41 protein-coding genes are annotated in these 42,044 nt (G+C 70.7%); 30 read left to right on the forward strand and 11 right to left on the reverse strand.

The window, feature by feature from the left end; all coding sequences use genetic code 11:
- Positions 1-161: 161 nt before the first annotated feature.
- Genes HY049_10715 through HY049_10725 form a run of 3 tightly spaced genes read left to right on the forward strand, consistent with a single transcriptional unit; the run spans position 162 to position 5,139 of the window.
- Positions 162-1,718, forward strand: coding sequence for a hypothetical protein (locus HY049_10715; GenBank protein ID MBI3449373.1), 1,557 nt, complete (start codon positions 162-164; stop codon positions 1,716-1,718).
- Positions 1,715-3,991 carry a VacB/RNase II family 3'-5' exoribonuclease gene (locus HY049_10720; GenBank protein ID MBI3449374.1) on the forward strand — a complete coding sequence of 759 codons (2,277 nt, stop codon included), beginning with the start codon at positions 1,715-1,717 and terminating at the stop codon, positions 3,989-3,991. The genes HY049_10715 and HY049_10720 overlap by 4 nt, the downstream gene beginning before the upstream one ends.
- The gene (locus tag HY049_10725; GenBank protein MBI3449375.1) at positions 3,988-5,139 is read left to right on the forward strand and encodes an SGNH/GDSL hydrolase family protein; all 1,152 of its coding nucleotides are present in this window, start codon (positions 3,988-3,990) and stop codon (positions 5,137-5,139) included. The genes HY049_10720 and HY049_10725 overlap by 4 nt, the downstream gene beginning before the upstream one ends.
- Here the strand turns inward: HY049_10725 and rpsT are convergent.
- From rpsT to HY049_10760, 7 genes are all read right to left on the reverse strand, one after another.
- Positions 5,136-5,399 carry a 30S ribosomal protein S20 gene (rpsT, locus tag HY049_10730; GenBank protein MBI3449376.1) on the reverse strand — a complete coding sequence of 88 codons (264 nt, stop codon included), beginning with the start codon at positions 5,397-5,399 and terminating at the stop codon, positions 5,136-5,138. The two genes, HY049_10725 and rpsT, sit on opposite strands and share 4 nt — an antisense overlap.
- A gap of 76 nt (positions 5,400-5,475) precedes the next feature.
- The gene (gene ybgF / locus HY049_10735) at positions 5,476-6,516 is read right to left on the reverse strand and encodes a tol-pal system protein YbgF (GenBank protein MBI3449377.1); all 1,041 of its coding nucleotides are present in this window, start codon (positions 6,514-6,516) and stop codon (positions 5,476-5,478) included.
- 3 nt (positions 6,517-6,519) lie between these two features.
- Positions 6,520-7,086, reverse strand: a complete 567-nt coding sequence (gene pal / locus HY049_10740) for a peptidoglycan-associated lipoprotein Pal (GenBank protein MBI3449378.1) — start codon at positions 7,084-7,086, stop codon at positions 6,520-6,522.
- Between the two features lie 151 nt (positions 7,087-7,237).
- Positions 7,238-8,569 carry a Tol-Pal system beta propeller repeat protein TolB gene (gene tolB / locus HY049_10745; protein MBI3449379.1) on the reverse strand — a complete coding sequence of 444 codons (1,332 nt, stop codon included), beginning with the start codon at positions 8,567-8,569 and terminating at the stop codon, positions 7,238-7,240.
- 31 nt (positions 8,570-8,600) lie between these two features.
- On the reverse strand, positions 8,601-9,437 hold the full coding sequence (locus HY049_10750; GenBank protein ID MBI3449380.1) for a TonB family protein: 837 nt from the start codon (positions 9,435-9,437) through the stop codon (positions 8,601-8,603).
- Positions 9,434-9,886 carry a biopolymer transporter ExbD gene (locus tag HY049_10755; protein MBI3449381.1) on the reverse strand — a complete coding sequence of 151 codons (453 nt, stop codon included), beginning with the start codon at positions 9,884-9,886 and terminating at the stop codon, positions 9,434-9,436. The genes HY049_10750 and HY049_10755 overlap by 4 nt, the downstream gene beginning before the upstream one ends.
- Positions 9,883-10,572: a MotA/TolQ/ExbB proton channel family protein gene (locus HY049_10760; GenBank protein ID MBI3449382.1), complete on the reverse strand. Its 690-nt coding sequence runs from the start codon at positions 10,570-10,572 to the stop codon at positions 9,883-9,885. Before HY049_10760 ends, HY049_10755 begins: the two co-directional genes overlap by 4 nt.
- A gap of 229 nt (positions 10,573-10,801) precedes the next feature.
- On the opposite strand from HY049_10760, the gene recN reads away from it, so the two are divergent.
- From recN to dnaJ, 12 genes are all read left to right on the forward strand, one after another.
- On the forward strand, positions 10,802-12,469 hold the full coding sequence (recN, locus tag HY049_10765; GenBank protein ID MBI3449383.1) for a DNA repair protein RecN: 1,668 nt from the start codon (positions 10,802-10,804) through the stop codon (positions 12,467-12,469).
- Positions 12,466-13,011 carry a pantetheine-phosphate adenylyltransferase gene (coaD, locus tag HY049_10770; protein ID MBI3449384.1) on the forward strand — a complete coding sequence of 182 codons (546 nt, stop codon included), beginning with the start codon at positions 12,466-12,468 and terminating at the stop codon, positions 13,009-13,011. Before recN ends, coaD begins: the two co-directional genes overlap by 4 nt.
- On the forward strand, positions 13,008-14,180 hold the full coding sequence (locus tag HY049_10775) for a pyridoxal phosphate-dependent aminotransferase (GenBank protein ID MBI3449385.1): 1,173 nt from the start codon (positions 13,008-13,010) through the stop codon (positions 14,178-14,180). The genes coaD and HY049_10775 overlap by 4 nt, the downstream gene beginning before the upstream one ends.
- A 2-nt stretch (positions 14,181-14,182) precedes the next feature.
- Entirely contained in the window at positions 14,183-15,469 is a 1,287-nt protein-coding gene (locus tag HY049_10780; protein ID MBI3449386.1) for a nodulation protein NfeD, read from the forward strand.
- 30 nt (positions 15,470-15,499) lie between these two features.
- Complete coding sequence (locus HY049_10785; protein ID MBI3449387.1) at positions 15,500-16,258, forward strand: slipin family protein; 759 nt, start codon at positions 15,500-15,502, stop codon at positions 16,256-16,258.
- 2 nt (positions 16,259-16,260) lie between these two features.
- Positions 16,261-16,851: an SPOR domain-containing protein gene (locus HY049_10790; GenBank protein MBI3449388.1), complete on the forward strand. Its 591-nt coding sequence runs from the start codon at positions 16,261-16,263 to the stop codon at positions 16,849-16,851.
- A 1-nt stretch (position 16,852) separates the two neighbouring features.
- Entirely contained in the window at positions 16,853-18,388 is a 1,536-nt protein-coding gene (lnt, locus tag HY049_10795) for an apolipoprotein N-acyltransferase (GenBank protein MBI3449389.1), read from the forward strand.
- Positions 18,352-19,477 (forward strand): peptide chain release factor 2 gene (gene prfB, locus HY049_10800; GenBank protein ID MBI3449390.1). Its coding sequence is split into 2 segments (ribosomal slippage): positions 18,352-18,420 and positions 18,422-19,477, totalling 1,125 coding nucleotides; the frame shifts between segments, so codons are not numbered across the junction. Before lnt ends, prfB begins: the two co-directional genes overlap by 37 nt.
- 99 nt (positions 19,478-19,576) lie before the next feature.
- A complete protein-coding gene (hrcA, locus tag HY049_10805; protein ID MBI3449391.1) occupies positions 19,577-20,638 on the forward strand; it encodes a heat-inducible transcription repressor HrcA in 1,062 nt (353 codons plus the stop codon).
- Between the two features lie 14 nt (positions 20,639-20,652).
- Positions 20,653-21,330: a nucleotide exchange factor GrpE gene (locus tag HY049_10810; GenBank protein ID MBI3449392.1), complete on the forward strand. Its 678-nt coding sequence runs from the start codon at positions 20,653-20,655 to the stop codon at positions 21,328-21,330.
- Positions 21,308-23,176 carry a molecular chaperone DnaK gene (dnaK, locus tag HY049_10815; GenBank protein ID MBI3449393.1) on the forward strand — a complete coding sequence of 623 codons (1,869 nt, stop codon included), beginning with the start codon at positions 21,308-21,310 and terminating at the stop codon, positions 23,174-23,176. The genes HY049_10810 and dnaK overlap by 23 nt, the downstream gene beginning before the upstream one ends.
- 3 nt (positions 23,177-23,179) lie before the next feature.
- Positions 23,180-24,295 (forward strand): molecular chaperone DnaJ, encoded by a 1,116-nt coding sequence (dnaJ, locus tag HY049_10820; GenBank protein MBI3449394.1) that lies wholly within the window; start codon positions 23,180-23,182, stop codon positions 24,293-24,295.
- Here dnaJ and HY049_10825 read toward each other — a convergent pair.
- Positions 24,276-24,671, reverse strand: coding sequence for a hypothetical protein (locus tag HY049_10825; GenBank protein ID MBI3449395.1), 396 nt, complete (start codon positions 24,669-24,671; stop codon positions 24,276-24,278). The genes dnaJ and HY049_10825 overlap by 20 nt on opposite strands.
- On the opposite strand from HY049_10825, the gene HY049_10830 reads away from it, so the two are divergent.
- From HY049_10830 to add, 9 genes are all read left to right on the forward strand, one after another.
- Positions 24,658-25,173, forward strand: coding sequence for a 50S ribosomal protein L11 methyltransferase (locus HY049_10830; GenBank protein MBI3449396.1), 516 nt, complete (start codon positions 24,658-24,660; stop codon positions 25,171-25,173). The genes HY049_10825 and HY049_10830 overlap by 14 nt on opposite strands.
- On the forward strand, positions 25,166-25,921 hold the full coding sequence (locus tag HY049_10835; protein MBI3449397.1) for a 16S rRNA (uracil(1498)-N(3))-methyltransferase: 756 nt from the start codon (positions 25,166-25,168) through the stop codon (positions 25,919-25,921). The genes HY049_10830 and HY049_10835 overlap by 8 nt, the downstream gene beginning before the upstream one ends.
- Positions 25,922-26,005: 84 nt before the next feature.
- Positions 26,006-27,172 (forward strand): type IV pilus twitching motility protein PilT, encoded by a 1,167-nt coding sequence (locus HY049_10840; protein MBI3449398.1) that lies wholly within the window; start codon positions 26,006-26,008, stop codon positions 27,170-27,172.
- Between the two features lie 71 nt (positions 27,173-27,243).
- The gene (locus HY049_10845) at positions 27,244-27,714 is read left to right on the forward strand and encodes a RecX family transcriptional regulator (protein MBI3449399.1); all 471 of its coding nucleotides are present in this window, start codon (positions 27,244-27,246) and stop codon (positions 27,712-27,714) included.
- Positions 27,711-30,380, forward strand: coding sequence for an alanine--tRNA ligase (gene alaS / locus HY049_10850; GenBank protein MBI3449400.1), 2,670 nt, complete (start codon positions 27,711-27,713; stop codon positions 30,378-30,380). The genes HY049_10845 and alaS overlap by 4 nt, the downstream gene beginning before the upstream one ends.
- A 137-nt stretch (positions 30,381-30,517) precedes the next feature.
- The gene (locus tag HY049_10855) at positions 30,518-31,069 is read left to right on the forward strand and encodes a lytic transglycosylase domain-containing protein (protein ID MBI3449401.1); all 552 of its coding nucleotides are present in this window, start codon (positions 30,518-30,520) and stop codon (positions 31,067-31,069) included.
- Positions 31,066-32,298, forward strand: a complete 1,233-nt coding sequence (locus HY049_10860; protein MBI3449402.1) for a tetratricopeptide repeat protein — start codon at positions 31,066-31,068, stop codon at positions 32,296-32,298. The genes HY049_10855 and HY049_10860 overlap by 4 nt, the downstream gene beginning before the upstream one ends.
- Before the next feature lie 14 nt (positions 32,299-32,312).
- Positions 32,313-32,930 (forward strand): hypothetical protein, encoded by a 618-nt coding sequence (locus HY049_10865; protein MBI3449403.1) that lies wholly within the window; start codon positions 32,313-32,315, stop codon positions 32,928-32,930.
- 14 nt (positions 32,931-32,944) lie between these two features.
- Positions 32,945-33,973, forward strand: coding sequence for an adenosine deaminase (add, locus tag HY049_10870; protein ID MBI3449404.1), 1,029 nt, complete (start codon positions 32,945-32,947; stop codon positions 33,971-33,973).
- On the opposite strand, the gene HY049_10875 is transcribed toward add, so the two are convergent.
- The 3 genes from HY049_10875 to HY049_10885 all read right to left on the reverse strand — a co-directional run bounded on the left by HY049_10875 (position 33,888) and on the right by HY049_10885 (position 36,825).
- Positions 33,888-34,553 carry a helix-turn-helix transcriptional regulator gene (locus HY049_10875; protein ID MBI3449405.1) on the reverse strand — a complete coding sequence of 222 codons (666 nt, stop codon included), beginning with the start codon at positions 34,551-34,553 and terminating at the stop codon, positions 33,888-33,890. The two genes, add and HY049_10875, sit on opposite strands and share 86 nt — an antisense overlap.
- A gap of 83 nt (positions 34,554-34,636) precedes the next feature.
- A complete protein-coding gene (locus HY049_10880; GenBank protein MBI3449406.1) occupies positions 34,637-36,034 on the reverse strand; it encodes a phosphoglucomutase/phosphomannomutase family protein in 1,398 nt (465 codons plus the stop codon).
- On the reverse strand, positions 36,031-36,825 hold the full coding sequence (locus HY049_10885; GenBank protein ID MBI3449407.1) for a polysaccharide deacetylase family protein: 795 nt from the start codon (positions 36,823-36,825) through the stop codon (positions 36,031-36,033). Before HY049_10885 ends, HY049_10880 begins: the two co-directional genes overlap by 4 nt.
- Before the next feature lie 137 nt (positions 36,826-36,962).
- Here HY049_10885 and pgsA point away from each other — a divergent pair, with 137 nt between their 5' ends.
- The 6 genes from pgsA to HY049_10915 are packed head-to-tail and all read left to right on the forward strand — an operon-like array spanning position 36,963 to position 41,616.
- Positions 36,963-37,544 (forward strand): CDP-diacylglycerol--glycerol-3-phosphate 3-phosphatidyltransferase, encoded by a 582-nt coding sequence (gene pgsA / locus HY049_10890; protein MBI3449408.1) that lies wholly within the window; start codon positions 36,963-36,965, stop codon positions 37,542-37,544.
- Complete coding sequence (locus tag HY049_10895) at positions 37,541-38,164, forward strand: 1-acyl-sn-glycerol-3-phosphate acyltransferase (GenBank protein ID MBI3449409.1); 624 nt, start codon at positions 37,541-37,543, stop codon at positions 38,162-38,164. The genes pgsA and HY049_10895 overlap by 4 nt, the downstream gene beginning before the upstream one ends.
- On the forward strand, positions 38,161-39,411 hold the full coding sequence (locus tag HY049_10900) for a CinA family nicotinamide mononucleotide deamidase-related protein (protein MBI3449410.1): 1,251 nt from the start codon (positions 38,161-38,163) through the stop codon (positions 39,409-39,411). The genes HY049_10895 and HY049_10900 overlap by 4 nt, the downstream gene beginning before the upstream one ends.
- Positions 39,408-39,983 (forward strand): RNA 2',3'-cyclic phosphodiesterase, encoded by a 576-nt coding sequence (thpR, locus tag HY049_10905; GenBank protein ID MBI3449411.1) that lies wholly within the window; start codon positions 39,408-39,410, stop codon positions 39,981-39,983. The genes HY049_10900 and thpR overlap by 4 nt, the downstream gene beginning before the upstream one ends.
- Entirely contained in the window at positions 39,980-40,600 is a 621-nt protein-coding gene (plsY, locus tag HY049_10910) for a glycerol-3-phosphate 1-O-acyltransferase PlsY (protein ID MBI3449412.1), read from the forward strand. The genes thpR and plsY overlap by 4 nt, the downstream gene beginning before the upstream one ends.
- Positions 40,597-41,616, forward strand: a complete 1,020-nt coding sequence (locus tag HY049_10915; GenBank protein MBI3449413.1) for an NAD(P)-dependent glycerol-3-phosphate dehydrogenase — start codon at positions 40,597-40,599, stop codon at positions 41,614-41,616. The genes plsY and HY049_10915 overlap by 4 nt, the downstream gene beginning before the upstream one ends.
- Positions 41,617-42,044 lie beyond the last annotated feature (428 nt).

Raw genomic sequence — 42,044 nt, forward strand, 5'->3', positions numbered from 1 at the left:
AATTTCACCACTTCGGCACGTCGGGGAGCCTTCACTCGCCGTCAGGGAGGCGCGTAATCTATCATCCGCCCCCGATGCGAGCAACGCCAAAGAACCAGATTGCGCTGGCCGCCCTGACCTTTGCCCTGACGTTGCCGGCCACTCCGGAACAGGAGGCTCCCGTGGCCCCTGCCCCCCAGGAGAGCCCACGACGAACCGCCCGCATCACCCTCATGGCGCTCGGCACCTTCCAGAGCTACGGGCTCCGGGAGGGGGGCCCGGTCGACATGATGATCGTCTCCCCCGAGGACGACCCGGACGGGGTCCTCAGGCGTGCGCGGCGCGACCAGCCCGGGGCGAAGGTGTTCGGCTATCTCAACACCATGGACCTGATGCTCTCGAGGCAGCCCGAGCCCGCGAGCTTCTGGAAGGAACGCGAGGACTGGTTCCTCCACGGAAATGACGGGAAGAGAGTCACCGTGAGGATCAAGAACTACCGCGACGACCTCGCGCGCTACGCGATGAACGTCGCCCACCCCGCCTACCAGGAGTACCTCGCCGACAGGGCCGTCGCGCTCCTGACCCGAGGCTACGACGGCCTCCAGCTCGACAACGTCGAGACCGACTACTCGTACCGCCCGCTGCAGGTCGGCCGGTTCATGTCGGCGCTCCCCGCCGAGATGAGCGAGACGAAATGGTACGCCGGCGAGCAGGCGATGCTCCGCACCATCCGCCAGGCCGCCACCATCGCCGGGTACGTCGACCGCGACATCATCTTCAACCACATGCGCGCCGGCGAGCCCGAGCGGGCGACGCAATACCTCCAGGCCGTCGAAGGGGCGAACGCCGAGGACTGGATGAGCCGGAAAGTTCAGGCCCGCGGCGAATGGGGGTGGAAGTCGCGAATCGATCTCGCGCGGAACGCCGCCCTCGCCGGGAAGAGGACCAACGTGATCTGCATCGCGGCGAGCCTCGGGAGCGAAGAGGCTCTTTTCGCCTTCGCCAGCTACCTCATGGCCTTCGTGTCGGAGAAGAACACGTTCTGGTACGGCCGCCCCTACCGCCCCGACGACATGCCCTGGTACCCCTTCTACGACGTCGAGCTGGGGCAGCCCACCAACAACCCTTACGCCGTCGCGGGGAGCGAGGTGTACCGCCGCGACTTCCAGCGAGGCACCGTGCTCGTGAACCCGAACGACGGTGCGGTGACGGTGCCGCTCGGCGAGGCGTACATGGACGACGCCTTCGAGATGACGCAGGCGGCGATCGTGCCGGGGAAGGGCGGGGCGATTCTCATGACCCCGGACGACGTGTGGCGACCGCGCGTCGTCGTCGAGGGGGAAGGGTGCGTCGGGCAGGGGAGCGCGGCGACCGAGCGGGCGCCGGCGGCTTTCAGACGCCTCGACGCGCCGGGGCGATCGGGGCGCGCGGCGGTGCAGCTCAACGACACGAAAGCGATCTGCTCGATCCCGGCGACGGTCCGGCCGGGGAAGTACCGCGTCGTGGTGGACGGGGAGGCGGCGGGGAGCGGGGCGGACGCCGTGGGCGTGAACGTGGGGGGCGATTTCCGGCGGATCGCCTTCGAGCAGTCGCGCCGGCAGATCTTCGACGTGAGCGTGGCGGCGCCGGTGGAGTCGATCGAGATCCGTGGGGCGGAGTCGGGGGTGATCGTGGATCGTGTGGTCCTGGTCCGGGTCGGCCCTCCGGAGGACGGCGCGGAGCGGGAGAAGCGGAAGTGAAGCGGTTCAAGATCCGGAAACGGAAGCGCGACGCCGGGAACGCGTACCACGAGGCGGGCCGGCCTCAGCGGCGGAGGCGGCGGTTCGAGGAGGGGCGGGAGGTCGAGGGGCCGCGCGCGGCGCGGGCGGCGGTGTGGCCGGGCGAGGTCGCGGTTCCATGGCCCAAGCTCCTCGTCTTCCTCGCGGACAACCGCGAGAAGGATCTGTCCGTGCCCCGCCTCGTCGACATGCTGAAGGTGCCGGTGGAGGCGATGGAGCTTCTTCGCGAGCAGATCGCGCTGCTGGAGAGGGAGAAGTTCGTCATCCACCATCGGCGAGGGCGGATCTCGTGGCGGTCGCGCGATCGGATCGCGGTGGGAAGGCTGTCGATCCCCGCGTCGTCGCGGACCGCGGCGGGGCCCGGCGTGCGCGGGGGATTCGGGTTCGTGGCGGCGCCGGGGGCGGACGGAGATCTCTTCATCCCGGGGCGCGATCTGTCCGGCGCGGGGCACGGCGATCTCGTCGTGGCGCGCGGGACGACCTCCGGGCGGGAGGAGAAGGCGCGCGGCGCGGTCGTCGCCATCCTGGAGCGGGCGCCGACGGTCTACTCGGGGGTGGTCGAATCGCGCGACGGGCGGCTGGTGGTGAGGCCGCGCGACGATCGGCGCGCCGTCGAGATGCCCGCGGAGGAGGATGCCGGCCCGGAGGCGGTGAAGTTCGAGGCGGGGGATCTCGTCCTCGCCGAGGCGGTGGGGGGGGCGAGGCCGAGGGCGCGCGTCGTGAGCTCGTTCGGCGATGCGATGGACTCGCGCGCGGTCGAGGAGATGGTCATCCGGGATCTCGGTCTTCCGGGAGAGTTCCCCGAGGAGGTCGAGCGCGAGGCGGAGGCGGCCGCGCGCAAGGCGGGTGATGAGGAGATCGCGGGGCGGGAGGACTTCCGCGCGCTCACGACGATCACCATCGACCCGGAGGACGCGCGCGACTTCGACGACGCCTTCTCGATCGAGACTCTCGCCGGAGGCGTGCTGCGGCTCTGGGTCCATATCGCCGACGTGTCCCACTACGTGAGGCCGGGGAGCGCCCTCGACGCCGAGGCGGTGGGGCGCGGCACGAGCGTCTACCTTCCGGGGCGCGTCATCCCGATGCTGCCTCACTCACTCTCGTCGGGGATCTGCTCGCTCGTCGAAGGGGAGGATCGCCTCGTGCAGTCGGTGGCGATCGACTACACCGCGGACGCCGAGGCGCGGCGGGTGCGCTTCGCGTCGGGGGTGATCCGATCGGCGGCGCGCCTCACGTATGCCGAGGCGGCCTCCCAGATGGAAGATCCGTCGAAGCTCTCCCTCAAGGGAGAGGCGGGGAGGTCCATCGCGGCGCTGTTCACGCAGGCGGCGCCCCTGGCGCGGCGCCTCACGCGGAACCGGGTGGCGCGCGGGGCGATCGATCTCGACCTTCCCGAGGTCGAGTTCCGGAAGGGGATCGGCGGCGGGCCGGGGACGATCGCGCTCCGGGAGCGGACGGCGGCCAACCGGCTGATCGAGGAGTTCATGCTGGCGGCGAACGAGGCGGTGGCGAAGGGCCTCTCGGACAAGGGGGTGCCGTCGCTGTACCGCGTGCACGAGGCGCCGGACGTCGCCGACATCGAGGAGGTGGAGGAGACGATTGCGGCTCTCGGCGCCGGAAAGCGCGGCGGCCGGTCGCTCGCGGCGCGGCTCCAGGCGCTCCTGTCGCGCTTCCGGGATCGCCCGGAGGAGGGGATCATCGCGCGGCACGTGCTGCGGGCGATGAAGCTCGCCCGGTATTCCGAGATCCGCGCGGAGCACTTCGGCCTCGCGCTCAAGCACTACGCGCACTTCACGTCGCCGATACGCCGGTACCCGGATCTGATCGTCCACGCGATCCTGCGGGCGTCGGGGATCGCCGGCGCGAGACCCCTCTACGGCCTGGCGCGCCTCTCCGAGATCGCGGCGGAGTCGTCGCGCCTCGAGAGGCGGGCGGAGGAGGCGGAGCGCGCCGTGAACGATCTGATCATGGCGCGCGTGATGCGCGAGCGCGTCGGGGAGATCTTCGAGGGGCGAATCTCGGGGTCGGTGAAGACAGGCGTCTTCGTGCAGCTCTCGGGGAAGGATCTCCCCCCCGGAGCCGCCGAGGGGTTCGTGCCGGTCGCCCAGACCCAGAAATGGAAGCTCGCCGAGGTGGTGCGCGTCAAGCTCGAGGAGGCGGACCTTCTGCGCGGAAGGTTGAGGCTGTCGCTCGTGTCCGCGGCCCCGGCGGGAAGCGAGAGGAAGCGACGATGACGCGTCGCGCCCGCGCTGCTCTGACCGCGGCCCTCACCGTTTCCACTCTCGCTCTGGCGGCCGACGCGCCGGCGCTCGACTGCATGGTCTGGCAGCCGTTCATGAAGCAGAGGAACGTGCCGGCCCCCGGCGTGATGGTCGGGATCGAGGGGGAGTCGCACTTCGAGACGAATTCGATCGGCATCCGCGGCCCGGAGTTCGGCGACTCGAGGAAGAAGGAGTACCGAATTCTCTTCGCGGGGGGGAGCGCGACCGAGTGCTTCTACCTCGATCAGGACGCGGCGTGGCCGGCGCTCGTCGGGAAGGATCTCGGCGAGACAGCCGATCGGCGCCGCACGTGGGTCGGCAGCATCGGGCGGAGCGGGCACAACAGCCGCGATCATGTGCTCGAGATGCGGAGCCTGGTGCCGAAGCTTCCCATCGACGCCCTTGTCGTGATGATGGGGGTGAACGACCTCGGCCTGCGCCTCGCGCAGGACGCGGCGTACAACCCGGACTTCCTCGCGACCGACGAGAACGTGAAGTACCAGACGCGCCACGCCTTCCTCGTCCACCCGGACGATCCGAACCTCGCCTTCTATCAGAAGGGTGCGCTCGGGCGCCTCCTGGGACTCGACCCCGACGCTCAGCGGCGGAAGCCCTGGATGGTCGTGGACAGCGCCGGGAAGATCTTCCTGAAGTGGCGTGAGTACCGGAAGACGGGGGCCGTGATCGAGAGGCTTCCGGATCTGACGTCGGGGCTCGTCGAGTACACGCGGAACGCCTCGGAGATTGCGGACACCGCGAAGAAACTCGGCGTGCGCCTCGTCTTCGTGACGCAGCCGGTCCTGTGGCGCGCGGGGCTCAGCGAATCGGAAGCGGCCACCCTCTGGATGGGCGGCGTCGGCGACTTCCAGGAGAAGGAGGGCGGGCGCTACTACACCCCCGCGGCGCTCGCCGGGGGGATGGAGGCGTACAACCGCGCGCTGATGGAGGTGTGCGGGAAGTCCGGCGCGGAGTGCCTGGATGTCGCCGCGTCGACGCCGAAGGACCTCACCGTCTTCTACGACGATTGCCACTTCAACGAATCAGGCGCGAGACGGATCGCGACGCGCGTTCGCGACTACCTCGCGGGAGTCGCGCCGTACGCGAAGGGGAAGGGGAGCTAGTTCTTCGCGGCCTGGACGAGGCGCGTGAGGCGCGACTTGTACCGGGCTGCGGCGTTCCCGTGGAGGACGCGCTTCTGAATCGACCTGTCGATCAGCGAGAGCGTTCCCGGGAGCATCTTGAGCGCTGCGGCGCGATCGGTGCCGGCCGTCTCGCGAATCCGCTTGATCTCGGTGCGGAGCTTCGAGAGGTTGGCGCGGTTCGTGAGCTGGCGCCTCAGGCTCTGTCGGTGGGCCTTGTCAGCGGACTTGTGAGTAGCCATGAAACGGGTGAAACCTCCTCGTTTGAACGTGGTCGAGACAGGCGTACACCCTAGCGGGATAGGGGCGTGGTGTCAATCAGCGGTCGCGAAGGCCGAGCTGTCTCAGGCGATCGGCGGCGATGCGGGCCTCCTCGCTCCTGGGGTAGGCATCGATGACGTGCTGGAGCTGGACGACCCCCTGGGCGGTCTGCTTCAGCGCGAGCAGTGACAGCCCGCGCTTGAGATACGCCGCCGCGGCGTTCTCGAGGTTGGGGTGCTCGGCGACCGCCCTGCCGAAGGCATCGGCCGCCTCCTGGTACTTCTGCTGGCTGAAGAGGCACTCCCCCGAGTAGTACATCGCGCCGCCGCTGGAGGGGCTCGTCGGGTACTTGCTCAGGAAGTTCTGGAAGCCCGCGAGGGCGAGGTCGTAGTTCCCGCGCGTGTAGTCGGAGTACGCGCCACGGAACGTCTCCTCCTGCGCCGCGTCGTCGGAGGCGGTCGAGCCGCCCGTCAGCGACGCGGCGGCGACACCGGATCCCCCCGGCCTGGGCGAGGCGCCGGGGGCCGGAGCGCTCGATCCGCCGGGGGGGGTGGCGTTCGCCGGCGAGCCTCCCGGAGTCGGCCCTCCGGATGGCGTCGCCGGCCCCGGGCGGGGCGATGCGGCGCTGGGCACGGCTGCCGCCGCGGTCGATCCCGACGGCGGCTCCAGCGTCGACGGCGGCGGAGCGGCCGCCCCCTTCTCGCCGAGCGCCGCGGCGATGCGCGCGTCGAGGGCGCGATACTGATCGCGGGTCGCGGAGATGTCCCTGGAGAGCGACCCCATCCTCGTCCCATTGTCGTCGAGCCGCGCGCCGAGAGTCCGGATCTCGTCGGTGAGCGACTGAAGCAGGGCCTGCATGTCGGCCCATCGCGCCGGCTGACTCGTGTCCTGCTTGCCGAGCTTCTCCTCGATGGCGGCGAGCTTCGCCGTCATCGCCGCCGTGTCCTTCTGCATCGCGAACATCTGCTGGCGGAGCTGGTCGAGGTCGGTCTGGACCCTCGACTCCTGGGAGGCGGTGAGGCACCCCGCGGCCGTCAGCGCGAGAGTCGCGATGAGCGGCACGGCCGCGGTGGTCGCGCGAGGGCGGCGGGGTGTCATGGATTACTCCTCAATCACGAAGTCGTCCCGGCGGTTCTTCGACCAGGCCGATTCGTCGTGTCCGGGATCGGCGGGGCGCTCCTCACCGTAGGAGATGGTCCGGATCCGGCCCGCGTCGATGCCGGCGCTGAGGAGGTACTGCTTCGCCGCGTTCGCGCGGCGCTCGCCGAGCGCCATGTTGTACTCGTTCGTCGCGCGCTCGTCGCAGTTCCCCTCGATGAGGAGGCGCCACTTTCCGTTCGCCTTCAGCCACTCGGCGCTCGCTGCGAGCGCCGCGCGCGCGTCGTCCCTGAGGTCGTACTTGTCGAGGTCGAAGTAGACGGTGCGCAGAACCTTCTGGAAGTTCAGATCCGCCGCGGAGATCGGCTTCGCCGCGACGGGCTTCGGCGCCGGCGGCGGCGGGGGAGGAGGCGGGGGCTCGACGATCGGCTTCGGCGCCTCGACAGCTTGCGGCGGCGGGGTCGCCTGGGCGGCCTCGGCCGGCGGCTTCTTCTTGCATCCGACGATGGCGGTGGAAAGAGGGACGAGGGCCAGGAGCCCGATGAGTACGACGACCGACCTGGGTTTCATCAAACTGCACCTCCGGGATGGGGGGCTCGTTTCCCCGGCGGAGCCGCGGTCGATTCACGCTGTCCGCTCGGGGAGCGCGGCGGGGACGGAAGGTTCCCCTGGCGAGCCCGGGATGATCGTGCAAAGAACCGGTGCGAGTGTAGCACAGCGACTATTTGCTCCAATCCGGGCCCCACGCCTCGAACGGCGTCGGCAGCTTGAGCGCGCCGTTCCCGTTCGCGTCCATCGTGTAGACCTGGTAGAGGCCGTTCCTGTTCGACGCGAAGGCGATGTGACGGCCGTCCGCCGACCACCGAGGGTTCTCGTTGTAGCCGGCGAGCGACGTGAGGCGCTGCGCCGCGCCGCTGCCGACGTCGAGCACGAAGATGTCGAAGTGGTCGTCCACCCATCCCGCGTACGCGAGACGATCTCCCTGCGGCGACCACGCGGGCTGATCGTTGTAGTTCCCCTCGAGCGTCACGCGCCGCACGTTCGCCCCCTCGGCGTCCATCACGTAGACCTGGGGCTTGCCCGTGCGATCCGACGTGAAGGCGATCTCGCGCCCCGTGGGGGACCAGCTCGGCGACGTCTCGATCGACGGGCTGAAGGTGATCTTGCGCGATCGTCCCGCGTCGACGTCCAGGACGTAGATGTCGGAGTCGGCCTCCTTCGACGCGGAGAAGGCGAGGAGCTTCCCGTCGGGGGACCAGTCCGGCGCGGAGCAGAGATCCACGCCGGGGGGGGACACGTCGGTCATCGGTCCGTCCTGCGCCAGGATGTAGAGCCGCGGTCGGCCGGACTTGTACGAGACGAAGGCGATCTTCGTCCCGTCGGGCGACAGCGTCGGCGCCACGTTCAGCGATCCGTTCCGCGTGACCTGCCTCAGCCCCTTCCCGTCGTAGTCGAGGACGAAGATCTCCTTCGCCTTCCCGACGCGCCCTTCGACGGCGATGCGCGAAAGAAAAATTCCCGGCCGGCCGGTGAAGTGCAGCACGATCTCGTTAGCCAGCCGGTGGCCGATGAGGCGCGCGACCCCCGTCTCGCCCCGGTAGCGCTTCCCGAGGATGAGCTGGCCGCCGCGCGTGTCGAACAGGAGCCCTTCGAGCGAGAGGCGGTCGGCGTCCGGCGTGACCGTGGCGGTCATCAGCGCGACGGCGTTCGTCGCCGCCCATCGCTCGAAGGGGATGGGCTGCGCGTCGAGCGGGATGGCCGCGTAGCGGTCGGCCGGCACGACGTCGAAGTACCCGCTGAACTCGAGATCCGCGACGACGGTGTCGTGGACCTCGGCCGCCGCGTCGCGCACCGCGGCGGCGGCGAGAGGGGAGAGGCGGAAGGGGGGGATCGCGATCGCGAGGCGCGTCAGCCCGGGCGCCGAGATGACGCCGGTGATCTGATCCTTCCCCTGCGCCGCGGCGGCCGGCGGCGGGGTCGCCTGCGCGGCGTGCGCGAGGGTCGCCGCGGCGAGGGCGGCGAGGCACGCGAGGGTTGCGATGGCGCTCTTCAAATCCTGTGACCTCGCGACGCGGACGGGCTCTTCAGTCCGGCGTCAGCTCGAAGACCAGCTCACCCCGGACGCTCTCCGAGGTGTACTGGTACGGTAGTTGCGGGAGCGGGCTCGCCTCCGTGACGGCGCGCAGGGCGGACAGGTCGAGAGTGGCGAAGCCGCTCGTCGCGGCGACGGCGATGTCGCTGAGCGCGCCGCTTTTCGAGATCACGAACGCGACGGAGCAGCGAAGCGGCTGCGTCAATCCCGGGGTGACGGGGCGGCGCCAGCGCGATCGGATGAGGTTCACGATCGTCGCCCGGTACCAGTCGTAGGGGAACGCCTCCGAGTTGAGGGACGGGACGCCCGACGCGTCCCCTGCGGGGGCCGCGAGCCCCACCCCTTCGGCGATCGGTCCGGCGGTCGCGGGGGCGGCGGCTGACGGCTTCGCGGCGCCCCGGTCCTCGCCGTCGTCCTGGCTCCCCTTCGCCGGCTTGGTGATCTCCTCTTTCTTCGGTGGCTTCGGTTTGTCGGGCTCCACCGGGATGATCTCGCGGGACCTCTTTGGCGGCGGCGCGCTCACCTTCGGCGGCTTCGGCGCGGGGATCTCTTTCGGTTTCGCCGGGGCGCTCGCCTCCTTCGGCGGCGCATCCGGCTGCGGGCGCGCCGCGGCCTCGGGCGATCCGGTGGGGGTTCCCGTGGGCGGCGGGAGGCTCACGATCTCTCCGGACAGGATCCGCGGAGGGGGCGGGCCGGCCGGCGCGAGGTGGGGTGCGAGCACGATCACCAGAAAGATCACCACGTGCCCCGCGATCGAGTACCCCACCATCGCGGGGAGCCCGGCCGCCGGCTCGGCGCCGACGTGCACCTTCACGCGCATCGCCGTCATCTCGATCGCGGGCGGGGTTTGGGGACCGGCCCGCCCGGCGGGAGGGGCTCGGTCACGAGGCCGACGCGCTCGATCCCCGCCTGCTTGATCCGGTCCATCACGGCCATCACGTCGCCGTACGGCACCGCGCGATCGGCGCGCAGGTAAACGAACGGCTCGGCCATCGATTTCGCCGCGCCCTGAAGCCTCTCCTGGAGCAGGTGCAGCGCGACGGGGGTCTCGTTGAGCCAGACGCGATTGGTGCGATCGACCGTCACGACGAGGCGCTCCGTCTCCGCGCCGGTGGCGCTCTTCGCCTGCGGGAGAGCGACGTCGATGCCGCGCTGCATCATCGGCGCGGTGACCATGAAGATGATCAACAGCACGAGGATCACGTCCACGAGCGGCGTGACGTTGATCTCGGCGAGACCGCCCGAGAGCCTGCGCCCGCCTCCCCGGCTCACGTTCATGAATAGATGGTCGCTTCCGCCCGCGTCAGGAAATCGGCGACGAAGTTGTCCATGCGCGTCCCGATCGCGCGGATGCGGTTCAGGAAATAGTTGTAGCCGATGACCGCGGGGATCGCCGCCGCAAGGCCGGCCGCGGTCGTGACGAGCGCCTCGGAGATACCCGGGGCGACGACGGCGAGGCTTGCCGATCCCATCCCGCCGATCGCGTGGAAGGCGCTCATGATCCCCCACACCGTTCCGAAGAGGCCGATGAAGGGGCACGCGGCGGCGGTCGTCGCGAGGAACGGGAGCGACCTCTCGAGCCGCGCCTGCTCCTCCGTCGCCGCGCGCACGAGGACGCGCTCGATGCTCGACATGGGATCGCGCGTGGGCCCCGCGGCCGCCGGGACCTTCGGGTTGCCCACGGCGTTGATCTGCCGGAACCCCGCGCGGTAGATGGCGGCCGCCGGGGCGTGGGGGAGCTTCTCCGCGATGTCCCGGAGATCCCCGAGGCTCGAGCCGGCGCGGAATTTCGAGACGAACGCGGCGGACTCCCGCTCGGAGCGCTGAATCACCCTGTAGCGCTCGACCATGATCGCCCACGAGACGGTCGAGAAGCCGAGCAGTACGAAGATGATGAACTGGGCCATCGGCCCGGAGTGGAGGACGAGGCTGAGGACGTCGCCCTGGAATCCTGAGGTCGGCATCGTGGGTGAGGCGCTTCTCCGCGGGGCGCTCGTGGCGTCTCGGCCGACCGTGGTTCAGCGCCGCCGGCCGGCGAGGCGCGCGGACCGTACCACAGCGGATCGGGTGGATCAATATGAGGATCTGCGCGGGCGTGCCGGACGTCGCCGCGCTCCCGTTGCGTTTGATCGGCGCCGAACGGGCAGGGTATGATGCCGGCTCCCTTGCCCGGAGGGGCTCACGCCAGGCCGCATGCTCTCCTTCCTCAGAATCGAAAACCTCGCGATCATCGACACCCTCTCGGTCGACCTCGGGCCGGGGCTCAACATCCTCACCGGCGAGACGGGGGCCGGCAAGTCGATCCTCGTCGACGCCGTCGGGCTCGTCCTGGGCGAGCGGGGGAGCGCGGATCAGATACGCGCGGGCGAGGAGCGGCTCAGCGTCGAGGCGGTCTTCGAGATCGGCGGGAGGGCGCGGCTGATCGACCGGCTGGAGGCGATGGGGATCGACGCCGGGCCGGAAGGGCTCGTCCTCAAGCGCGACGTCTTCGCCGCGGGGCGCTCGCGCGCCTTCGTCAACGGGAGCCCCGTCACGCTCTCCCAGCTCAAGGAGATCGGCGATCTCCTGGCCGACCTCCACGGGCAGCACCAGCACCAGTCCCTGCTGAGGGCCGACGCCCAGGCCGACGCCCTCGATCGCTTCGGAGAGCACGCCCCCCTCCTCGAGGAGGTCGGCGCCGCGTGCCGCGCTCTCTCGGCGCTCCACGTCGAGCGCGAGCGCCTGCGAGGGCTGGAGCGCGACCGGCTGCGGCGCGAGGAGGAGCTGAGGCTCACCGTCTCGGAGATCGCGGCCGTCTCGCCGAAGCCGGGGGAGGATGCCGAGCTGCGCCGCGAGGAGGCGCTCCTCCGGAACGCCGTCGAGATCCGCCGGCTCGCGGAGGGGACCGCGGCCCTCCTCAACGAGGACGACGCCTCGGCGCTGGCCCGTCTCGGCGCCGCGCGCGAGAGGCTCTCGCGCCTCTCGGCGATCGACGAGCGGGCCGCGGAGGGGAGGCGGCTCGTGGACGAGGCGGTGGCCGCGATCCGGGAGGCGCTGCGCGAGGTGGACCCGTACCTCGGGACCGAGGACGCCGGCGACGGGCGCCTCGAGGGGCTGGCGTCGCGCCTCGCGGCGATCGAGAAGATCGCGCGGCGGTACGGGCCGACCGTCGAGGACGCCCTCGAGCGCCTCGCGTCGGCGCGCCGCGAGCTCGCCGAGCTGGGGGGCGCGGCGGATCGCCTGGCGTCCTTCGACGGCGAGATCGACGCCGCGTCGAAGGCGTACTCGGCGGCCGCGTCGCGCCTCACGCGCGGGCGTGGGGAATCGGCGAAGGCGCTCGAGAGGGCGCTGGTCAGGGAGCTGAAGGCGGTCGCCATGGAAGGGTGCCGCTTCGCCGTCGGCTTCGAGCCGCGCGGCGCCCCTTCGGAGGAAGGCGCCGAGTCGATCGAGTTCCTGATCGCGCCGAACCCCGGGGAGGCGCTGCGGCCGCTCGCGCGGATCGCGTCGGGGGGAGAGCTCTCCCGGCTGATGCTGGCGCTCCGGACGGTGTCGCTCTCGAAGGCCGACGCGCGGGCTCTCGTCTTCGACGAGGTCGACACCGGCCTCGGAGGGGGCGCGGCCGACGCCGTGGCGCAGAGGCTGAAGGGTCTCGCGCGCGGGCAGCAGATCCTCTGCGTGACGCACCTCCCCCAGGTGGCGGCGCTCGCCGACACCCACATCCGTATCGAGAAAGTCACCGAGCGCGGGCGGACGAAGGTGGTCGCGAGGACCCTCGGAAGCGATGAGCGCGTGGAGGAGCTGGCCCGGATGATCGGCTCCCCCGAGGCGCCGACGGCCCGCCGGCACGCCGCGGCCCTCATCGAGGGAAGGAAGACGCCATGAGCCGCCGCCGCGCGGAATCCCCGATCATCGCCGTCTATCCCGGCACTTTCGATCCGATCACGAACGGCCACCTCGACATCATCGAGAGGGGGAGCCGCCTCTTCGAGCGGGTCATCGTCGCCATCCTCGAGAATTACGAGAAGTCGCCCCTCCTGACCGTCCCCGAGCGCAGGGGGCTCATCGTCGAGGCGACGGCGCGGCTGGGGAACGTCACCGTCGAGTCGTTCGACGGCCTCCTCGCCGACTACGCGCGCTCGCGCGGGGCGAGCGTGATCGTCCGGGGCCTGCGCGCGATTTCCGATTTCGAGTACGAGTTCCAGATGGGGCTCATGAACCGGCGCCTCAACCCCGAGATGGAGACGGTCTTCATGATGCCGAGCGAGGCGTACAGCTACGTCTCGTCCCGCCTCGTCAAGGAGGTCGTCGCCCTGGGCGGGAGCGTGACGGGGCTCGTCCCCGAGGCGGTCGAGCGGATGATCGAGAGCCGCGTCGGCGCGGCGAGGAAGAGGGCGGCCTCGAAGGGCCGGGGAGGGAAGTCTTGAACCTCGCAGCGAGGCTCTCAAACCTGGAGCCCTCCGCGACGATCGCGGTGAAGGCCGAGGCGGACCGCCTGAAGGAGAAGGGGATCGACGTCATCGACTTCGGTCCCGGAGAGCCCGACTTCGACACGCCGGCGAACGTGAAGGAGGCGGCCCACAAGGCAATCGACGCGAACCTGAGCCACTACCTGCCGACGCTCGGCTACAAACCGCTGAGGGCCGCGATCGCGGCGTCGTACCGCGCCCGCTACGGGAGCGACTACGCGGAGAGCGAGATCCTCGTCGGGTGCGGGGCGAAGAGCGTCCTGTACGAGGCGATGATGGCGATTCTCTCGCGCGGCGACGAGGTGATCATCCCCGCGCCGTACTGGGTGTCGTTCCCGGAGCAGGTGCGACTGGCGGACGGCGCCCCGGTGATCCTACCGACCGTCGAGCGGGACGGATTCATCCCGAAGGCGGCGGCCGCCGACGCGCTCTGCACGGACCGGACGCGCGCGATCGTCCTCTGCTCGCCCAGCAACCCGACGGGGGCCGTGATCCCCCAGGAGGAGATCGATCGCTTCGTCGCCCTCGCGCTGAGGCGCGACCTCTACCTGATCTTCGACGAATGCTACGAGCACTTCCTCTACGACGGGCGCCGCCACGCGACCCCCGCCCTCTCGGACAGGAGGGTGCGGGATCGGCTGCTCCTCGTCAGCTCCGTCTCGAAGTCGTACGCGATGACGGGGTGGCGCGTCGGGTACGCGCTCGGGCCGAAGGAGCTGATCTCCGCGATGGCCGCCATCCAGAGCCACGACACGACGCACACCGCGGGGTGCGCCATGGCGGCCGCCGCGGAGGGGATCGCGGGACCTCAGGATTCGGTCGCGCGCATGCTCACGGAGTACACGGCGCGCCGGACGGCGATCGTCGACGGACTCAACGCGGTGCGCGGGATCGTCTGCCCCATGCCCGGGGGGGCCTTCTACGCCTTCCCGCGGGTGACCGGCCTCTACGGAAAGCTCGGCGTGAAGGACGATGGATCGGTCGCGACCTTTCTCCTGAAGGAGGCGAAGGTCGCGACCGTCCCGGGCGGAGCCTTCGGCGCCGAGGGGTACCTCAGGTTCTCGTATGCGCTGTCGCTCGACCGGATCCGCGAGGGAGTCGAGAGGATCCGGAGGAGCGTGGGCTGAACGTGACGTCGCGGACCGTCGTGGCGCTCGTCGCCGTCGCGCTCCTCGCGCCGGCCGCGCGGGCGCACGCCTCGGGAGCGATCGTCCTCGACGAGATCCGCGGGCCGATCCAGGTCGTCGTGGCCGGTCACGTCGCGCGGGCCGTCGCCCACGCCGACGCCGAAGGGGCCGCGCTCCTGGTCTTCTCGATGGACACCCCCGGAGGGGACGTCTCCTCGACGCGCGACATCATCCAGTCGATCCTCGCGTCGCGGACCCCCGTCGTCGTCTTCGTCGGGCCGAGCGGCGCACGCGCGGCGTCGGCGGGCTTCTACATCGCCTTCGCCGCCGACGTCGCGGCCATGGCCCCCGGCACGCAGATCGGCGCGGCCCACCCGGTGACGCCCTTCGGGCAGAACACGAAGGACGACATCATGCTGCAGAAGGTCGAGAACGACCTCGCGGCCCAGGCGCGCACGATCGCGCAGAACCGGAAGCGCAACGCCGATCTCGCCGAGAAGATCGTCCGCGACAGCGTCTCGGTGACCGAGACCGAGGCGCTCGACCAGCACCTCATCGACTACGTCGCCCACGATCTCGAGGCCCTGCTGGCCGAGCTCGACGGGAAGACGATCCGCCGGTTCGACGGGGTGGAGATCGTCGCCCGTACGGCCGGGGTCCCCCGCGAGCCGTTCGAGATGACGCGGCGCGAGCGGCTGCTCGGGGCCATCGCCGATCCCAACGTGGCGATCGTCCTCCTCGTCGTCGGCCTGCTGGGGCTCTACGTCGAGTTCACCCACCCCGGGGTCATCGCGCCGGGCGTCATCGGGGGCGTCTCGCTCTTCCTCTTCGCGCTGGCGACCCAGATCCTCCCGCTGAACCTCCTCGGGCTGATCCTGATCGGCGCCGGCATCGGGCTGTTCGTCGTGGAGATCAAAGTGGCATCCTTCGGCCTGCTGACCGCGGGCGGCGTCTTCGCCGTCACGCTGGGATTCCTGATCCTCTTCGACGGGCCGATACCCGAGATGCGGGTTCAGAGAGCGGTGGTTCTCCCGATCGCCCTCACGCTCGCGGGGATCATGGCGTTCCTGACCTACCGCGCGGTCGCCTCGCGCCGGTGGAAGGTGACGACGGGCCCCGACGGGCTGGTCGGCGAGATCGGCACCGCGCTCACCGAGGTGGGAGCCGGCGGTCGCGTCTTCGTGCACGGTGAGTACTGGAGCGCGCGCGCGGCGGAGCCCATCCCGGCCGGAACGAAGGTGCGCGTCCGGAGTCTGACGGACATGGTGGTGGAGGTCGAGCGGGCCTGACGCCGCGCGACTCTTTCCTGGAGGTCGTCGATGCAACTGCTGCTCGTCCCGGTCATCCTGTTCGTCTTCTGGATTCTCAACTGCATCAAGATCTTCAACGAGTACGAGCGCGGCGTCATCTTCCGGCTCGGCCGGCTCGTTCCCAAGCCGCGGGGCCCCGGCCTCGCGCTGATCCTCTGGCCGATCGATCGCGTCATGAGAGTGAGCCTCCGCACGATCGTCCTCGACGTGCCGCCACAGGACATCATCACCCGCGACAACGTCTCGGTGAAGGTGAACGCGGTCGTCTACTTCCGCGTCATGGATCCGAACCGCGCCATCGTCGAGGTGGAGAACTTCCACTACGCCACGTCGCAGATCTCGCAGACGACGCTGCGGTCCGTCCTCGGGCAGGTGAACCTCGACGACCTCCTGTCCCAGCGCGAGAAGCTCAACGCCGACCTCCAGTCGATCCTCGACCGGCACACGGACCCCTGGGGGATCAAGGTCTCGATGGTCGAGGTGAAGCACGTCGATCTCCCGCCCGACATGCAGCGCGCGATGGCGAAGCAGGCCGAGGCGGAGCGCGAGAAGCGGGCGAAGATCATCCACGCCGAGGGCGAGGCGCAGGCTTCGGCGAAGCTCGGCGAGGCGGCGGCGGTGATCTCACAGAATCCCGTGACGATCCAGCTCCGCTACCTGCAGACCCTCACCGAGATCGCCGCGGAAAAGAACTCGACGATCATCTTCCCCGTCCCGGTCGACTTCCTGAAGGCCTTCATCGCGCCGGGCGGAAAGGCCCTTCCGTAGAGATGGCCGAGGAGAGCCGCTCGCAGATCCGGGAGTTCGAGCTCCAGACGCGGCACCTCGCCGCGATCGTGGTGCTGATGGCGCTCCTGTGCATCTCGTCGTTCCTTCTCGGGCGGTGGGTCGAGAGGCAGGCGACCCGCGCCACCGAGATCGGGTCGCCGAGAACGGGGGAGTCGGGGACCGTCCCGGTCGAGGACGTGAACCGCGAGCTGACGTATTTCCGGACGCTCGAGGAGGATCACGCGGCCCCGAAGATCGAGGCGGCTGCGCCCCCCGAGAAGCAGCTCCCCGTGCGCGTCGAATCGAAGCGGGATCCCGCGGCCGCCTCCGCGGAGGCGCCGGCGGCCGGCCCACCGGCGACCCATGCCGGTCTCCTGATCCAGGTGATGGCGACGAAGGACCCGCGCGCGGCCGAGGCGCTCAGGGTTCGCCTCGCGGCGAAGGGATACCCGGTCTCCATCACCGCGGGGGACGCGCCCGCCGAGGCCGGAATGCGGAAGGTCAAGGTCGGCCCGTACGCCGGGCGGGCCGAGGCGGAGAGGATCGCGCGCCGCCTGCAGTCCGAGGAAAGGCTTCGGACCTGGATCCCCTGACGTGAGGCGGGCGGCGGTCGCGCTCGTCTCGGGTGGGCTCCTCGCCGCGGCTTTTCCTCCGCTCGATCTCTCGTGGGCCGGCTGGTTCCTCGCCGCACCCCTCTTCGTTCTCGCCGTCACGGCCCGGACGCCCCTCGCGGCCGCGCGGGAGGGGTTTCTCTTCGGGCTCGCCTTTCAGGCGGCGACCTTCGCGTGGTGGTACGACCTCCTCGTGAAGTGGGGGAGGCTGTCGCAACCCGAGGCGGCCGGCGTCTACCTCCTCCTCGCGATCCACGTCGCCCTCTTTTTCTCCCTCCTCGGGTTCTGGTCCCACCGGATCGCCGACCGACGCGGCCGGCCGCTCGCGCTCCTCGTCGGGCCCGCGATCTGGGCCGGGCTCGAGTGGATCCGCGGCTTCCTTTTCACGGGGCTCCCCTGGTCGCTCCTCGGGGCGACGCAAGCGAGAGCCCCCCTCTTCCTCCAGGTCGCGGATCTCGGGGGCGTCTTCGCCGTCTCGCTCGTCGTCGCGGCCGGGAGCGCCGCGGCCGCCGCGTGGTGGCTCCGCGCGCGGCGGGTGGCCTTCGTCCACCTCGCGCTGATCGCGCTCGCGGCCGCCTACGGCGCGGCGCGCCTCGCCCTCCCCGGTCACGTGGCGGATCGATCGATCAGGGTCGGCCTCGTGCAGGGAAACGTCGCCGAGGAGGAGAAGTGGGATCCCTCGCGCGCCCCGGCGATCTTCTCCGCCCATCTCGACGCGACGCGCCGCGCGGCCGCCGCCGGCGCGAAGCTCGTCGTCTGGCCGGAGTCAGCGGTTCCGTCGCCCCTCGTCTCCTCCCCCGCGTACCTCGGGGCGCTCGATCTCCTCGCGAAGGACCTCGGCGTCGACCTCCTCGTCGGGAGCGTGCACTACGAGAGGCGTGGTGCTCCCGACGAGAGGACGTACAACAGCGCCTTCCTCATCTCGGGGAGCGGCCACCCGATGCAGCGCTACGACAAGGTCCACCTGGTGCCGTACGGCGAGTACGTGCCGCTCAGGCGCTTCCTGGGGTTCGTCGAGAAACTCGTCGTCGAGGCGAGCGACTTCACCCCGGGGGCGCGTCCGCGCGTCCTGAAAGGAGCGGGGGCGACGCTCGGCCCCCTCGTCTGCTTCGAGGCGATCTTCCCGTCGCTCGCCCGGTCCGTCTCGCTCCAGGGGGCCGAGCTGCTCGTGAACCTGACGAATGACGCCTTCCTCGGCGATTCGGCGGGGCCCCGCCAGCATCTGGGGCTCGCGGTGATCCGGGCGGTCGAGGAGCGGCGGTACCTGGTCCGCGCGGCCAACACCGGCATCTCGGCCGTGGTCGATGATCGCGGTCGGGTGCTGCAATCGCTCGCGTACGGCGGGGCGGGGATCCTCGTCACGGACGTGCCCCTCGCCTCGGGGCTCTCGGTGTATGCCCGGGTCGGGGATGCCGTCAGCTGGATCTGTGTGATACTCTCGGCTCTCGCGCCGTTCGCGCCGTTCCCCTCCGGAGGTCGTTCATGGATGAAGAGCTACTTCGACGCCACACCGCGGTGAAGGACCGCCTCGAAGGGCTCCGGAGCTATCTTTGACCTCCCCGGGCGCCAGAAAGACCTCGATCAGCTGACTGCGCGCATGGGCGATCCCGGCTTCTGGGGGGATCCCGCCGCCGCGCAGGCCGTCAACCAGCGCCGCTCGAAGATCGAGGCAGCTCTCACCCTCGGCAAGAAGCTCTTCGCCGACCTCGACGATTCGGAGGTCCTCGTCGAGCTGGGGAGGGAGGGGGAGCCCGTCGAGGCCGATCTCGAGGCCGCCGTCGAGGACCTCTCGCGCCGGGCCGACGCCGTCGAGCTGCAGATGATGCTGCGCGGCGAGTACGATCACTCGAACGCCATCCTCAACATCAACGCCGGCGCCGGAGGCACGGAGGCCCAGGACTGGGCCGACATGCTCTACCGGATGTACCTCAGGTGGTGCGAGCGACGCGGCTACCGCGTCGAGGTGATGGACATCCAGCAGGGAGAGGAGGCGGGGATCAAGAGCGCAACCCTCCTCGTCTCGGGTGAGAACGCCTATGGGTACCTGAGAGCGGAGAACGGCGTCCACCGGCTGGTGCGGATCAGCCCCTACGACGCGAACGCAAGGCGGCACACGTCGTTCGCCGCCGTCTACGCGACCCCGGATCTCGACGAGACCATCGAGATCAAGATCGAGGACAAGGACCTGCGGGTCGACACGTACCGCAGCAGCGGCGCGGGCGGCCAGCACGTGAACGTGACCGACTCGGCGGTCCGGATCACGCATCTTCCCAGCGGCCTCGTCGTCGCCTGCCAGAACGAGCGGTCCCAGCACCGGAACCGCGAGATGGCCATGAGAGTCCTGAGGTCGCGCCTCTACGACATGGAGATGAAGAAGCAGGACGAGAAGCGATCCAGGGTGGAGGGGACGAAGCGCGAGATCGGCTTCGGGAGCCAGATCCGCTCGTACGTCCTGCACCCGTACAAGCAGGTGAAGGACCTCAGGACGGGCGAGATCAGCACCCAGCCGCAGGACGTCCTGGACGGCGACATCGACGATTTCATCCGCACGTACCTGCTCGCCGCCGGCACAGGGACGTTGGGCAAGACGGTCGTCGCCGACGATTGAGACGGCCCGTTCGCCGCGTCGTCGCCTTGACGGTCCGGATCGCCGACTTTATATTGGCACGTCGTTTTCTGTCTCGATAAGTTCATGACAATCAACAACATGAGTGACATCGCGCTCGACCAGAGGGGCCAGGAGATCCTGGGGGCCGTCGTCGAGCAGTACGTCCGCTCGGGGGAGCCCGTCGGATCGAGAACGCTCGCGCAGAAGAGCTCCGAGCACCTCAGCGCGGCCACGATCCGGAACACCATGGCCGATCTCGAGCAGCTCGGGCTCCTCGAGCAGCCGCACACCTCGGCCGGAAGGATTCCGACGGAGCTGGGGTACCGGGTCTACGTGAACAACCTGATGCGGGGGCACCCCATCGCGCGCGCCGACGAGCAGTTCATCCACGCTTCCTTGGGGCAGCCGGTGACCGACGCGGCCGCGCTCTTCGGGCAGGTCTCGCGCGTCCTCTCGCAGCTCACGAACCAGATCGGCGTCGTCATCACGCCGAACGTCTCGCGCGTCAGGCTCCGGCACCTCGAGTTCGTGCAGCTCGCCTCGAGGCGCGTCGTCGCGATCCTCGTCGCCGAGACCGGAATCATCCACAACAAGGTCTTCGAGACCGAGGACGAATACGCGCAGGATCAGCTCGATCGCGCCGGCAGGTTCCTCACCGAGACGTTCCAGGGGATGACTCTCCCCGAGACGCGCGAGAGGATCGTCGCCATGATGGCCGAGGAGAAGGCCCTCTACGACCGGCTGCTGAAGGACGCGATCACGCTCGCCCAGGCGTCGGTGGACCAGATGCCCGAAGAGCCGACCGAGAGACACGTCTTCGTGGAGGGGACCTCGAACCTGCTCGACAGCCCCGACTTCGCCGACGCCGAGCGCCTGAAGGCCATCTTCCGCACGTTCGAGGAGAAGCACCGGATCCTCCGCATCCTCAACCGGTGCCTCGAGGAGGGCCATCCCGGCGTGAAGGTCCTGATCGGATCGGAGACCGACCTGCCCGAGCTGAACCAGTGCACGCTCATCACGTCGGCCTACGGCCCCGAGGGGCAGCCGCTCGGCGCGCTCGGAGTGCTCGGCCCGACTCGCATGGAGTACGCGAAGGCGGTCGCGCTCGTCGACTACGTCTCGCGATTCTTCGGCACGCTCCTCAAGCCCTACACGCTCTGACGGGGAGAGGGAAGATGTCCGACGGAACCGGCAAGCCCGAGAAGATCAACCTCGACGAGATCCTCGGCGGGATGGACGACTCCCAGAAGCCGGGGAGCGACGACTCGTCGATCGAGATCATCGGGGACACCTCCCCGGGAACCCCGCACGCGTCGTCGCACGCGGTGTCGGCGCGCCTCCAGGAGGCGCTCGCCGAGAAAGACCGCGTCCACGACCTGTACCTCCGGGCGCGGGCCGATCTCGAGAACTTCAAGCGCCGCATGGAACGGGAGCGCGACGAGGATCGCGCCCGCGCCGGAAGCGCGGTGCTGCGGGAGATCATCCCCGCGCTCGACAACCTCGATCGGGCGCTCGCGCAGCCCGAGGAGGCCCTGGGGTTCCGCGAGGGAGTGACGCTCATCCGCCGGCAGATCGGCGAGAGCCTCCGCAAGCTCGGGCTCGAGCCGATCGACGCCCTCGGCGAGCCGTTCGATCCCACCTACCACGACGCCGTCGCCGCCGAACCGCGCGAGGGGCTCGCGCCGAACACCGTCATCGAGGAGATCGCGAAGGGGTACACGTACGCGGGGCGCGTCCTCCGGCCCGCGCTGGTCAAGGTCGTCATCCCGTCCCCGAAGCCCGCGGGGAGCGAAACGCAGGCGTCGGAACGTCCGGAGCAGGGAGGGTCCGATGGGCCAGATCATAGGGATTGACCTCGGCACCACGAACTGCTGCGTCGCCTTCATCGAGGGGGGCAAGCCCCACGTCGTGCCGACGAAGGAGGGGAGCCGCACGATCCCGTCGATCGTCGGGTTCACCGAGAAGGGCGATCGCCTCGTGGGTCACATCGCCAAGCGCCAGATGATCACGAACCCCACCAACACCGTCCACGCCGTCAAGCGGCTCATCGGCCGCAAGTTCAACTCGCCGGAGGTCCAGCACGCGATGAACCTCCTTCCGTACCAGATCGCCGAGGCGCCGAACGGAGACATCCGGATCCGCATCAAGGACCGCGACTACTCCCCCCCCGAGATCTCCGCCATCATCCTCTCGCGGCTGAAGGAGATCGCCGAGGACTATCTCGGCGCCGAGGTGGACGAGGCGATCATCACCGTGCCGGCGTACTTCGACGACTCGCAGCGCCAGGCCACCAAGGACGCCGGCCGCATCGCGGGGCTCAAGGTCTCGCGCATCATCAACGAGCCGACGGCCGCCTGCCTCGCGTACGGTCACGACGAGACGCAGGAGAAGCGCCTGGTCGTGTACGACCTCGGCGGCGGCACCTTCGATGTGACGATTCTCCAGATCGGCGACGGCGTCTTCGAGGTGAAGGCCACCTCGGGGGACACGTTCCTGGGCGGCGAGGACTTCGATCATCGCATCGTCGAATGGCTCTTCGCCGAGTTCCGCAAGACGCACGGCATCGACCTGAGGCACGACAAGCTCGCCCTCCAGCGGCTGAAGGAGGCGGCGGAGAAGGCGAAGTGCGAGCTCTCGGCGCAGGAGACGGCGGACATCAACCTGCCGTTCCTCTCCGCCGACGAGAGCGGGCCGAAGCACCTCAACGTGAAGCTCGGCCGCGCCGACTTCGAGAAAATGGTCGAGGACCTGATCGAGCGCACCCGCAAGCCGTGCCTCGACGCCCTCGAGATGGCGAAGATGAAGGCGGCCGACGTCGACGAGGTGCTCCTCGTCGGCGGCCAGACCCGCACGCCGCGCGTCGTCGACATGGTGCGGGAGATCTTCGGGCGCGAGCCGAACCGCGACAAGAATCCCGACGAGGTCGTCGGCGTCGGCGCCGCGATCCAGGCAGGCATCTTGAGGGGCGAGGTCAAGGACATGGTCCTCCTCGACGTCACGCCCCTCTCGCTCGGCATCGAGACGCGCGGAGGCATGTTCACGACGCTCATCGAGCGCAACGCCACGATTCCCACCCGCAAGTCGAAGATCTTCACGACCGTGACCGACAACCAGACGAAGGTCGAGGTCCATGTCCTTCAGGGGGAGCGCGAGGTCGCGGCGCACAACAAGTCGCTCGGGCGGTTCGAGCTGGTCGGGATCCCCCCGTCGCCGAAGGGAGTCCCCCAGATCGAGGTCACGTTCGACATCGACAGCAACGGCATCGTGCACGTCTCGGCGCGCGATCAGGCGACGTCGCGGGAGCAGCGCATCGTCGTCACCCCGTCGAGCGGCCTTTCGGAGCGCGAGGTCAACGAGATCATCGAGGACGCGAAGCGCCACGCCGAGGAGGATCGCGTGCGCGCCGAGCTCATGCGAGTCCAGCAGCGGCTCGAGGGGCTGCTCGACAACAACGACAAGACGTTCACGGAGTTCGGTTACATGCTTCCCGAGGAGAAGCGCCGGGAGGTCCAGAAGGCGCTCGCGGAGGCGAGGCGGGCCCTGTCGGGCTCGAGCGTCGCCGAGAGCACGAAGTGCCTCGAGAAGCTCCAGGAGGCCTCGAAGATCCTCACCGACGTCATCCTTTACAGTCCCTCCCCCGCGGCGAAGTCCGGCGGCGGAGGCGACGCCCCTCCCGGTTCGGGAGAGATCATCGAGTAAGGGATGCCCTCGCGAGACTACTACGAGATCCTCGGCGTCGCGCGCGAGGCGAGCGCCGAGGAGATCAAGAGCGCCTATCGCAGAGCCGCTCTGAAGCATCATCCGGATCGGAATCCCGGCGACCACAAGGCCGAGGAGGCCTTCAAGGAGGCCGCCGAGGCCTACGCGATCCTCTCCGACCCGGACAAGCGGGCCCGCTACGATCGTTTCGGCCACCAGGGTGTCGCGGGCGCATCGGGGGGAGCGCCTCAGTTCGACGAGGCGGTCTTCGGCGATTTCGCCGACATCCTGGGCGACCTCTTCGGGTTCGGCGATCCTTTTCGCCGCGGCGGCCGGCGCCGGGGCCCGCAGCGCGGCGATGACCTCCGCTACGACATGGAGCTCTCGCTCGAGGAGGCCGCCTTCGGCAAAGACGCCGAGGTGCGGCTGACCCGCACGCTCGCATGCGAGGCCTGCAAGGGGGCCGGCGCGAAGTCCCCCGCGGACATCGTGACCTGCCCTTCCTGCAACGGCACCGGGCAGCTCGCCTTCCAGCAGGGTTTCCTGACGATCGCGAGGACGTGCGGCACCTGCCGCGGGACGGGGCGCTCCATCCGCAGGCCCTGCGAGGAGTGCCGCGGCGCCGGCCAGGTCCGCCGCGACGCGAAGCTGACGATCAAGATCCCGGCCGGGGTCGACGAGGGAAACAGGCTGCGCGTGCGCGGGGAGGGAGGCTCCGGGGATCTCGGCGCGCCGGCGGGGGACCTCTACGTCATCATCCACGTCCGGGAGCACTCCCGCTTCGAGCGCGAGGGGAGGCACCTGCACGCGCGCGTCGCGATCACCTTCTCGCAGGCCGCGCTCGGCGGCGAGGTGAAGGTGCCGCTCCTCGGCGGCGGCTCGGCCGATCTGAAGATCCCGGCGGGGACGCAGGCGGGGACCGAGTTCCGGCTCCGCGGCCACGGGATCAAGGACGGCTCGGGGGTCGGCGATCTCAAGGTGCGCGCGGTCGTGATGACGCCGCGCAAGCTGTCCAAGGAGGGGAAGAAGGCACTCCAGAAGCTCAGCGAGACGGGGGACGAGGAGTTCACCGAGGAGGACCGCTCCCTCTTCGCGAAGGTCAAGGACTTCTTCTCCTGATCTCCTGGATCGAAGTCGCGATCTCGATCCCGGCCGCGATCGAGGACGAGGCCGCGGCGCTCCTCCTCGATCTCGGCGCCCGCGGCGTCTCCGTCGACACGGCCCCGCCCGGATCCCCATCTCCCGACCCGGCGAGGCTCAGGGCCTGGTTCGACGGCCCCGCGGCGCCTCCCGAGGCGAGCTCGATCGAGCGTCTCCTCGCGCCGCTCGCGGCGGGCCTGGCCCCGCCGCGAGTCCTCTCCGTCACCGGCATTCCGGACGGTCGATGGGTCGAGCGGTGGGTCGCGTCGCTGGCGCCGTTCCCGGTCGGCGAGCGGTTCGTCGTCACGCCTGTCGAGGATCTCGACGAGGCGCCGCCCCGCATGAAACTCTTCATCTGCCCCTCGCGCGCCTTCGGCACCGGCGAGCACCCGACGACGCGGATGTGCCTGGAGGAGATCGAGCGGTGCGGTCCCCGGGGGCTCTCGGTCCTCGACGCCGGCACGGGGAGCGGCATCCTCGCGATCGCCGCGAAGCTCCTCGGCGCCGCCGACGTCGTGGGGGTGGACAACGACCCGGAGGCGATCGAGGTCGCCGTGAAGAACGCCCGGCTCAACGGCGCCGCGGGGGCGATCCGGTTCGTCATCGGCGACACCGCCTCGATCGACGACCGCCGCTTCGATCTCGTCGTCGCGAACCTGAACGGGACGATTCTCGCGCGCGCGATCCCGGACCTGGCCTCACGCCTCGCCGCCGGCGGCGCGCTCGTCCTCTCGGGGATTCTTCCCGAGGAGGTCGGGGAGATCACCGCCGTCGCGGCGGCCGCCGGGCTCGCCGTGGAGCGCGCGGCCGCGCGCGACGGCTGGGCTTGCCTCGTCTGCGGGGCGCGCCGTGCGTGAGCGCCGGTTTCTCGTGGACCCCGCCGACCTCAACGAGACGCAGGGGCTGATCCGCGGCGACGAATTGCATCACCTCCGGCGGGTGCTGAGGCTTCGGGTCGGCGACGAGGTCTCCGTCTTCGACGGCCGCGGCCGCGGCTCGGTGGGGCGCATCCGCACCCTCGGAGACACCGGGGCCGCCGTCGCCCTCGAGCGCCCCGAGGACCCCGCCGTCGAGCCGGCCGCGAGGGTGATCCTGGCGCAGGCGATCCCCCACGGAGATCGCATGGACCTCATCGTCGAGAAGGCCGTCGAGATCGGCGTCGCGGCGATTCTCCCGGTCATCGCGGAGCGCGGCACGGTGAGGCCCCCCTCGGGGGGGTGGCCCCGTCTCACGCGCTGGCGCCGCATCGCCGTCGCCGCCGCCAAGCAGTCCGGCCGCCTCGTCGTCCCCGCGATCGCTGACCCCGCCCCCTTCGCCCGTGTCGCCGCCCCGGACGCCGCCTCCCGGGCGGCGCGTATCATCTTTATTACCGCCCCGGCGGCCCGTGAGGTGGTGGACATTCTGTCCCCCGGCGTCCCACCCGAAACGGTGATCCTCATCGGCCCCGAGGGGGGTTGGTCCGAGGCGGAGGGAGCCGAGGCCACCGCGGCAGGATGGGCGAGTGCGACGCTGGGGCCGCGGATCCTCAGGGCCGACACCGCCGCCGTCGCCGCGCTGACCCTGGTCCTCGCCGCGCTCGGCGAGATGCGGCCCGGAGCCCCGTGACTCCCGGCTCTGGTTGACTCAGCCCATCCACTCCACTAACTTTCATACTTTGTCGCCGAGCGTCCGTCCCACTCCGGAGATCGCATGCACATCAACGACCTCCTCAAGATCGCGACCGACCGCGGAGCCTCGGACCTTCACCTGAAGGTCGGGTCCTACCCCGTCATCCGCGTCCACGGGAACCTCCTCCCGCTCACCGAGCTCAAGCGGCTGATGCAGGAGGACACGATCGCCATGGCCTTCAGCATCATGAGCGGGCGGCAGAAGCAGAAGTTCAAGGACAACTACGAGATCGACATCGCGTACTCGGTCCCCGGGCTGGGACGGTTCCGCTGCAACATCTTCCAGCAGCGCGGGACGGTCGGCCTGGTCCTCCGCGTCATCCCCATCAAGATCCGCACCTTCACCGACCTCGAGCTCCCCGGAGTCCTCAAGACGATCTGCGAGGAGCGCCGGGGGATGATCCTCTGCACCGGGACGACCGGGTCGGGAAAGTCCACGACTCTGGCCGCGATGATCGACTACGTGAACTCGACGCGCACCGAGCACGTCATGACCATCGAGGACCCGATCGAGTTCCTGCACCGCGACAAGAAGAGCCTGATCAACCAGCGCGAGGTCGAGGTCGACACCAAGTCGTTCGCGCAGGCCCTGAGGTCGGCGCTGCGCCAGGATCCCGACGTCATCCTCGTCGGTGAGATGCGCGACTACGAGACGATCGAGACGGCGCTGACCGCCGCCGAGACCGGACACCTCGTGATGAGCACCCTCCACACCCTCGACGCGACGGAGACCGTCAACCGCATCATCTCGGTCTTCCCGCCGCACCAGCAGAAGCAGATCCGCATCCAGCTCGCCTCGGTGCTGAAGGCCGTCATCTCGATGCGGCTGCTGCCGAAGGTGGACGGGCAGGGTCGCGTTCCGGCGGCCGAGATCATGCGCGTGACGCCCTACATCCGGGACTGCATCGAGAACAAGGAGAAGACGAAGCTCATCCGCGAGGCGATCTCCCAGGGCACGTCGCAGTACGGGATGCAGACGTTCGACCAGAGCATCTACGCCCTGTACCAGAAGGAGAAGATCTCCCTCGACGAGGCGCTGAGGCGCGCGTCGAACCCGGACGAGTTCAAGCTCAAGATCCAGGGGATCCAGTCCACCGGCGACGCGTCGAACCAGGAGATGGAGACCAGCCTGCACGCGGACGACGCAGGCCCCGAGGATCCGAACTCACCCTTTTCCTTCAACCGCTGAGGCCGGCGGTGTCCCCGTTTCGCGCCCCGATGGATCGCGGCTCCCGGGGAGCCGGCGCGGGAAGGGGCGCCGTGGAGACGGCCCTCGCCGCGCTCTCGCGCCGATCGATGACCGCCGCCGAGATCACCGCCCACCTGCGGCGCAAGGGTTTTCCTCCCGCCGAGATCACGGCGGCGATCCTGAGGCTCGTCGAGCTCGACTACGTCAACGACGCCCGCTTCACGGCGGCCTTCATCGGGACGCGCGCGGTGAGTCGGGGCCTCGGGCCGGGGCGCGTGCGCCAGGAGCTGGCCCGTCGCGGCGTCCCGCGCGACGTGATCGAGTCGGAGCTGTCGAGGGCCGTCGAGAGCGGCGAGAGCTCTCCGTCGGATGCGGCGCGCGCCCTCGAGAAGATCGTCCGGGTGAAGGGACTCCCGACGGATCGGGTGGAGCGCGACAGAGTTCGCGCCGCGCTGGCGCGGCGCGGGTTCGGAATGAGCGCGATCGCGCGCGCGATGGCGGAGCTCAGGAAGCGCGAGGACGAGCGGGGCGGTGACTCTTGAAGGCGTCCGAGATCCGGTCGAGCTTTCTCTCGCACTTCGAATCGCGCGGGCACCGCGTCGTGCGGAGCTCCTCGCTCATCCCGGCCGGCGACGCGACGCTCCTCTTCACGAACGCCGGGATGAACCAGTTCAAGGACACCTTCCTCGGTCTGGAACAGCGCCCCTACGCGCGTGCGGCGTCCGTGCAGAAGTGCCTCCGCGTCTCCGGGAAGCACAACGACCTCGAGCAGGTCGGGCGCACCGCGCGGCACCAGACGTTCTTCGAGATGCTCGGTAATTTCTCCTTCGGCGACTACTTCAAGAAGGACGCGATCGCCTTCGCGTGGGACTTCCTCACGGGCACGATGCACCTCCCGAAGGACAGGCTCTGGGTGACGATCTTCCGGGAGGACGACGAGGCGGAGGCGCTCTGGCGGAGCGAGGCCGGGGTCGACGCCTCGCGCATCGTCCGCCTCGGCGAGAAGGACAATTTCTGGTCGATGGGGGACACGGGCCCCTGCGGCCCGTGCTCCGAGATCCACATCGATCAGGGGCCGAACGTGGGCTGCGGCCGCGCCACGTGCGCGCTCGGATGCGAGTGCGATCGCTACCTCGAGTTCTGGAACCTCGTCTTCATGCAGTTCAACCGGCAGGCGGACGGGTCGATGACGAAGCTCGCCAGGCCCGCCATCGACACCGGCATGGGCCTCGAGCGGATCGCGGCGATCACTCAGGGGGTCACGACGAACTACCGCACCGATCTCTTCATGCCCCTCCTCGGCGCGATCGCGGAGCGGGCGGGGGTCCGGTACGGCGCGTCGGAGCCGACCGACGTCAGCCTCCAGGTGATCGCGGATCACCTCCGGGCGATCACGTTTCTCATCGCCGACGGGATCGTCCCGTCGAACGAGAAGCGCGGGTACGTCCTGAGGCGCGTCATCCGGCGCGCGCTCACCTTCGGCAAGAACCTCAAGGTGGGCTTGCCGTTCCTCGACGGGCTCACCGGCGGGGTCGTCGACTTGATGAAGATCGCCTATCCCGAGCTCGAGGAGAAGCGCGCGCTCATCGCCGCGACCTGCCGGCGCGAGGAGGAGGCCTTCGAGGCGACCCTCGCGCGCGGCGTCGACGTGGCGGACGAGGTCTACCGGCGCCACGCGGGGACGGAGATCCCGGCGGGAGAGGCGGTGAGGCTCTACACCACGTACGGCCTCTCCTTCGAGATCCAGGGGGCGCTCGCGCTCCCGCTCGGGGCGAGGATGCCCGTGGGCGACGTCCTCGAGGCCGAGATGGAGAAGCACCGGGAGCAGGCGCGCGCCTCGTGGAAGGGGGACGCCGGCAGGCGCCTTCCTCAGGGGATCGCCGCGCTCGCCTCGACGGTGCGCTCCCGCTTCGTGGGGTACGACACGCTCCGCGCGCCGGCGGCGAGGGTCGTCGCGCTGTTCACCGCCGCCGGGCGCGCCGCGCGCCTCCCGGAGGGGGAGAGCGGTTTCGCCGTGCTCGACCGCACGCCTTTCTACGCGGAATCGGGGGGGCAGGTCGGCGACACCGGGAGGCTCTCCTCGCAGGACGGCAGCGAGGCGGAGGTCGAGGACACGACGTACGGCGCCCCCGGCCTCGTCGTGCACCACGTCCGCGTCCTCCAGGGGACGATCGAGGAGGGGGGCGACGTGGAGGCGGCCGTGAACGGCGACGCGCGCGCGGCGACGATGCGGAACCACACCGCGACACACCTCCTCCACGCGTCGCTGAAGCACGTCCTCGGCGCGTCGGTCCAGCAGGCCGGCTCCTACGTCGGCCCCGACAGGCTGCGGTTCGACTTCAACTACCCCGGAGCCGTCCCTTCGGAATCGCTCCTCACGATCGAGAAGCAGGTCAACGAGCAGATCCTCCTCAACACCCCCGTCGACAAGTCGGAGAAACCGTACGACGAGGCGATCCGCGAGGGGGCCGTCGCGCTCTTCGGGGAGAAGTACGGCGACCGCGTCCGCGTGGTCACCGTCCCCGGCTACTCGCAGGAGCTGTGCGGCGGGACGCACTGCCGCGGCACCGGCGACATCGGGCAGATCTTCATCCTGTCGGAGCGCGGGATCGCGGCGGGAGTCCGCCGGATCGAGGCGCTGACGGGGCGCGGGGCCTTCGAGCACGCGCGCCGGAACGAGGAGCGCCTGCGGGCGATCGAGCGCACGTTCAACCTCCCGCGCGACGAGGTGACGGGGGAGATCGCGACGCTCCGGAACGAGAACAAGACCCTCAAGCGCGAGATCGAGAAGCTCCGCCTCAAGGCGGCCCAGGCCGGCCCGGGCGGAGGGGCGGCGGCGGAGAGGGCCCACGAGGAGATCGGCGGCGTGAAGCTCGTCGCGCGGCGCGTCGCGGATCTCGATCGCGCCGGGCTCCGGACGCTCGCCGACAACCTGAAGCGGGAGCTCGGCAGCGGCGTCGTGGTCCTCGGGTCGCTCGACGGCGAGAAGGTCGCGCTCCTCGTCGCCGTCACGGACGATCTGGCGTCGCGGCTCGACGCGCGCGCGCTGATGAAGGAGATCGCGGTCCTCGTCGGCGGAGGGGGCGGAGGCCGGCCGACGCTCGCCGAGGTGGGAGGGAAGCACCCCGCGAAGCTCGACGAGGCGATCGCGGCGTCGAAGGGCGCCCTCGCGCGCGCGCTCGGCGCCACCCAGGGGGCGGCGCCTTGAGAGCGCTTCGCATCGCCGCGCTCGCGGCCGCGGCGCTGGCGCTCGCGCCGCCGGCTCGCGCCGAGATCAAGCAGGAGATCCGCGGCCGCGAGATCCTCGTCACGAACGTGCCGGCTCCGGTCCTCCCGGCCCGCCCGATGGAGTCGCAGCCGGGCGTCCCCGCGCCGCCCGTCGATCTGGGCGATCTCGTCTCCGGATCGGCGACGCGCTATGGGTTCGATCCCGCGTTCGTCCAGTCGGTCGTCGCCGCCGAGTCGGCCTTCGACCAGCGGGCCGTGTCGAAGGCGGGGGCGCGCGGCCTGATGCAGCTGATGCCCGACACCGCCCGCCGGTTCGGCATCAAGGACGTCCACGATCCGGCGACGAACCTCGAGGCCGGTGTCGCCTTCCTCAGGGAGCTGGTCTCCCGGTTCGACGGCGACGTCACGCTCGCGCTCGCGGCGTACAACGCCGGGCCCGAGTCGGTCGCGCGCTACGGCGGCGTGCCCCCCTACGAGGAGACGCGGGCGTACCTCGCGAGGATCCGGAGCTACTACGGTGACGATCTGCAGCGCGCCGATCGGGCGGCGGGCGCGAGCACGATCCGGCTGGCGAAGGTGGAGGCGGGGGGCGTTCCCTGCTACACGAACCTCCGCCCGCGACGAAGTCTGAGAGTGATCCCGGCGGAGAGCCGTGGAGGGCGACCATGAGAAGCGCGGTTCGCGGGTTCAGCGCCCCGGCGTTCGATCAGGGAATCTTCCTGCTCCGGCTGAACAAGGGGAAGGAGCACCTCCAGCGCGGCGACGTCGAGAGGGCGCGCGCGGATCTCGAGGAGGCGCTCAAACTGCGCCCCCGCGACGAGATGGTCCTCAACCTTCTCGGGATGGTCTACTTCAGGCTCGACATGCGCCACGAGGCGACGGGGATCTACCGGGCGCTCCTCGGCGTCCACCCCGAGGCCGACATCCTGCACTCGAACCTCGGGATCCTCGAGTTCAAGGAGGGGCGGCACGCCGAGGCCCAGGCGTCGCTCGAGGAAGCGCTGAGGCTCAACCCCAGGAATCCCAAGCCTCATCTTTACCTCGGCCTCATCGCGAGGCTCAACGGAAACTTCGACGCCTGCCTGGATCACCTGAGGAAGGCGGGGGCCGACGCGCTCGTCGCCAAGCTCGCGGGGGAGATGGGCCGGGGGCGCTCCGATTCCGACACCGCCCCGCAGGCCGCCGCGGCCCCCCCGAGGACACCCTCCGAGGCGGACACGGTCGCCGTCGGCGGCGAGGTCCTCGCCTTCGTCCGCCGCCCGGCGGGGGTCGACGCGGCGGGAGTCTCGTCGGCGCCGCCAGCGTGGGCGCCCCTCGATCTCCGGGAGATCGTCGAGGGACAGGAGCGGCGGCGGAGCCTGGTCGGGGAATCGCTCTTCGCGCTGAAAGGTGGCGCCAGCCTCGAGATCGCCTTCCTGGGAAAGATCGTGATCCGCAAGGGGTCGGCGATCCTCGCGTCCGGCTCGATGACCGCCGCAGACGCCCTCCCCGGCTTCACCGAGCTCAGGGGGCCCGGGCGCGTTCTGGTCGCGGGCGGGAATGCGTCCGCGTTTCTACTCCCTATGAGCGCCCAGCGTGTCCATGTCAGTGCGGGGCGGATCCTGGCCTGGGAGGGAAGCCTCGACGCCGAGGCGCCGCCGGAGGCCGATCCCCCCGATCGCCCGTCGGTGCGGCTCCGCGGCACGGGGAGCCTGGCTCTTTCCGTCGGCGCCGAGCCGATCGTCGTCGAGGTGCGGCCCGAGCACCCTCTCCGCATCGCGGAGGGAAGGCTCGTCGCGTGGACCGACGACGTCAGGATCCGGAGCGACGCCGCGGGGGATTACCCCTTCGTCGAGAGCGCGGGCTCGACGATCGCGCGCGCGTCGGGCGAAGGGCAGATACTGGTCGACGCTGTCTGAGAGCGGGAGGAGCGATGACGCGGCGGGTCCGGTTCGTCTCCATCGTCGCCGTCGCCGCCGTCGCGCTCACGCTCGGCGCGTCGGCGGCGAGCGCGCAGGACTACGATTACGATCTTCGAATCCGCGTCGGAGGGTTCTTCCCCAGCGACCTTCCGGTCACCCAGGGGACGCTCTGGGGGCTCCAGCTCCGCGACTACTACGACTCCCGGAACGGCTTCACGTACGAGCTCGGCTACTTCAGCGAGCAGCGGACGGCGTTCAAGACTCTGGGGTCGATCGGCGGGAACGGTGAGTTCCGGTTCCACGCCCGGGTCCGCATGACGCCTCTCATCTTCACCTGGGTGCACCTCTGGCCACTTCCGAAGACGAACCTCTACGCCGGAGTCGGCCCCGGCATCTACGCGATCCAGGCGACGTCGGCGGGGGTCAACTCGGCGCTCGGGGTCGGGGTGAAAAACGTCGGCGACTTCCGCTTCCTCACCAACGGCACCCAGTTCGGCCTCGTGGTGTACGGAGGCGTCGACTTCTTCCCCGTCACGCGCTGGGGGCTGATGATCGAGGGGCGCGAGCAGTTCGTCTCCGCGGGCTACTCCGGCTCCGAGATCTCCGCCGGCTCCATCCTCCGCTTCTGAGGCGGCGCATCACCGTGAGTGCGCCCCGCGGCGACCTTCCGCTGGTCGAAACGCACCTGCATCTCGAAGGGTCGATCCCGCGCCGGGTCCTGGCGCGGCTCGCCCTTCGTTCGGGGCGCCGGCTCGCCGGCGGCGCGCCCCGCCCCGGCCTCGGGCTCCAGCGCCGCCGCGGCTTCGTCCCCTTCCTCGACAGCTTCGTCTTTTGCGCGTCCCTCCTGAAGTCCCGCGAGGACATCGAGAGGGCGGCCTTCGCGCTGATCGAGGACCTTCGCGCCGAGGGGGTCGCGCACGCCGAGATCTTTTTCTCCCCCCAGGTCTACCTCAGGCGGGGAGTCGCCCTCGTCGAGGTCCTCGGCGCGCTCGAGGGCGCGACGCGGCGCGCGAGGATCGCCGGGGGGCCGTCGATCGCGTGGATCGCCGACGGCGGGCGGCTCTGGGGCCCCGCGTGGTTCGAGGAGATCGTCGATCAGATCGCCGGGCTGAAGCCGCGGGACGTCGTCGCCGTCGGGCTCGGCGGGGACGAGGCGGCGTCGCCGGCCCGCGCGTTCCGCCGGGCGTTCGACGCCGCGCGCCGGGCGGGGCTTCACACCGTCGCGCACGCCGGGGAGGGGACGACGGCCCGCTCGGTGTGGGAGGCGCTCGACGACCTCGGCGTGGAGCGGATCGGCCACGGGATTTCGGCCGCAGCCGACAGGTCGCTCCTCCGCCGGCTGGCGAGGGACGGGGTCACCCTCGAGGTCTGCCCCACGAGCAACCTGATGACGCGGGCCGTCCCGTCGCTGCGACGCCATCCGCTGCGCGCGCTGATCGACGCGGGCGTGAGGGTCTCCCTCGGATCCGACGATCGCTCGATCTTCGGGACGACGCTGCGGCGGGAGATCGCGCTGGCGGTGGGGGCGCTCGGCGTCGGCGAGGACGAGATACCGCGCCTGATGGTTCATGCGGCCGAGGCCTCGTTCACGAGCGGGGACGCGAGACGCCGCCTCGCGGCGCGGATCCGCGCGGCGGCGCGCCGAGGAACGCGCCGGGAGGCGCCCTCCTAATCCTGACGAAGTTCCGGTGGAAGTCCCGGTAGTTCTGGTATCCCACCAGGGAGGCGACCTCCGAGATCCTGCGGTTCCCCTCGGTGAGGAGCCTCGCCGCCGCCTCGACCCGCAGCGCGTGGACGAACCGGACGAGCGTCGCGCCGCACTCCTCCCGGAACTTGGTCGACAGGTAGTTCGGGGAGAGTCCAGCCGCATCGGCGACCTCCCGGAGCGAGATCCTCCGGTTGAAATTCGCCGTCACGAAGTCGCGGGCGCGCGCGACCGGCGCGCTGAGGCGCGGCCGTCCCGAGATCGCGGCGAGCATGCCGGCGACGGTCTCGCGGCAGATCGCCCGCATCTCCGCGAGCGATCCCGAGAGGGAGAGGCGCTGCGCGAGGAGCATCCGGGCGCCGTCCTCGATTCCGGCGCTCCGCTCGATCCGCCGGGCGACCGCGTCGAGCCTCGACAGCGCGTCGAGGAGGGCCTCCGCGGAGCCGGCGCCGATCAGCCATCGGTCGAACGCCCTCCGGGCGCCGTCGGGATCGAGCGCGGCGAGACGATCGAGCGCTTCCCGGCAGGAGTCGTCTGCGGGAATCATGGACGCCTCGCTTTCCTCGAAGGGAGGCGGGAAGTGTACGAACCCCACGAGCCGGGTGTCAATCGATCGCCGGCGCGAGCCCGTCAGGCGCGGGGTGGTTTCACGCCGACGCGGGCCAGGAGCTCGGCGATCGCCGCGTGCACCGCCGCCTCGTCGGCCGCCTCGCAGTAACCCCTCAGGACGGGCTCCGTGCCCGACGGGCGGGCCAGGATCCAGCCGTCGTCGCCGAAGAGGAGCTTCACGCCGTCGAGGGTGTCGATCCCCGTCACCTTCATGCCGCCGAGGGACGTCGGTGTGTCGCGCTTCAGCGTGTCGGCGAGAGATCTTCCCCTGTCGGTGTCGCACGGCGTGTCGACGCGGAAATACCGGAGGGCGCCGTACTCCCTCTCCATCTCCGACAGGAGGACCGAGAGGGGCTTCCCCTCGGCCGCGAGCGTCTCGAGGAGCATGAGCGAGATGAGGAGTCCGTCGCGCTCGGGAAGGTACCCGACGATGCCGATCCCGCCGCTCTCCTCGCCGCCGATCAGGAAGCCGGGGGACTCCATCCGCTCGGCGATGTACTTGAAGCCGATCGGGTGGACCGAGAAGGGGAGCCTCTCCTTCCTCGCGATGCGGTCGAGGAGGAGGGTGTTCGCGTACGTCTTGCAGATCTCGCCGCGCCGGCCCGACGCGATCATCCGGCGGGCGAGGAGCGGCGCGATCTGCAGCGGCGTCACGAAGCGTCCGGTCTCGTCGAAGGCGCCGATGCGGTCGGCGTCGCCGTCGGTCGCGAGGCCGATGTCGGCCCCCCCGGCGCGCATGCGGCGCGCGAGGGGGGCGAGGTTCGCCTCGAGCGGCTCGGGGTTGACGCCGCCGAAGAGGGGATCGGGGTTCCCCCGGATCGTCTCGACGCGCGTCGATCCCGAGTCGATCATCCGCGCGAGCGCGTCGCCGGACGCGCCGTGCATCGCGTCGAAGGCGACGACCAGCCCCGAGGCCCGGATCTTCGCGACGTCGACCATCGCCAGGAGGCGGCGGTGGTGCTCCTCGTGGAACGAGATCGCGCGAATCGTCCCGGGGACGGACGCGTCGGCGGTCGCGCCCCCCGCGGCGATCCGCGCCTCGATCGCCTTCGTCGCCGACGGGGGAGCGCTCGCCCCGCGAGCGCTCTTGATCTTGAGGCCGTTGAACTCGGCGGGGTTGTGGCTTGCGGTGATCGAGATCCCGAACGGCGCGCCCGAGGCGACGACCTGGCACGAGACGGCCGGCGTGGGGCACGGCTCCGTCGTGATCAGCACGTTCCGGCCGGCGCGCGCGAAGGTCTCGGCGGCCGCGCGCGCGAAGGCCGCGGAGTGGAAGCGCGTGTCGTGCCCGACGATCACGGGCGCCGGGGAGGCCGGCATCTCGGCGTGCGTCGCGCGGATCGCGAGCGCCAGGTTCTCGAAGGTGAACTCGTCCGCGATGACGGCGCGCCAGCCGTCGGTCCCGAATTTCAGGCTCATCTCGTCTTCCCTTCCGCGAGCGCCTCGCTCGCCGACTCGAACCGGTAGCCGAGCGTCCGCGCGCCGTCGATGAGCGCCGGGAGCGCCTCGGCGAACCGCTCTCCGGCGGGGCGGGAGCTCCCGAGGTGCATGAGGACGATCGCGGGCCCGTCCGCGGCGCCGCGCGCGGCGAGTCGCCGGAGAAGCCTCGCGAGCGCCGCGTCCACGGTCTGGTAGAGCCTTGAGGCGGGATCGGCGACCCAGTCAAGGGCGTCCAGCCCGTCGCTCCAGGGAACGTGGGCGTACCCCGCCGCACCCGCCCACTCGAGGATCTCGCGGTTCGTCTCGCCGTACGGCGCGCGCCAGACGGGCTCGAGGTTCCGGCCGGTCACTGCGGTGTAGGCCGCGGCGGTTCGATCCATCTCGTCCTTCAGGAGCGCGAAGGTGAGCCCCGGCCGCGTCTCCCACCGGCCGCAGGTCGACCCGCGGGCCAGGTGATCGTGCGTGTACGTGTGATTCCCCGCCTCGTGGTTTTCCGCGGCGATCCGCCGGACGACATCCGGGAAGCGGACGACGAATCGCCCCGCGAGAAAGAACGTGGCGCGCACCCCCCGATCCCTGAGCGTGTCGAGGATCGAGGCGGCGCCGTCGTCGGACCACGCGGCGTCGAACGTCAGGGCGACGGTCCGCGTGGCGGCCTTGGGGGGGGCGGGAGCAGGAGCCGGGGCGGCGCCCGGGAGGCCGGGGGCCGCGGCGAGGGCGAGGACGGTGAAAAGGGCGCGCGCGATCGAGATCGGGGGCGGGCGTCTCATGCGTCGGCTGTGATCGTCCTCGTCATGCGCCCCTCGTGCGGGAAGCGGCGCGACCGTAACATGGTGCTCGCGGCACCGTCAACCATGGTGTGATAACTTCGAAAAAGATCGCGAACGGAAGGCCGGAGCCCCCGACGGTGCCGCGGTTGCTGAACGTTCCCAATTCCCTGACGCTCCTCCGCATCTTCCTCGTCCCATTCCTCGTCGTCGTCCTCCTCACGAAGTTCGAGGGGAAGGAGATCTGGGGCGTCGCGATCTTCCTCGTCGCCGCCGCGACCGACATGCTCGACGGATGGCTGGCGCGCCGCCGCGGGCAGGTGACGAGCCTCGGCATCCTCCTCGACCCGATCGCCGACAAGCTCCTCACCTCCGCCGCCTTCATCTCGCTCGTGCAGGTGCAGCCCGACATCGTCACGGCGTGGATGGTGGTGGTCATCGTCGGGCGCGAGTTCGCGATGAGCGATCTCCGGTCGGTCGCGTCGACGCGCGGCATCCTCATCGCGGCGTCGACGTGGGGGAAGTTCAAGATGGGGTCGCAGGTGATCGCGATCACGCTCCTGATCATCGGCGAGAAGATCGAGGATCTCACCGGGAGGCGGGGCCTCGTCATCGTCGGCCAGGTCGCGCTCTGGGTCGTCGTGGTCCTCGCCATCATCTCTCTCCTGGACTACCTCTCGAAGGCCCGCGGGATCTTCGCGCGCTCACCCGACGCCGAGTGAGAGCGTTCTACTGGTCGGTCAAGGGGCTCGCGTGGCCCGTCCTGCGGGCGTACCTGGGGTTCCGCGTCGAAGGGGCGTCGAAGATCCCCGCGGCGGGGGCGTGCATCGTCGTCGCCAACCACGCCTCCTACCTCGACGCGATCTGCCTCGGGTCGGCGTGCCCGAGGAGGCTGAGGTTCCTGATCTCGCACGACATCTACAGCCTTCTGAGGCTCCGGTGGTTCTACTCCCTGATGGAGGCGATCCCCCTCAAGATCGACGCGGCCGACACGCGCGCGCTCAGGACGGCGCTGGACGTGCTCCGGTCGGGCGGCGTTGTCGGCATCTTCCCTGAAGGGCAGAGGATGAAGGACGGCGAGCTGGGCGAGGGGAAGCTCGGCGTCGGCTTTCTCGCCTCGCGCAGCGGCGCCCCGGTGATCCCCGGGGCGATCGTGGGGGCCCAGGAGGCGATGCCCGTCGGCGCGGCGTTCCCGCGGCCCAGGCGGGTCCGGGTCGTCTTCGGCGAGCCGATCCCGTTCCGCCCCCGAGGCGAGCGCGCGAAGAAGGAGGAGCTGATCGAGTTCTCGAACTCGGTGATGGCGACGATCGCGCGCCTCGGAGCGGCCGGGGACGTGACGTGACGCGCCCCCGCGCGTTCGCCGTGGTCGTCGTCGGGAGCGAGATCCTCAGGGACGGCCGCGCCGACACCAACGGGCCCCACATCGAGGCGACGCTTCAGAGGGCCGGGTACCTCCCGGTCCTCAGGCAGGTGGTCTGCGACGACCGGGAAGCGATCGCCGAGGCGCTCCGCATCTCGATCGCCCGCGCGCCGATCACGATCGTGAGCGGTGGGCTCGGCCCCACCTTCGACGACCTGACGCGCGAGGGGACGGCCGACGCGATGGGGCTGGCGCTGGCGCGCGACGCCGCGATCGAGGCGAAGCTCCGCGAGAGGTTCCGCAGGCGGGGCCTCACCCCTCCCGAGAGCGTCTACCGGATGGCCGACGTGCTCGTGGGCGCGACACCCCTCCGGAACCGCGTCGGGAGCGCCCCCGGCCTCCTCGTCGAGGGGCCGCCGACGGTGGCGCTCCTCCCGGGGGTCCCCGCCGAGATGACGTCCATCCTCGAGGCCGAGGTCGTGCCGAGGCTCCTCGCGATCCATGCGCCTTCCCCCGGCGCGCGGCGCGTCTTCAAGATCGCCGGGCTCTACGAGTCCGAGGTGGAGTCGCTCGTCGCGCCGCAGATGGCCTCGTGGTCCGCGATCGAGTGCACGATCCTCGCGGCGCCGGGAGAGGTCACGCTCATCCTCCGCGCCCCCGCGGAACGGTCCGCGGATCTCGAGTCGGCCGGCCGCGGCATCGAGGCGGCGCTCGGCGAGGCCGTCTTCTCGAGCGCGGACGAGGGGATCGAGTGGGCCGTCTCGAGGGATCTCGCGGCCTCGAATCGCACGCTCTCGACCGCCGAGTCGTGCACGGGCGGGATGCTCGGGGAGCTCATCACGAGCGTTCCCGGGGCGTCGAGATTCTACGTCGGGGGCGCCGTCGCGTACGCGAACGCGATCAAGGAGGGTTGGCTCGACGTCCGGGCCGCGACGCTCTGCGCGTTCGGCGCGGTCAGCGCCGAGGTGGCCGCGGAGATGGCGGAGGGGGCGCGGCGCCGGACCGGCGCCGATCTCGCGCTCGCCATCACGGGGGTCGCCGGCCCCGACGCGAGCGAGGCCAAGCCGGTCGGCCTCGTCCACGTGGCGCTCGCGGCGCCGTGGGGCGGGGCGGCGCTCGCCGCGAGCTTTCCCGGGGATCGGGCGTCGATCCGGATCCGGTCCTGCCGCGCCGCGCTGAACCTCCTCAGGCTCGAGCTCGCGCGCGCCCGCCGCGAGGGAAGGGCTTGAGGCTCTTCGTCGCCGCCGAGCTGCCGCGCGAGGCGCGGGATCGGGTGGGCGCGCTCCTCGCCGATCTGGCGCGCGAGGTGCCGGAGGTGCGCTGGGTGAAGAGCGGGTCGGTCCACCTCACGCTGAAGTTCCTCGGCGAGGTGGAGCCCTCGCGCGCCGCGTCGCTGCCCGCCTCGCTCGAGGCGTCCGCCCTCGCGTGCGCCGGCCGGCTTCCGATCCGCATCAGGGGAGTGCGGGCCTTCGGCTCGAGGGGGAGCCCGAGCGTCGTCTTCATCGGCGTGGAGGAGGAGTCTCCGGCGCTGGCGCGCCTCGCCGCGGCGGTCGATGCGGCGGCCGGGGCGGTCGGGTTCGCTCGCGAGGAGCGCCCGTTCCGCCCGCACCTGACCCTCGCCCGGCCGAAGGCGGGATCGCGCGCACTCGATCGGTCGATCGCGGCGCGCGCGGCGACCGACCTCGGCCGGTTCGAGATCCGGGCGCTCGCGCTCTTCCGGAGCCTCCTCCATCCGGATGGAGCCGAGTACGTCCGCCTCGCGGAGATCCCCTTCGGCGCTGCCCCGGGGGAGACGTCGTGACACCGCGGATTCTCGCCGCGCTGGCCGCCTACCTGATCGGCGGCGTCCCGTTCGGCTACCTCCTCTTCCGGTGGAGGCGGGGAGGCGACATCCGATCCGTCGGCAGCGGCAACATCGGCGCGACCAACGTCGCCAGAGCCGCGGGCTGGGCAGTGGGGATGACGACGCTCCTCCTCGACGCCGCGAAGGGGGTCGCCGCCGTCGCCCTCGCGCGCGCGATCTGCGAGAATGACCGCGCCGGCGCCGCGGCCGCAGCGCTCGCCGCGGTCGCCGGGCATTGCTTTCCGATCTATCTCGGATTCCGCGGAGGGAAGGGCGTGGCGACCGGATGCGGCGCGTTCGCCGTCCTCGATCCGAAGTCGATGGGGATCGCCCTCGCGGCCTTCGCGATCGCGGTCGCCCTGACGAGGATGGTGTCGGCCGGATCGGTCCTCGCCGCGCTGGCCTTCCCCGCGGCGTGTGCCGCAACCGGCTTCGGCGCCATCCCGGCGTCCCTCGCGGCCCTGGCGGGCGGGCTGATCGTCCTGCGCCACCACGAGAACCTGACGCGGATCCTCCGGGGAGTGGAGCCGCGCCTCGGGAGCGCCGGCGACGCCGGGGAGGGTGAGAGGCGATGACCGCGCCGCGGGAGAAGGTCGCCGTTCTCGGCGGCGGCTCGTGGGGAACCGCCCTCGCCCGCCAGATCGCTCTGCCCGCCGATCGCGACGTGACCCTCTGGATCCACGATCCGGAGCTCGCCGGGATCGTCCGGGGCACCCGGGAGAATGCCCCGTACCTTCCGGGCTTTCCGCTCCCCGAGGCCCTCGAGATCACTTCGTCGGTCGACGCGGCGGTGCGCGGCGCGGCGGTGGTGATCCTCGCCGTCCCGTCACACCACTGCCGAGAGGTTCTCTCGGGCGCCCGCGGCGGGATCGCGCCGGAGGCGCTCCTCCTCGTCGCCTCCAAGGGGATCGAGAACGGATCGCTCAAGAGGGTGAGCGAGATCGCGGCCGAGACGCTCGGAGCCGGCCTGGCCAACCGCCTCGCGGTTCTCTCGGGACCGAGCTTCGCGCGCGAGGTGGCGGCGTCGAGGCCGACGGCGATCGTCGCCGCCTCGGCGGACCCGCGCCTGGCGTCCGCGGCGCAGACGCTCGTCTCGCGCGGCGCGCTCAGGGTCTACACGAGCTCCGATCCGATCGGGGTGGAGACCGGCGGAGCCCTCAAGAACGTGATCGCGATCGCGGCCGGCGTCGTGGAGGGGCTGGGGCTCGGGTCGAACACCCTCGCCGCCCTGATCACGCGGGGCCTCGCGGAGATATCGCGGCTGGCGGTGACGCTCGGCGGGCGCAAGGAGACCCTCTCGGGGCTCGCCGGCCTCGGCGATCTCGTGCTGACGTGCACGGGTTCGCTCTCCCGGAACCGATCGGTCGGGATCGAGATCGCACGCGGGCGGTCTCTCGCGGAGATCCAGTCGGCGTCGCGGATGGTGGCCGAGGGAGTCCGCACCGCGCGCTCGGCGCTCGACCTGGGGCGCCGCCACAGCGTGCCGATGCCGATCACCGAGAAGGTGTACGAGCTCCTCTACGAAGGCCTCGCCCCCGACGCCGCCATCCGCGATCTCCTCGGCCGCCCCCCGAGGCCCGAGGAGGACTGATCGGGGCGCTGCGGGCAGCGGCCCGTGTTCCCGCGCGGGAGGCGGCCTCCGCGCGTGAAATAATCGCGCTCGGCCTCGAGTTTGCTCGCCCACCCGTGCGGGCGGCGCCCTCGCGGGTACCCCTCGGCCGCGAACTGCCGCGGCCGAATCTCGCAGACCTCCGCTCGCCGGCTCGCGGCGCTCGTGGGCTCGTCCCACACGCTCCCGCGCGGGAACACCGGCCGCCGCCGCTTGCGATGGTGCGTATTCTGGAGCGACGGGGCGCGGGTCGACTTGCGGAGCGGGGCCGTGTGAGCGAACCGGGTACCCGCGAGCGCCCGGCGACACCTGCCATCAACCAACGCCTTGCCGCGAGTGGGTGGCGAGCGAACCACGAGCGGCGCGAGCTGGCGAGCGACAGGCTGCGAGATGACGTGGCGATACTTGCC

The sequence above is a fragment of the Acidobacteriota bacterium genome (genome assembly GCA_016195325.1).
In the GTDB taxonomy this organism is placed as follows: Bacteria; Acidobacteriota; Polarisedimenticolia; order JACPZX01; family JACPZX01; genus JACPZX01.

Bases quoted from the DNA above. Each gene is read 5' to 3' on its own strand.
- HY049_10760 (MBI3449382.1), bottom strand. From the start codon at position 10,572: ATGCCGACCTCAGGATTCCAGGGCGACGTCCTCAGCCTCGTCCTCCAC.
- dnaJ (MBI3449394.1), top strand. From the start codon at position 23,180: ATGCCCTCGCGAGACTACTACGAGATCCTCGGCGTCGCGCGCGAGGCG.
- HY049_10830 (MBI3449396.1), top strand. From the start codon at position 24,658: ATGAAACTCTTCATCTGCCCCTCGCGCGCCTTCGGCACCGGCGAGCAC.
- HY049_10810 (MBI3449392.1), top strand. From the start codon at position 20,653: ATGTCCGACGGAACCGGCAAGCCCGAGAAGATCAACCTCGACGAGATC.
- recN (MBI3449383.1), top strand. From the start codon at position 10,802: ATGCTCTCCTTCCTCAGAATCGAAAACCTCGCGATCATCGACACCCTC.
- rpsT (MBI3449376.1), bottom strand. From the start codon at position 5,399: ATGGCTACTCACAAGTCCGCTGACAAGGCCCACCGACAGAGCCTGAGG.
- hrcA (MBI3449391.1), top strand. From the start codon at position 19,577: ATGAGTGACATCGCGCTCGACCAGAGGGGCCAGGAGATCCTGGGGGCC.
- HY049_10880 (MBI3449406.1), bottom strand. From the start codon at position 36,034: ATGAGCCTGAAATTCGGGACCGACGGCTGGCGCGCCGTCATCGCGGAC.
- HY049_10875 (MBI3449405.1), bottom strand. From the start codon at position 34,553: ATGATTCCCGCAGACGACTCCTGCCGGGAAGCGCTCGATCGTCTCGCC.
- coaD (MBI3449384.1), top strand. From the start codon at position 12,466: ATGAGCCGCCGCCGCGCGGAATCCCCGATCATCGCCGTCTATCCCGGC.
- dnaK (MBI3449393.1), top strand. From the start codon at position 21,308: ATGGGCCAGATCATAGGGATTGACCTCGGCACCACGAACTGCTGCGTC.
- HY049_10915 (MBI3449413.1), top strand. From the start codon at position 40,597: ATGACCGCGCCGCGGGAGAAGGTCGCCGTTCTCGGCGGCGGCTCGTGG.
- HY049_10860 (MBI3449402.1), top strand. From the start codon at position 31,066: ATGAGAAGCGCGGTTCGCGGGTTCAGCGCCCCGGCGTTCGATCAGGGA.
- HY049_10785 (MBI3449387.1), top strand. From the start codon at position 15,500: ATGCAACTGCTGCTCGTCCCGGTCATCCTGTTCGTCTTCTGGATTCTC.
- pal (MBI3449378.1), bottom strand. From the start codon at position 7,086: ATGAAACCCAGGTCGGTCGTCGTACTCATCGGGCTCCTGGCCCTCGTC.
- ybgF (MBI3449377.1), bottom strand. From the start codon at position 6,516: ATGACACCCCGCCGCCCTCGCGCGACCACCGCGGCCGTGCCGCTCATC.
- HY049_10885 (MBI3449407.1), bottom strand. From the start codon at position 36,825: ATGAGACGCCCGCCCCCGATCTCGATCGCGCGCGCCCTTTTCACCGTC.
- HY049_10865 (MBI3449403.1), top strand. From the start codon at position 32,313: ATGACGCGGCGGGTCCGGTTCGTCTCCATCGTCGCCGTCGCCGCCGTC.
- HY049_10855 (MBI3449401.1), top strand. From the start codon at position 30,518: ATGGAGTCGCAGCCGGGCGTCCCCGCGCCGCCCGTCGATCTGGGCGAT.
- HY049_10840 (MBI3449398.1), top strand. From the start codon at position 26,006: ATGCACATCAACGACCTCCTCAAGATCGCGACCGACCGCGGAGCCTCG.
- HY049_10790 (MBI3449388.1), top strand. From the start codon at position 16,261: ATGGCCGAGGAGAGCCGCTCGCAGATCCGGGAGTTCGAGCTCCAGACG.
- HY049_10750 (MBI3449380.1), bottom strand. From the start codon at position 9,437: ATGACGGCGATGCGCGTGAAGGTGCACGTCGGCGCCGAGCCGGCGGCC.
- HY049_10755 (MBI3449381.1), bottom strand. From the start codon at position 9,886: ATGAACGTGAGCCGGGGAGGCGGGCGCAGGCTCTCGGGCGGTCTCGCC.
- HY049_10725 (MBI3449375.1), top strand. From the start codon at position 3,988: ATGACGCGTCGCGCCCGCGCTGCTCTGACCGCGGCCCTCACCGTTTCC.
- HY049_10825 (MBI3449395.1), bottom strand. From the start codon at position 24,671: ATGAAGAGTTTCATGCGGGGCGGCGCCTCGTCGAGATCCTCGACAGGC.